The sequence below is a fragment of the Maribacter antarcticus DSM 21422 genome, assembly GCF_000621125.1.
Lineage (GTDB): Bacteria > Bacteroidota > Bacteroidia > Flavobacteriales > Flavobacteriaceae > Maribacter > Maribacter antarcticus.
The window spans coordinates 115,344-172,787 of sequence record NZ_JHZC01000009.1 but is presented as its reverse complement, the minus strand read 5'-3'; the positions used below and the strand labels follow the sequence as shown (position 1 = coordinate 172,787).

Here is a 57,444-nt window from a genome sequence, read left to right as displayed (position 1 = left end):
AACGTATTATACGAAATAGATGGTTTTCCCATCTTTCCTTTTTTAGTGGTAATGATGATTACACCATTTGCCGCTCTAGAACCATAAATAGATGCAGCTGATGCATCTTTTAGTACCTGTAAAGACTCAATGTCATTCGGGTTTATGTTTCCTGGATCTGTGGAAGGCACACCATCTATAATGTATAGAGGATCGTTATTACCTACAGAACCAAAACCACGAATACGCACGGTAGCTGAACCACCTGCACGTGAATCGTTGACAATATTTACACCGGCAGCCCTACCTTGTAATTGTTGGGCAAACGTTGTTGCTGGTACAGCAAGTAGTTGATCTACATCTACTACAGCAACTGCACCGGTCAAATCCTTTTTGGCCTGTGAACCGTAACCAGTAACAACAACTTCGTCTAGTTTGCTAGCATCCTCTTCAAGGGTAATATCAATATTAGTCTGTCCACTTACAGGAACTTGAGCGGTCTTGTAACCAATATAGCTAAAAACAAGAGTTGCCTCTGCATTGGCATCGATAGTGTAGTTACCATCAAAATCAGTTTGTGTTCCATTTGTTGTTCCTTTTACCAGCACGTTAGCTCCAGGCAATGGGCCTGTGGCGTCGGAGACGGTACCATTGATTGTTTGTGCCTGCAATAATCCAAAGCATAAAAATACCCCGACAAATGCCAGACTTTTTAATAGTGTAATCTTCATAAATAATTAATTTTTAAGTTGAGTTAATTAAATCAAAAAAGAAAAGTATGTAAATATTTTGTTAAATACGACAGAATGCTACAATTGAAAATAGCGAAACCGTTTTCGTGTTAATAACTTTTATATTTTGAGAGTTTACTAATTGAGTTATTATTGAATTATAGGATTCATAATTAATGCCTAAAAAAACTGTGATATTTGAATATATTATAAAGATAGCACTTTTTTATTTTCTTAATATTTTTAACATTTTATACTTTTTAAGGCTGTATTAATAAATACCGATTCAAATAGCGTACTTTGACTTCCAGTCATTAAATTGACTTTTTGGTTAATACTTAGTTTAATTTTTACCTTCGGTTTTGAAAAGAAAAATAACTTTAAAGCATATTGCTCGTGAATTAGAGGTTTCGATATCTACAGTATCCAAAGCGCTTAATAATAGTAGCGAAATAAGTAGGGATACTAAAGATAAGATACAGGCGTTTGCAAAACTCTATAATTATAAGCCTAACAATATTGCTGTTAGTCTAAAGAATAAGCGTACCAAAAATATTGGGGTGATTATTCCTGATATTGTCCATCATTTTTTTACTACGGTTTTTAGGGGTATTGAACAATACGCCAATCAACATGGATACAATGTAATTGTTTGCGTGTCTGACGAGTCCTTTGATCGTGAGGTCATTAATATGGAGATGCTTGCCAATGGGAGTATAGATGGGTTTATTATGGCCTTGGCGGGGGAGACTCAATTAAAGAAGGATTTTAACCATCTTAAGGAGGTTACAGAGCAAGGTATCCCATTAGTACTTTTTGACCGGGTAACTGATGAAATACGCTGTGATAAGGTAGTGTTGAACGATGCTGAGATTGCATATGAGGCTACTGATAGTTTAATTGCCGAAGGGAGAAAGCGCATTGCTTTACTTACCACGGATAATTTTTTTAGTGTAAGTAGTTCCAGAGAACTTGGTTATAGGAAAGCGTTAGAGGAACATCACATAAGCATTGATGAGCAGTTAATTTTAAGGCTGCCTTATAACGAGGATGTTAATGGGATAGAATCTTTTTTGGTCGCGAATAATATTGATGCTATTTTATCTGTAAACGAAATATTTGCAATACACTGTATGGGCTTGGTTCAAAAGATGGGCTTGAAGATACCTGAGGATATATCTGTTATAGGTTTTACAGATGGGATACTGTCTAAATATTCTGAGCCCAAATTAACTACCGTGGCACAACACGGCGATAAAATGGGAGAAGTTGCTGCAAAGTTGCTGATCGAAAAGATAGAAAATGATTTTGATGAAGAAGAGGAAGTTTTTTCCACAGAGGTCATATCTGCTACCATAATCAGAAGGGAATCAACAATCAATTAATTTTTTAGAATAGATGCGAAAGGTTGGATTTATTTTCGATTTGGACGGTGTTATTGTAGATACTGCCAAATACCATTACCTAGCTTGGAGAAAGTTAGCTAATGAATTGGGTTTTGACTTTACACATGACCAGAACGAGCTTTTTAAAGGCGTAAGTAGAAAACGGTGTTTGGAGATTTTGTTAAATATTGGAGATGTTACCGCGACCCATGAACAGTTTGATAGGTGGATGATAGATAAGAATGTAGATTATTTGGAGTACATAGAAAATATGGATGCCTCCGAAATTTTACCTGATGTTCCAAGGGTTCTTAAGTATTTGAAGGAAAGGGATATGCCTATCGCATTAGGCTCTGCTAGCAAGAACGCAAGGCCTATTTTGGAAAAGGTGGGACTTCTGCATTATTTTGATGCTATAGTGGATGGTAATAACGTAACAAAAGCGAAGCCGGACCCAGAGGTTTTTTTGATTGCCGCCAAAAATTTAGGGGTAAATCCTTTAGATGGTGTTGTTTTTGAGGATGCTGTTGCAGGAATACAAGCCGCTAATGCTGCGGGAATGATAAGTGTAGGTATAGGAGATAATCAAATTTTATTCGAAGCAGCGCATAATTTCAATGATTTCACAGAAATGGATTCAGGGTTTTTGGATGGGCTGAGAGCCCTAACCTAAATACCATGCTTTATATAACAAGGATTAAAAAGAAAGTAAAATAAAAAATTTCTCTCCCTTTGTGCTATCAGAAAGGTTTACTGAAATAAATGTAGTATGGTTGAGAAATTATAATAAAAGAGAAATTACATGAATCAAAATTATATAAAAGCAGACAATTGGTCTATTATAGAAGAGGGTTTTGAGAAGGGTCGCGTTAAATCTTCTGAGAGTCTTTTTAGTATCGGAAACGGCGCTATGGGACAACGGGCCAATTTCGAGGAAATGTATACTGGAGAAACGTTCCAAGGGAGTTATGTTGCAGGCGTGTACTATCCCGATAAAACTAGGGTAGGTTGGTGGAAGAATGGGTATCCGGAATATTTTGCCAAAGTCTTGAATGCACCTAATTGGATAGGAATAGGTGTTTCGGTAAACGGCGAGGTCCTAGATTTGAACAGATGTAAAAAGGTGTCTAATTTCCGTAGGGAATTGAATATGCAAGAAGGTTGGTATAAAAGAACCTTTACTGTAACCCTATTAAATGGGTTGGAAGTACAGGCGGAGATTCTGCGTTTTCTAAGTTTAGATTTGGATGAACTAGGTGCGATTTCCTATAATCTCAAGGTTTTAAATACAGACGCTGAGATTACTTTTGAACCTTATTTGGATAGCGGAATTACAAATGAGGACAGTAATTGGGACGATAAATTTTGGAATACGACTAACATAAGTTTTACTGATAATCGTGCATTTATTTCCGCACATACGATGAAGACTAATTTTGAAACCTGTACGTTTATGCAAGCGTATTTGGATTATCAGGGTGAGGCTGTTTCCGGGGGTGTAGGTGCAGAAACGGAAACCACTGTTTCCTTTACTTTTAAACAGAAAGTGAAAGCCGGCGAAACTATAACCTTAACAAAATTTGGCGGCTATACCGTTTCCCGTAACCATAAATCGGGTCATCTGGTGGACGCAGCAAATAGAGTTTTGGATAAAGCCAGTGCATTAGGTTTTGTTGAATTATTGGAAAAGCAGAAAAAAGCTTGGAACAACATCTGGCAAATGAGCGACATTACTATAGAAGGGGATGTAAAGGCGCAACAGGGAATACGTTTCAATATATTTCAACTAAATCAGACTTATTTGGGAACAGATTCCAGATTAAACATAGGCCCAAAAGGATTTACAGGAGAAAAATACGGTGGTAGCACCTATTGGGATACCGAAGCGTATTGTCTTCCGTTTTACATGACTACTAAGGATGACACCGTAGCGAGAAAGTTATTGAAATATCGCTATAATCACTTAGAAAAGGCAATAGAGAATGCTAAAAAATTAGGATTTTCGAACGGTGCTGCGCTATATCCCATGGTAACCATGAATGGTGAAGAGTGTCATAACGAGTGGGAAATCACCTTCGAGGAAATACATAGGAACGGTGCCATCGCTTTTGCCATCTATAATTATTACAGATATACGAGCGATTATAGTTACATACCCGAAATGGGATTAGAAGTGCTCATAGGTATTTCAAGGTTTTGGCACCAGCGGGTCAATTTTTCTAAAGAAAAAGGGAAGTATGTGATGTTAGGCGTAACAGGGCCTAATGAATATGAAAACAATGTAAACAATAACTGGTATACCAATTACTTGGCCAAGTGGTGCATCAATTACACCCTCGAGCAGCTAGGCAAGGTAAAAGATGGTTATTCGGAAGATTATAGTCGTATTATAGGAAAGACTAAGTTAACCGATTTCGAATGTGAGCATTGGAAAGAAGTAGCGGATAATCTGTACTTCCCGTTTTCAGAAAAGCAGCAGGTGTATTTGCAGCAAGATGGTTTTTTGGACAAGGAAATGATAAAGGTGGTAGATTTGCCAAAAACCGAACGTCCAATTAACCAAAAATGGAGTTGGGATAGGATTCTACGTTCTCCCTATATCAAACAAGCAGATGTATTACAAGGCTTTTACCTGTTTGAAGATCATTTTTCAAAGGAGGAATTGGAACGGCATTATGATTTCTACGAACCTTTTACGGTGCATGAATCTTCCTTATCACCTTGTGTTCATAGCATACAGGCTGCAAAGCTAGGCAGAATGCAACAGGCGTATAGATTTTATCTGCGCACCTCCAGATTAGATTTGGATGATTACAACAAAGAAGTGGAGGAAGGGCTACATATTACCTCTATGGCTGGCACATGGATGAGTATTGTAGAAGGTTTTGGAGGAATGAGAGTGTTAGAGGATAAACTATCTTTTACGCCTCAAATTCCCAGCCAGTGGGAGACCTATTCCTTTAAGGTTAATTTTAGAAACAGAATTATAAAGGTTGTTGTTACTCAGGACAAGACAAGTTTTGAACTTAGCGGTACAAATGAAATGTCTATAAGGGTAAATGAGGAACGCATTACACTCTTGCCAGGTAAGATAGTCATCGTTTAATAGTTAAAATAGGATGCCGCGAAAAGTATGTATGATATTTTGTGCTTTGTAGTATTGGCCAGCTTTTCATGTGAATAAAAGGCTAAAAAATCGGTTATTAATATCATGAGTAAAGATAGAAAAATTGTAGTTTATCAAGTGTTTACCCGTTTGTTTGGGAATACGAATACCACCAATAAACCTTGGGGTACTATAGACGAGAACGGTGTTGGCAAGTTCAATGATTTCACCAACGAGGCTTTAGAACAAATTAGGGATTTGGGCATTACCCATATCTGGTATACCGGAGTGCCGCATCATGCCGTAATTAATGACTATACTGAATATGGTATTTCAAACGATCACCCTGATGTCGTAAAAGGTAGGGCAGGTTCGCCCTATGCAGTAAAGGATTACTATAATGTAAACCCAGATCTTGCAGTAGACCCAAAAAATAGGCTGGAGGAGTTTAAGGCATTGATAAAAAGAACCCATGCAAATGGGATGAAGGTCATTATTGATATCGTTCCCAATCATGTGGCACGTGGTTATAAAGGATTGACTAATCCTGAAGGAGTTTCGGATTTTGGCGCAAATGATTATACAACCAGTGTATACCATAAGAATAATAATTTTTATTATATCCCAGGAAGTACTTTTAAGGTGCCTGAGTGGCGCAATGGATATGTGCCATTGGGAGGTGAACAAGATACCTTGGTCAATTCCAAGTTTATCGAAGTTCCTGCAAAATGGACGGGTAACGGGTCTAGACTGGTGCAGCCCGATTACAACGATTGGTATGAAACCGTTAAAATTAATTATGGAGTGAACCCAGACGGTACCGTAGACTTTGATATACTTCCTCAAGAGTTTTTAGAAAAAGATGTGGAGGCCCATTTTAAGTTTTGGAAGGACAAAGAGGTTCCTGATTCTTGGAACAAGTTTACCGATATTGCTTTGTATTGGATGGATTTGGGTGTAGATGGTTTTCGCTACGATATGGCTGAAATGGTACCGGTTGAGTTTTGGAGTTATATGAATTCCAGTATCAAAATAAAAAATCCTCACGCTTTTTTACTGGCTGAGGTATATAATCCAGATTTATACCGAGAATATATTCACAAGGGAAAAATGGACTACCTCTACGATAAAGTAGAGCTTTACGATAGTATAAAACACATCATGCAAGGCTACGGGTGGACAGATCATATTCCCGTAGTTCAAAACGGATTAAAGGACATAGAGCACAACATGCTTCATTTTCTAGAAAATCATGACGAACAGCGTATCGCTAGTCCAGAATTTGCAGGTAGTGCAGAACTTGCTATGCCTGCCATGGTGGTTTCAGCCACGCTGAGTACGTCACCTACGATGCTTTATTTTGGTCAAGAAGTCGGTGAAGCTGGAGCTGAAAAAGCTGGCTTTGGGAGTCCATCACGAACTTCTATTTTTGATTATATTGGTGTGCCTATTTTCCAACGATGGGTGAACGATAAAAAATTCGATGGCGGTCAATTAACTGAAGATGAAAGGGGACTGCGCGATTTTTATAGACGTTTGTTGAATTTTACTATTTCTAGCGAAGCTTTGATGGGCTACTATCAAGACATTCATTTTTACAATAGGGAGCATACGGAATGGTACAACTATTATGTACTTTCTTATGTGCGTTGGTCCGATACGCAGAAATTGATTGTGGTTTCTAATTTTCATGCGAACGATATCTTTGGCTTCGAGTTACAAGTTCCTGAAGAAATCATTCAAAAATGGGCCCTATCGGAAGGGAACTTCCCAATTACTGATATTCTTTACGGTAGCGAACACGTTTTAAAAGTAAAAAATGGAATAGGCAAATTTCGGGTAGATATAAATCCATTGGAATCCTTTATTTTTGAAGTGAATTAAATTTAGTTGAATGAAACGATGTAAGTGTTTATTTTGGGTTTTACCCTTGTTAATTTTAGCGGGTTGTATGGAAGAAAAAAAACCTTTAGTGATTGGTCATAGAGGTGCCATGGGCCACGAAACGGAAAACACCCTGGCATCTGTTCAAAAAGCACTTGATCTTGGTGTTGATATGATTGAAATCGATGTGTTTAAAATCAGTACTGGAGAGGTTGTAGTTTTTCATGATCAAACCGTAGATAGACTAACGAACGGTCCTGGGAACATAGAGGAATTTAATATTTCCGATTTAAGTCGATTAACATTGGATGGGGGTCATAAAATACCAATGCTTCAAGATGTTTTAAAATTAATCGATAATAAAGTAGTCTTGAATATTGAGCTCAAGGGTGCAAATACTGCGGACAAGGTAAACCAAGCAATTAAATTTTATACAGAAAAAAGGGGATGGTCTTCCGATAATTTTATCGTTTCCAGTTTTAATTGGGAAGAACTAAGAACATTGCGAAAATTAAACAATAGCGTGGCTATTGCCATTTTAATAGAAGATAATCCGTTGGACGCACTTGCAATTGGGACAGAATTGAATGCGGTTGCTATAAACCCAAATTTTAAAAATCTAGATACAGATGTAGTAGCGACAATAAAGCAGGCAGGTTTTAAGATTTACACATGGACGGTGAATGAACCAGGTGATATTACAGCTGTGAAAAATATGGGTGTAGACGGTATCATTACCAATTTTCCGGAACGCGTGTACTAATGCACGATATTATTATAATAGGAGGTGGTGCAGCAGGATTTTATTCGGCCATACATATAGCTGAGGGTTTACCAAACCTAAATATCGCTATTTTGGAGCGAGGCAAAGAAGTGCTTACCAAAGTAAAGGTTTCTGGCGGTGGTCGCTGCAATGTCACCCATGCGCAATTTGACCCTAAAGAACTTAGTACAAACTATCCCAGAGGTGAAAAAGAGCTCTTGGGTCCTTTTCACAGCTATGCAAGTGGCGACACCGTAGGTTTTTTCGAAGAACGTGGTATCGAACTAAAAATAGAGGATGATGGCAGAATGTTTCCGGTCAGTAATTCTTCCCAGACCATTATCGATTGCTTTACTTCAGAAGCGGATCGTTTAGGGATAACTCTTCATACCCGTTGTTCCGTTACTGGAATTAAACGGATAGATAACGGCACTGAATATTTTTGGGAGGTAGTGACTCATGAAAACACTTTTAAGACTCGTTATGTGGTCATGGCCACGGGTAGCAATCCCAAAATGTGGAATTTAATACATCAATTGGGGCATACGATTGTTCCACCTGCTCCATCCTTATTTACTTTTAATATTTCCGATGAACGTATTTCCGATATTCCTGGACTGAGTACAGTGGCCGAGGTGAGCGTTTTGGATAAAAAGGGAAAGCATCAGAAACTTAAGTCCAAAGATATAAAAGAAGGCGTTTTGTTCTCCGAAGGTCCCTTGTTGATTACCCATTGGGGCATGAGTGGACCTGCTATTTTGAAACTGTCAGCGTGGGGAGCCCGATTATTAAAGGAATATGATTATCGATTTAAAATTTCCGTGAACTGGGCACCTGAATACCATCAAAATGGATTGGTGGATTTGTTTATGGAGGTAAAACAGGTGGAACGCAAAACGGTGCTGCGAACCAAAGTATTGGAAATCCCCAAACGACTTTGGAAGAACTTGGTTGCCGCTGCGGGAATAAAAGACACGGAAACGTGGCCAGATGTATCCAAACAGCAATTACAGGAACTAGCGGAACAACTTACGCAGTGTGTTTTTCAAGTAAACGGAAAGAGTACCTTTAAGGAAGAATTCGTAACTGCAGGAGGTGTGGAGCTTAAGGAGGTCAATTTTAAAACCTACGAAAGCAAACTGTTACCACAACTTTATTTTGCGGGTGAAATCATTAATGTAGACGCCATAACCGGAGGCTTCAATTTTCAGAACGCTTGGACCGGAGGATATTTGGCAGCGCAAGGAATTATACACAACGAAACCCTAAATAAATAAGCGAGTATGCAAACGTACATTGCTTTTTTAAGGGGAATCAATGTAGGTGGAAGAAACAAGATGCCAATGTTAGCATTGCGTCAAGCTCTAGAAAGTTTTGGTTTTAAGAACGTTAGAACCTACATCCAAAGTGGTAATGTGGTATTTGAAGCTGGGTTGAGTTCTACCAATGTAATCATTACCTTAATCGAAAAAACGATTCAAGATACTTTTGGATGTAGCGTTCCAGTTCTGGTCATGACCGCAGCGAAATTGGAGTCTGTTTTATCCCAGAGTCCCTATAATCATGAAACGCAAATCAGTTCGAATAAAAGCTATTTTGTTTTGTTATTTGAAACACCGCGACAAGAATTACTAAAAATTTTTAAAGCACTGACCTATCCCAACGAACAGTTTCAAGTTTCTGATGCTTGTGTTTATCTCTTATGCCTAAACGGATATGGTAAAGCCAAACTCAATAATAATGTCATTGAAACCAAATTGAAAGTTGTTGCTACAGCTCGAAATTATAGGACGATGCAGAAAGTGCTGGCTTTGGTAGATTAGTTTGATGGCGGGATGCTTTTTTAATTTTGGTTTAACGTCAATTCAACTCCCAAATCTTATAATTCAAAGCCGTCGCAAAACACACCCAAAGTAAGTAGGGAACAAGGAGTAGGGCAGCTACTCTACTGACTACATAGAACCTTCTTATAGTTAAGAATAACATACACAAAAGTGCTAGGATGACCAGTAAGGCTAAAAAGGGATTTCTCAATCCAAAAAAGGCAATACTCCAGAATGCATTTAAAAGTAGTTGAAAACCAAAGTAGTATAAGCCTGTTTTAACCCACTTGTGATGAAAGCCCTTTGCCCAAACCCAACCTGCGGAAACTCCCATGAGAATGTATAGTACTGTCCATACTGGTGCGAAAAGCCAGCTTGGTGGATTGAAGTTTGGTTTATTTAGTGTTACAAACCATGTATTTACGGAACTCTGCGTTGCTGCGCTGGCAAGAAAACCAATAATAAGGCAGATAAAAACGCAAATAGCGATATAGGTAAGTTTTCTTTTCAAACTGTGGCGTATTTTCCCTAAAATAAGGATTTATTTTTATACAAGCTGGTAAAAACTATCTTTGCACAAAGTAGTGTATACATGACCGAAAAAGATTTTATTCCTTCCCCATATTCCCGTGTAAAATCAGAAGGTAAAGTGGGTTACAAATCTCCTAGTAATATTGCCTTGGTCAAGTATTGGGGAAAGAAAGAAAATCAGATTCCGGCGAATCCTTCTATCAGCTTTACTTTGGACGCTTGTGCCACCACTACCTACGTTTCGTTTGAGAAGTTATTAAAACCCGCTTCTAGCTTTTCTTTTGATTTGTTTTTTGAGGGCGAGGCCAAACCGGACTTCAGACCTAAGATTGAAACTTTTTTTAAACGGGTAGAACTGTACCTTCCTTTTCTAAGGAATTATCATTTTAAAATAGAAACATCCAACTCTTTTCCACATAGTAGTGGAATTGCGTCCTCGGCCAGTGGTATGTCTGCATTGGCTCTTTGTTTAATGGCGTTGGAAAGGGAATTGAGTCCTGGTATGAGTACTGAATTCTTTTCAAAAAAAGCTTCTTTTTTAGCTCGATTGGGTTCCGGGAGTGCCTGTAGAAGCCTAGAGGGAGATTTGGTGCAATGGGGAATTCATAAGGATAACTTGGAAAGCTCCAATCTGTATGGTGTGAAATATCCGCATGAAGTGCATTCGATTTTTAAAAAATTTCACGACACTATTTTGTTGGTTGATAAAGGGGAGAAACAAGTGAGCAGTACTGTGGGGCACGAATTAATGCACGGACATCCGTTCGCCGAGCAGCGTTTTAAGCAGGCACACGAGAATCTGTCCCGATTAAAATTAATTTTCAAGGAGGGTAATTTAGATAATTTCATTGAAATAGTGGAAAGCGAGGCTTTGACCTTACATGCGATGATGATGACTAGTCATCCTTATTTTATATTAATGAAGCCCAATACCTTAGAAATTATCAATCGGATATGGGCATTTAGAAAACGTTCAAAAACCCATGTTTGCTTTACCTTAGATGCAGGTGCTAATGTGCATGTGCTTTATCCAGAAAATGAGAAGGATGAAGTGTTTCAATTTATTACCGATGAGTTAATTGCTTTCTGTCAAAACCAGCAGTATCTTTGTGACAAAATTGGTTTTGGCGCAAGATTATTGATGAGTAATTAATAATTAAACCGTGAAACAAACGTTTTAATGCAACTGTAGAACTATATTATTTGTTGTTTTCGATTAAAAAGATAAAATTTACACAATAGATAAGTTATCTTTAATCAAAACATTTTACAGGATACAGTCACTTAAGTACCATGAAAGGACCCTTATTTTATTCTAAAATATTATTATTTGGAGAGTATGGAATCATTAAGGATTCCAAAGGACTTTCCATTCCTTATAACTTTTATAATGGTGCGTTAAAGTCAGACAACAATTTATCTGACATAGCCAAAAACTCAAATAGAAGTTTAGTTTCTTTTGCAACGTATTTGGAGCAATTATCAAAGGATGAACCTGATTTAGTCACTTTTGACCAAGAAAGACTCAAACAGGATGTGTCCAATGGAATGTATTTTGATAGTTCTATTCCTCAAGGCTATGGCGTTGGCAGTAGTGGCGCTTTGGTAGCTGCTATTTATGATAAGTATGCAGATGAGAAGATAACGGTACTTGAAAATCTGACTAGGGAAAAATTATTGACGCTTAAAGATATTTTTGGTAAAATGGAATCTTTCTTTCACGGAAAATCCTCGGGTCTAGATCCACTAAATAGTTACTTGAGTTTACCTATTTTGATTAATTCACAAGATAATATAGAGTCTGCAAATATTCCTTCACAGCATACCCAAGGTAGGGGTGCTGTTTTTTTGTTGGATAGCGGTACTACGGGAGAAACTGCTCCTATGGTGCAATTATTCATGGAGAAAATGAAAAATGAAGGTTTTAGGAATATGCTTAAGAATCAGTTCATAAAACATACAGATGCGTGTGTAGATGATTTTGTGAACGGAAACGTAACCTCACTCTTTGGAAATCTAAAGCAACTATCCAATGTAGTATTAGATAATTTTAAGCCTATGATTCCCGCTAAGTTTCACGCGCTTTGGAAACAAGGTATTGATACCAACGACTACTATCTGAAACTTTGTGGCTCTGGTGGAGGTGGTTATATTCTTGGTTTTACCGAGGATATAGACAAGGCTAAAACTGCACTTAAGGACTACCAATTAGAAGTGGTCTATAATTTCTAGCGATACCCAAACTACATGCTTAATAGAAAAAATAAACTCTTGCTGTTAAAAGTATTGAGTCTGTTTTCTGTGGTTCGCGGGTACAACATTCTAGTCATAGCACTCGCCCAATATTTGGCTGCTATTTATATTTTGGCACCTGACTTACCTGCACGTAGCGTAGCGCTTGATATTAACCTTTTTCTTTTGGTGTTTGTTTCTACGCTGGTAATCGCGAGCGGATACATCATTAATAACTTTTACGATGCCGAAAAAGACCTGATTAACAAACCTGCTAAGAGTATGTTGGATCGCTTGGTAAGTCAACGCTTTAAATTAAGTGCATATTTTATTCTCAACTTTATAGCGGTCTTCGCCGCGAGCTATGTTTCGTTTCGAGCAGTACTATTTTTCTCTGCCTATATCTTCGGTATATGGTTGTATTCTCACAAGTTAAAAAAGGTGCCTTTATTAGGAAATTTTGTTTCGGCTATTTTAGCCATTACCCCATTTTTTGTAGTTTTTGTATATTACAAAAATTTAGAAACTGTCATTTTTGTCCACGCTTTATTCCTCTTTCTGTTGATTTTGGCTCGGGAAATGATAAAGGATCTTGAAAATATTCCAGGGGATATGGCGCAAAATTATAAGACGATACCAATTATTTATGGACCAAAGGTTTCTAAAATAGCAATTGGCATCCTAGTACTTCTGACCCTGATACCGTCGCTTTTACTTATTTTTAAATTCGATATTGGATATATGGACTATTTCTTTATTAGTTGTGTAGCCTTACTTTTGCTCTTTTTGGTGCTATTACCTAGAGCTACTACTCGAAAACATTATATCTGGCTGCATAATATTTTGAAGTTTATTATTGTATCTGGTGTTTTTGGGATTCTTTTGATTGATGTAGATTTAGTCTTAAACCGTATTTTATGATGGATAATATTCTTAACGTAGCCTTGGCGCAGATAGCACCGGTTTGGTTAAATAAAGAGGCTACCTTGGCCAAAATCGAAAGGACCATTGTAGATGCAGCCAAGGAAAAAGCTGAATTACTAGTTTTTGGCGAGGCCCTTTTGCCAGGCTATCCTTTTTGGTTAGCGTTGACCGATGGCGCAAAATGGGATTTACAGGTGAATAAGGAACTCCATGGACATTATGTTAGAAATGCTGTTCAGCTTGAAGCTGGTGAATTGGACAATGTGTGTGCTTTGGCACGGCAACACAAAATGGCAATCTATTTGGGCCTAATGGAGCGAGCTAAAGACCGAGGAGGGCATAGTATTTATGCTTCGCTTGTTTATATTGACCAATGTGGTGAAATTAAATCCGTTCATCGAAAACTACAACCTACCCATGATGAACGTCTTACATGGTCACCAGGTGATGGTAACGGACTACGAGTACATGCTTTGAAACAATTTACAGTAGGTGGACTCAATTGTTGGGAGAATTGGATGCCATTACCTAGAGCCGCGCTTTATGGTCAGGGAGAAAACTTGCATGTAGCAGTATGGCCAGGAAGCGAACATAATACAAAAGATATTACACGATTTATCGCAAGGGAATCTCGGAGTTTTGTTATTTCTGTTTCCGCTTTAATGCGTAAAAATGATTTTCCAAAAGGAACACCACATTTGGAAAAACTTTTGGAAACTGCACCAGAAATATTGGCCAATGGAGGGTCCTGTATTGCAGGTCCGGATGGAGAGTGGATAGTACCTCCAGTCCTTAACAAAGAAGGCATCATATTCCAAGAATTAGATTTTAATCGCATTTATGAGGAACGACAGAATTTTGACCCTGTTGGACATTATTCGAGACCAGATGTTACGCAGCTTACCGTAAGTAGGGAACGCCAATCTACAGTGCGATTTACCGATGATTAATACGTGGTTATTTCCTTCCCTCCATAGGCATCAACTCATACCCTTGATTGATTCCTTTTTGAATGGGCGGAACTCCTTTTTCCATCCAAACGGGTTTTGCATCGTCCTTTAGATAATAATCAAAGAACTGCGCCATACGGATATTAAAATCCTTGCGATTCTGTATTTTCAGCGGCCAGTGCGGCTCGCCATTGTAGTTAAGGAACCAAGAAGGCTTGCCTAAACGGCGCAAGCTTACAAAGAATTCTATGCCTTGGTACCAAGGCACATGGCCATCTGCATCGTTATGCATGATTAACAATGGGGTGTTTATTTTGTCAATATTAAAAATGGGGGAGTTCTCTATATATCTGGCAGGATATTCCCATGGGGTACCACCAATTCTACTTTGGGTATGTTCGTATTGGAACTGTCGGCTCAGGCCTGTCCACCAACGAATACCACCATAAGCACTAATCATGTTGGGTACTGGCGCTCCGGACTCTGCTGCTTTGAAAATATCGGTCTTCGTAACCAGGTAGGCAATTTGATAACCGCCCCAGCTGTGTCCTTGTACACCAATATTATCCTTGTCCACGAACCCTTTTTCTACAAGCGAAGTGACACCGGGAATCACACAATTATAAGCACTCTCCCCAGGATAGCCTATGCGGTATTCTATATCTGGATTAAAGATGACATAACCTCTACTAGTATAAAAACTATAGTTGAGCGAGGAGCGTTCTGGTTTTGGTGCTCTATGCCTGTGGATACCATTCGAACTTTTTTCATAAAAGTTGACGAGCATTGGGTATTTTTTATTGGGGTCGAAATTTTCGGGCTTTACCAACATACCGGTAAGTTCTTTTCCATCCAAAGAAATCCAGTTCACCAATGCTATGCTTCCCCAGTTGTAATCTTCTTGTTGCGGGTTGGCATCGCTTAATTTTAAGCTCTTTTTAAAACCAAGATTAGAAACGCGCAGGTTTGGAAACTCAGCAAAGGATTCACGTGTGTAAATTAAGGCATCGTCCAATAAAGCCTTTTGTGGTGTAGAATAGCGATGCGGACTAGATAACAAGGTTTTTGTTTTTCTAGTTTTTGGATTGTACTGGGTATAACCAGCGTCTTTAGTGTCTTCGTTAAAAGTGGTCAACAACCAATTTTCATCCGAAGGAATGTAGCGTAGCTCATCATCTAGGGAAACATAGCGGTAGACCGTTTTGTTTTCTCTTCCGGAAGTCAGTTTAGTACCTGCTCCCGTATTGGGGTCAAATTGCCAAATATCGTAGCGGTCGTAAAGGATAAGATAGGCATCGTTTTTTGTCCATCCCGCAGCACCATAAGCTGAGGGAAAATTAGGGGAATCGTTCGTCTCGTTAAAAAACTGTTTTCCCTTGGTTAAGTCTTTTACGTTGCCATCAGGGAGCGTGTAACTCATCCAGGTACTATCGGTTCGACTGTACCCATAAGCAAACTGAGCCTTTGGACTCAGCTGCACTCTGGGCACTTTAGTCAAGGATAATAAGGTTTCTCCGGAGTTGGTGCTTATCAGTTTATAGTCATTGTCACGTCTACCGGTCCATTGACTTTCGAGTTCATAGGGAAGGGTGGTGTTAACCAAAGCATAGATAGCATTACCCTCATCACCCAATTCGGTATTGGGAAAATCACTTGTAGCCAAAGGCACTATTTTATTGCTTTTAAGATGTACTGCGGTGCGGTAGGAAGCAATGGAATCATTCTTTAATTGTAATTCCTGTACCGTATATAGTCTTTGTTCATCATAGGTCCACACCTCTACATTTACAATTTCGTCTTCTGTAAGGGTCGTGTCTTTTATAATTGGGGGAGTTGCCAGACCAAAGAATAGTTTGGATTCATCCTTTGAGAACTCGATACTGCCATAGGCAGAAACCAAATAGTCCTCTGGCGCAGTTGAAGGGTCTACTATTTTTTTGGCAATTTCGTTTCCTTTGTTCCATACATATAGTGCATTAGGTCTAATTTGAGTTTTGGTCGTGTCTGTATCTGTAACAAAACCTAAATGGTTTCCGGAATTGCTTAGGCTTAAATTAAAATATTTCGCTTTTTGGGCGCTATGTAATTTTATCCTAGTTTGGGTTTCTAAATCCATTATATAAACTGCGAAGTCATCCCCTTTAGCTTTTCCGGTGGTGGTATAGGCTATCGATTTCCCTTCTTTTGCAAAAGTGAAGTTGGTTATATAATGTAAGGTATCCTGTTTTCCAGTTTTCAAATTCCGTAGTACTAAATGGTATCCATTTTTTTTGTCTACTTTTTTTAATTTTTCCTTTTTATCTACTTTACCCTCAAGGGTGTCCTTTTCTTCATCTAGGTAATACGCCACATAGCCCGACCATTTTTCTGGAAGTTGAAAGGATTTTACGTGCGCTATTTTAGTAAGCTCATTTGTACTTAAATTCAAAATCCCTAAGGAATCTTTAGGCATGTCTTCCTTTTTGGTCTTTCTGCTTTTCATAGCTCGGACACTGTCTTTCCAAGCGGTAATGGCAAACAGCACAAACTCTGAATCGTAGGTAAAAGCTGCATTATCAGCTCTTTCATGTTCAAAAATCAGTTTTCCTTTGACATCCTTCACTCTCAACGTGGCATCTTTTTCCCCTTGCTCTACTTCATAAAGGACATAATTCCCGTTAGGAGAAATACAAGGGTTTTGAATGGTATTCCATAGTTCGTAGTCGGTATGGTCCAAGACTTTTTTTTGGGCAAAGACGGATGCGGATACGAGTACAATGAATAACAAAAGTGATTTTTTGATCATAATGGATTTTATATTTCCTTAAATATAGAAAATAATTGAAAAATGGAGGGTGATGGATATCGATTTAAAACCCACAATATTAATTTGATATGGAACGCTTTGCTACCTTTACACCAAATATGAGTACTATGAGCAGGGAAGATTCTAACAGAGGTAAAAAGGTATCGGGAAGACAAGGTGGTAATTTTAAGAAGAACAGTTATGCTAGAGGCAACGCTCCCATAAAAAAAAGCACCGCTCCTAAACAAGCCTCTGATCCTAATTCTATCCGTTTGAATAAATATGTGGCCAACTCTGGGGTTTGTTCTCGAAGAGATGCCGACATTTATATAGCTGCGGGTAATATTACGGTTAATGGTAAACCCATTACCGAAATGGGTTACAAAGTAAAGCTTATTGATGAGGTTAAATTTGACGGTCGCCTATTGAATCCGGTGAAGAAGGAATATGTGGTGTTGAACAAACCCAAGGATTTCAGTACTACCATTAGGGATGAAAAGGGTAAAAGACATGTTTCTGGTTTGATATCCAATGCCTCAAAATCGAAATTATTGCCTGTTGATAAGTTAGATAAGGAGGATACAGGATTACTCGTTTTTACAAATGATGGAGACCTTACCAAACGCTTAAAAAGTCCTATTAACGGTCTCCGAAAAATTTACCATTTGGTGCTGGATAGGGATTTGATTTCTGCCGATCTTCAGAAGATAAAAGAAGGTGTAACTGTAGATGAAAAGGTAGTGCGGGTGCAAGACATTAGTTATATTGATAATTCGCCAAAGCGCGAAGTAGGCGTAGAGATATTTAGTTCACGCGCCAAAATATTAGAACGTCTCTTTAAGCAATTGGATTATAAAATCATGAGGTTGGATCGCGTTGTGTATGGTGGATTGACTAAAAAGGATTTGCCTCGCGGACATTGGCGTTTCTTGACTGATCAAGAAATTATCAATTTTAATATGATAAAGTAGTATTTCCCCCAAAAATTTTAAACACTAACGCAGCAATTTCTAGTCATAGGCTTTTCTTGAAAAAAAGATAGTTTGACAATAGAATAGCTGTGTTATACAGTTTTAGGATGCCTTCTATTCCAATAGAAAAATACCTAACCAGTTATTTTTTTTGAAGTAAAATTTAATCTCTCGCATACCCATCACCAAATAAGTAGCTAACGATAATACCATGGGTATTGCCTAAGGGTGAATCGTTAAAATTTAGATTATAGCTATACATAGCCCTCATGTTCTTTAATAGATACACGCCTGCCAATAGGTTGATAGAAGAATTGGAACGATACCCTGTACCCAGCTCGAGCTTGTTTTTGTAGCTAAAGGATATGTTTGTATCTATCTGCAAGGGTGCTCCGTTTTCTCGCTTTAACAGTACACTGGGCTTAATCATGATATCCTCAAATTGGTTGGAAAAGAAACGGTATCCCAAGTACCCATAAAACGGATTCGATAGGTCTAAGTTTTCATCATTAGAGGCCAGAGTGTCCCCAAGTATATTCGGTGATGAAAGTCCCACATAAAAATTAGAGAGGTTCAATAGGATGCCTACGCCAACCGTAGGGATAGTAGCATCTATATTTGCTGCAAAATTAGGGTCGTTCATAATGCCGAGCTCCAGAAGGTTATCCTGATATTGTTGTACACCTGGAGATATGGAGAAGGACAGTGAATTTGGGGTGTATATTTGCCAATACGGTCTGTTATTTTTGGTATCGAAGAAAATTTTATAGGAATAGGTTACAAATGCGCTGGTAGACGTAGTTACTCCTATTTCGTCCCTAATGAAACCTGCACCGAGGCCTACTTTACCTCGATTGAACGGGCTATGGATACTTAATGCAAAACTTTTGGGACTGCCTTCTATATTGTTAAAAAAGCCTGAATTGTTCAAGGTGACCTCTGTGCTTGATGCTAGACCTGCATAGGCGGTATTGATTAAGTAGGGGTTATAGTTGTATTCCCCAAAGGTAGGCGTCTGCTGTGCATTTAGGTTTTGATGACCAAATTGCGTAAGTAAGTTTAGCGCTATAAAAGCGATATAAGTTGATATTTGCTTCATTATATTATCGCTTTATGACTAGGTACCCCTGTATTTTTTTGAGGTTATGTTCCCCTGACACCTGAATGTTAAAGAAATAGGTTCCGCTGGGAAGTTCGTTCGCACCCATATTCATTTTTTTATTGGCCATACCCCTGAATACATTAGAGGCATTGTCGTAGCCCTGCACTTGGAACACTATATCTCCCCATCTATTATATATCAAAACAGTATTTTCAGGACTATCTTCAATACCATCTATAACCCAATGGTCATTTAAACCATCACCGTTTGGTGAAAATCCGTATTGCGTGATGTCAGGTACAATGGCTGTAGTAAAGCGTTCTTCAGTACATCCAACTGCATTTCCATCTTCGTTATAAGGAATCACAGTTACAAAGATTTCTGTGTTTTCTGTAAAATCTTGAGTCGGTTGGTAATTTATTGAATCACCTACATCGCCAGAGAAGATTTCCGAACCGCCAGAACTTGTTCCTATAGTAATCGAATAACCAGTAGCATTAGTAATGTCGTTCCAAGATATTGTTGTAAAAAGCGGTGCACCGGATTCATTCGCTAATGGACTATTTAACATGGTACAATCTGGAACTTCAATGATTTCTTCGGTTATAAAACTTTCCTCTGTACAACCGGTAGCTTCTCCATCTTCACTATAAGGGATTACCGTAACAAAGAAAATAGTGTTTTCGTCCAATGCTGTCAAAGGAGTATAGTTTAATGTGTTGCCCATATCTCCTGCAAAGACTTCGGTGCCTCTGGAACTTGTTCCAATAGTAAGTCGATAACCTGTAGCTCTGTTTGCGGGGTTCCACGAAATAGTGGAGCCAATCAGCACATCCAACGTATCTGCCAGCGGACTGCTTAGGTTCGTGCAATTAGGAAGATTGATGATGTTTGCTGTAATAAAACTTTCTTCTGTGCACCCTGTTACATTCCCATCTGTATTATACGGTATTACCGTAACAAATATTTCTGAATTATCGATGAGGTCTGTTATTGGGTCATACGACAAGGTATTCCCCATGTCCCCCGTAAAGATATCCGATGCTCCTGAACTAGTTCCAATAGAAAGTGTATACCCTGTTGCATTGGCTATTGCATTCCATGAAATGTCAGAAGAAACGGAAACATTAGTTTCGGCGTTTAAAGGATTATTTAACATGGTACAGCTTATCAGGTCAACATCATTTTCTGTAGTAAAACTTTCCTCGGTACATCCAACGGCATCACCATCTGAATTATACGGGACTACAGTTACGAAAATTATAGTATTCCCTTCAAAGTCTGTTGTGGGATTATAACCTAACTCATTCCCTACATCACCTGTAAACAAATCTGTGCCAGCTGCTGTTGTACCAAGGGCCAACCTATACCCTGTTGCTCCCGTCGCAGCATTCCAGGTAATATTAGAACTTACAGAAACATTATTTTCGTTGTTTAGAGGGCTGCTTATGCTTGTACAAGTAGGTAGGTTCGTGTTATTTAGGGTAGTAAAACTTTCTTCGGAACATTCAACGGCATCACCGAACGTATTGTAAGGCGTTAGGATTACAAATATTTCTGTATTTTCAGGTAGGTCGTCGTTTAGGTTTAAGGTAGTTACATTACCTACATCGCCCATGTAGATGTCGCTTGTTCCAGAGCTAGTGCCTACAGAAATCCAATAACCGGTAGTATTGGCCGCAGCATTCCATGTTATATCTGTTGCCACAGGTACATCAGTAGTATTACCCAAAGGAGTACTCAACGTTGTGCATACAGGAGGGTCAGAAAGGGTTGAAGATTCCGTTCTAAAACTTTCTTCTGAACATCCCATAGCATCGCCTATATTGTTGTAAGGAATAATGGTAACGTAGTGGGTTCTATTTTGCTGAAGAAGGTCTGGAAAATTGAAGGTGTTGTTGTTTCCAACATCAATATTATTTGCCACTTCGATTCCGTCTTGTGTAGTACCAACCATGACCAAATAACCTGTTGCACCATCTACGGCGTTCCAACTAAGTTCACTATCAACAGGTACTCCTGTAGTGCCGTTACTTGGGCTTAACAGTTGAGTGCAAGCGGGAGAAACGGGAATTATTTCTGTTTTAAAACTTTCTTCTGTGCATGAGATAGCATTACCCACCTCGTTATATGGTATTATGCTAACGAAAATATCCGTATCCTCTGGTAGGTCGTCTGTTAGTTCAAATGTAGTAACATTATCAACATCCACACCATTCATAATGTCTGCAGCTCCCGTTGCTGTTCCTACGGTCAATCGATAACCATCCGCATTGGCAATAGGATTCCAACTGAGGTCCGTGTTTATAGCAACATTGGTGGTACTATTCAAGGGTTCGGTAAGACTCGTACAATTTGGGATAGTAGCAGTACTCCCTAATATATCAAAGTTCTCTTCTGCACATGGGCCTACTGCGTCTCCTGTATCATTAAAAGGAACCAAAGTTACATAGACGGAATCGCCGGTATTAAAATCTACGGAAAATTCATAAAAGGTGTTGTTGACGGTTTCGTTGTTGATAATATCATTTCCACCAGAACTAGTTCCAACTGTTAAGCGGTATCCCCTGGCAAAAAGTGTTGGTTCCCACGTTAAATTTGTGTTTAGGGGTACATCCATATCTCCGTTCAGTGGCGAGGTTAATTGTGTGCATTCCGGAACAGGACAGTCAAGTATATCATTGGTAATATTCCAACCATAAATATCAATCATAGATTGGCGTTCTTCTAAGGCATCACAAAATGGCAAGCCTTCTGCACCAAGCGTAAGACCACTTGTTAAAGTTTGTTCTGACCAAGCAATTAGCGTGTTGTCATAGTTTTCTCTTACTAATGCTGTGTTGTCCAGCATATCGCTCATATTGCTTACTTCACTAATATTCCAATCGCCCAAATATTGATTTAAAGCAGTAGCATTAAAAAAAGTGGAACGCATACTCACGGTTCCTAAGTTCCATTGATTCATAATTTGATTGTAAGCGGATGCGCCACTAAACATATAGTCCATATTACTTACACCTGACATACGCCAGTTGTTCAAACTTTGGTTGAACGTAGCAGCTCCACTAAACATTTCTTCCATAGTAATAACGCCTCTCACGTTCCAACTATTAATATCTTGGTTAAATACAGTTGCGCCTTTGAACATGTTTTCCATAGTAGTTACCGATGCTACGTTCCAGTTGTTGGTAGACTGGTTAAATAGTAATGCATTTTCAAACATGGATGCCATAGTGGTAACAAAAGAAGTATTCCAATTGTTTATATCCTGATTAAACGCTGATGCCCCGTTAAAGAGTTCTCGCATGTTTTGGACTTCGCCCGTATTCCAGTTGTTTATTGATTGTTCAAAGAGCCTTGCATCTTTGAACATAGCTTCCATAGTGGTTACCGATGCTACGTTCCAATTACCTATTTCACCATTAAACATGATAGCGTCTTCAAACATGGAGTTCATTAATGTAACGGAAGAAACATCCCAAGAGTTTAAAGGTTGGTTAAATACCGAGGCACTTTCAAACATAGAGGTCATGTTGGCTACTGCGCTAACCTCCCAAGAGTTTAAGGGTTGATTAAAAGCTTCTGCCCTTTGAAACATAAAGGACATATTTACGACAGAGTTAACATCCCAGTTTTCCATAGATTGACTATACATACTAGCATTCATAAACATACTTCGCATGTCTATAACATTGGTAACGTCCCAAGTATTTATATTTTGATTGAATTGGCTTGCACTATCGAACATGGAAGACATGTTTATTACCGAAGAAACATTCCAACTACTTAAAGTTTGATTAAATTCGGATGCGTCAGAAAACATGGAGGCCATGGTTGTCACCGAAGCAACGTTCCAAGAATTTAGGGGCTGATTGAATTCTTCTGCAGAGTTGAACATGCTTTGCATTGTAATAACATTACCCACATTCCAACTATTAATGTTTTGATTAAAAACAGGAGTGCCACTAAACATCTCTGCCATATCGGTAACATTGCTAACAATCCAACTATTTAAAGGTTGATTGAAAACTTCTGCTCTATTGAACATTTTATTCATGGTTGTTACCGAAGAAACGTCCCAGTTATTGATCGCTTGATTAAAAGCATCTGCATCTTCAAACATCCTCGCCATGTTTGTAACATTGTCTGTTTGCCAATTTGTTATGTCTTGATTAAAAACTGGTGTTCTAAAAAACATTAGCCCCATGTTCGTTACATTGCTTACATCCCAGTTGTTCAAAGGTTGATTAAAAATAGAAGTTACGCCGAACATGGCCGACATATTGGTAACATTACTAACGTTCCATGAATTAATATCACCATTAAAGTTCCGACATACAATAAACATAGACCTCATATTTTCAACAACAGAGAGGTCTGGTATATCTGTTGCGTTGTATTCCATATTTTCACAACCTGCAAACGCACTGTCCATACTTTGCCATGGTTGCGTACCCCACTGATCTATAGAAGTAAGCTTGAAAGAATCACTATCGGTATCTGCATGCCTTGGCGCGGGAAACGCCCCGATAATACTAATAGTATAGACTTCAGGAGCTAGATATGTGTGCGTAATATCTCCTGCTACGTTATTATCAAATTGTCCATCTCCCCAGTCAATGGAATAGTTATATGATAAGCCTGATCTTGTTTGGATTCTTAATTGGTTAATTGGGGTAGTTTGATTTACTTCTTGAAGCCTAGTGTCATAGGTCAGTTTAAACGCCTCTGGGCTATTTGCCCATGCTGGCACTACCCTGAAGCTTTCTTCGATACAACCTACTGCGGGGCCATCTGTATCGTTATATGGTACAATCGTTACAAATACTTCGTCACCTGATTCCAACAAGTCTTCACCAGCAGGCGTCTCAAGGTTAAGACCCACAATATTTCCGCCAACAATATTATAATTATCAAATGGTGTAGAGTCCACGCCATCTCGTGTAATTCTTACAGTAACTCTATAGCCTGTAGCGCCGGGTGTTTGTTCCCAAGTAAGGTCAGCACTCGCGGGAACATTTGTGTCCCCATTTAATGGTGAGACTAAACTGGTGCAAAGTACAAAAGAACAGTTTATTATATCACCAGTAATAGTCCAATTATGGTTGTCGATTAAATCTTGTCTTGCTATCCTACCGTCACAATAGTTGAGGTTTATTGCCCCTAGATTCACATTTGAGCTTACGGTCTGTGCCGCCCAACCAACCAAGGCATTATCATAGTTCTCTTGTGAAAGACCAGAATTTGAAAGCATATTTACCATAGTGGTTATGGCGCTAACACTCCAAGTCTCTAGATTTTGATCAAAGGCAGCTGCGTTTTGGAACATTCCGCTCATATTCGTTACTGCTGCAGTATTCCAATCAGTTAGTAATTGATCAAACACTGGGTTTTCTCCGAACATAGCATCCATCCTCGTAACGTTATCTACATCCCAATCATTCAAAGGTTGATTAAAAAGAGGAGCATCATAAAACATGTTTCTCATATCGGTAACATTACCTACCTCCCACGCCTCTAAAGGTTGATTGTAAACAGCAGCCTCCTGAAACATTGAGGCCATGTTTGTTACATTAGCTACCTCCCAACCATTAATATCTTGATTAAAACTATTGGTTTCACTAAACATACCTTGCATATTAGTAACTGCACTAACATCCCAAGCACTTATGTCTTGATTGAATTCTGAGTTCTCCCTGAACATATAGTTCATGTTGGTTACATTACTAACATCCCAAGTGTTTAGAGGTTGATTGTATATAGCGCCCCATGCCCAACCATCGAACATACTTGCCAAATTAGTTACATTACTTACATCCCAATTGTTTAGAGGGTGGTTAAAAGTTCTATGTCGGTGGAACATAAATGACATATCCATCACTTCGGATACATTCCAAATTTCTATAGAATGATTAAATAGAGACTCCCTAAACATGGCCGACATGTTGGTTACATTTCCAACTTCCCAATTGGCAATTGGTTGGTTGAATCCCGAACCTTGAAACATACCTGACATATCAGTTACCATAGTGACATCCCAATTATTCAAAGGTCTATCAAATCTGCTAGTGTAACTAAATGTCCCGGACATGTTAGTTACTTGGGTTACATCCCAGTTATTTATGTTCTGATTGAAACTACCTGCTTCAGAAAATGAGTATTCCAAGGTGTTCACCGATGCAGTGTTCCAGTTGTCCAATGGCTCATTGAATTGTCTTGCCCTATGAAATGTCCAGGACATATCGGTAACATTAATAGTATTCCAACCGTCGAGTGGTCTATTGAATATAAATGCTTCTGCGAAAAGTCCTGAAATATCTGTAATTGTACTTATATCCCAGTTATTAACAATACCATTAAAGGCAGTACATTCTCGGAACATATTTTTTAAACTTTTAACCTGTGATAGGTCAGGGGCATCTATGGCATCAAAATTTACGTTCTCACAACCATAAAAGGAATTTTCCATGCTTTGCCATTGGATATTCCCCCAACTTAAAATTTCAATAATTTTATTACGATCACCTGCTTCGTTAAAATAAATACTCGGAAAAATCCCTGTTATTTCTATAGTGTAGGTATCTGGTGCCGCATATACATGGGTTATATCTCCGGTTATGTTGGTGTCCGTATCACCATCGCCCCAATTTATTGTGTAATTATATGTGGTAAAGGCAGGATTGGTTGGAATCGTAACTTCATTATTAGCAGATGAACCTGAACTTGTATTTATTGTATTCCAAATAGATGTGAAGGATTGTGAATGAATAAATCCACTAAAAAGTATAAAAAATAGAATGAGAAGTCGCTTGGCCATAGTAAAAAGAATATTTGTCAACAACGAAATGTATTGAGGAATATTTCACTGTGTCCTCTTTATAGATACGTATTGTAAGATAAAGACGTCAAAATACTAAATATCATTGCATAATGTATTCCCCGTACTCAGTGAATATCTATTTACACAGCTGTAGTGGGTAGTTTTGTGTAGCGTGATTATTGGGTGAATTAGGTCTAATTGAATCGAACACGGGTTAGTTGTTTTAGTCGATGTTGACAGTGCTTAATTTTGTCTGAAGCCAGTTGGCCTAGTGCGATATTTTATTGTGTATCTTTTAAAATATATAACAGCAATATGTTCCAAATGAGTAAGTGGAAATATCTAAACGTACTTATTCATCTATTTTTTCAAAAGTGGTGTTTTCAAAATCCTGGTTTCCCATATAGTTATTTGTATTCCAGATTCCCGAAAAAACTTCATTGAAAGCTTTGTTTGAGGTGGTCAAGGGCCAGTGTATTCATTTTTCCTAACATATCCAGCTGAAATTTTGTAAGGTAGTGCAGCTTTTTGCCAAGGCGTTTTTGCATATATGAGGTAGTTCTCGTAATCGCTACTTTTGTAAGGTTTTATAGCATTCCAGTTGTATTCAAAATCAACTTCTTGTTGTATCTCCTCGATGTAAATTTCGCCAAAAACATACATGCTGGTCAAGCCGCTTGTCCAATTTGTAAACGCTTTTACAGCTCTAAAATTTAGCCTCGTACCAATCTGGATTTCATGGGCTTCACCTGCTTCCGAATCAAATTTATTTGTGAATTTTAGAAGGTAAGGATGCTCATGTACATGGTGTTCGTAATTCTTGGTGATATAGCAAACATTTTTTATGGCATATTCGGTGCCTATTAACTCTGCAAAAGGAAATTATGTAGCTAAGTCTTTCTTTTTGATTTTAAGGGTAAGATATAATCCAAGAATAAACAATAATAGAAAGGCGACGCCTATGAGTAGAATTTTATAAGGAAACTTTTACCTATCATATGAAGGGTTCAACAATTATACTATTACCGTTCTCTTCTAAGATTTTGTATTGCTTGTTATTTTCCATTGGTTTTTTCACGAATTTCATAATGGAACTAATAATCCTAATTGTCAATCTTGGTTTTTATGAAGATTTGAATTCCTTTCAACTTATATTCAAAGAGTATGGTAAGGGAGCAGTTAGAATTCATTTTATATTGATGTCTAACATGTTTTGCTTAAAGTTTCCGTGGTTCGATACCGTTAATTGCTGAATAACTATTCAAAAAATAAACAAACTCTTCATCTTTAAAAATCTTACTAATCTGAAAATTTCCTTTCTAAGAGATCTCTCTGTAAATTTAGATTTGGAAAAATCATCAACTGAAACCTCTAGAGTCAAATTAAGTTGTTATCTATTCTTTATTCGTTGCCAATCAATTTTATATTTCTGTTTGTAGCCAAAAAGTGCGAAGTGAGCACAAATTTTTATTTCATGTGCTTCCTCTATTGTCCCTGAAAGTATAGATGCTAAAGTTTAGCCATCTTCTCCTTAATCTCGTTCAAACATAAATTACCTAAACTACCCTCATGACTGTGTTTGATATCTCGTTTTGGTTTAAAGGTGCCCGCTTGAATTTCTTTTCCCATCTGCTTGTAGGCATCCCGGAAGGGCATTCCGTTTTGCACGAGTTCGTTTAGGGTGTCTACGCTAAAGAGATAATCGTATTTTGGGTCTTCCAAAATACTTTCGTTCACTTGTATTTCCCGTAAACTGAAACTCATGATTTCTAAACAAGCTTTCATATCCTGTATGGCAGGTACAATGATTTCTTTAACCAATTGCAAATCGCGATGGTAGCCGCTAGGAAGGTTATTAATGACCAAGGTGAGTTGATTAGGGATAGATTGAAGCTTGTTGCATTTACCTCGTACCAGTTCAAATACATCAGGATTTTTTTTATGCGGCATAATGCTGGAACCCGTGGTTAACTCATCTGGAAAAGAAATAAAATTGAAATTTTGGCTCATGTATAAACAGATATCCATCGCCATTTTTGAAAGGGTTGCAGCAATACTCGCCATACCAAAAGCTGTAGCTTTCTCCACTTTACCACGACCCATTTGTGCAGCCACTACATTATATTTCATGGTTTCAAAACCCATTTCTTTCGTTGTAAAGCTCCTATCGATAGGAAAGGAACTGCCATAACCGGCAGCGCTTCCTAAGGGGTTTTGGTCGGCAATTTTATATGCTGCATCAATAAAATAAAGGTCATCAATGAGGCTTTCGGCATAGGCAGAGAACCATAGTCCAAAAGAGGACGGCATGGCAATTTGCAGATGTGTATAACCAGGCAAGAGTACTCTCTTGTATTTGTCTGCCAAGTTTAACAGCAAATTAAAAAATATTTTAGTCATTGATTTGATTTCCGCAAGTTCATCTTTTAAATATAAATGCATGGCTACCAAAACTTGGTCGTTTCGAGATCGTGCGGTATGGATTTTCTTGCCTGTATCCCCTAAAGCCAAAGTCAGTTGGAATTCGATTTTGGAGTGCATGTCCTCAAAATTATTTTCAATAATAAAAGAACCATCTTCTATTTTTGCTGCTATGTTATCCAGTTCGGTAACCAGTTCCTTGGTCTCTTTTTCGGTCAGCAGACCAATTTCCCTCAGCATTTTAGCGTGCGCTTTTGAGGCAATGACATCGTATTTTGCCAAATGTAAATCAAGTTCGCGATCGTTGCCCACGGTAAAGTGGTCTATTTTTTTATCTGTACTAAAGCCTTTGTCCCAGAGTTTCATAGTGTTATATTCAAATTCAAATATCAGGTAGCAAACACAAGAATTTTGAGTTTGTATTTGATACTTATGTTTATGTTTTAAGGAATCCTTCTAATATTTTGATATATAAATCAATTCCCTCCTCAATTTCTTGTAGGTAAATATACTCATCTGCGGAATGGGACCGTGTGCTATCTCCTGGCCCTAATTTTAGAGATTGGCATGTCAATGCAGCTTGGTCGGATAGGGTAGGGGAACCATAGGTTTTTCTTCCTAATGCTATTCCTGATTTTACTAAGGGATGGGCTTTATTTATTTTGGAGGAGTTTAGTCTAAGACCGCGTTCTTTTATTTCACAAGGTGCTTCTGATTTGAGCAAATCAGCAATTTCTTTGTTGGAGTAGGAATCGTTTACTCGAACATCAATTACTAATGTCACCTGCGCGGGAACCACGTTATGCTGATTACCGGCATTGATTTGGGTAACCGTCATTTTTACATTGCCCAAAGCTTCAGAAGTTTTCTTGAATTTATAATTTTTAAACCATTCTAATACTTTAATGGAATTGTAAATGGAATTATTATCATTTGGGTGCGCGGCATGTGAGGGTGTGCCTTTCACTACCGCATCAAATACTACCAAACCTTTTTCGGCAATGGCCAAATCCATTAAGGTAGGTTCGCCTACAATGGCGACATCTATTTTTGGTAATTGTGGCAGTAATCCCCGTAAACTCTTCTGTCCGGCATTTTCTTCCTCCATTGAGGCCACCATAAGTATGTTGTGATTCAGGTTTTCTACTGCATAATAATGAGTGAAGGTAGCGATAAGCGAAACCAAACAACCGCCCGCATCATTACTACCTAATCCGTATAATTTACCATCTTCAACATGGGCATGAAAAGGGTCTTTGGTATATGCTTTGTTAGGTTTTACGGTGTCGTGGTGTGAGTTTAGGAGTAAAGTTGGTTTTCTATTGTCCCAGTTTTTACTTTTAGCAAAAACATTATTATTAACGCGCTCAAAGGGAATATCAAAATCCTTGAACCAATCTTCAATTGCGTCGGCGGTCTTATCTTCTTCACCAGAGAAGGATTGTATTGAAATTAGATTTTTTAATAAACCAATGGCCGTTTCAGTGAGTTGTTGCTGTGTCATTTTTATAGTGTAATCGTTGTGAAAAGTTCGTTTTCTAGGTGTAGCATAGAAGGATGTCCAATACATACTTTACCTACATTGTTATTTAAGGCATGAAAGCAGTTTTCCAATTTAGGGAGCATACCGTCGGTAATTATTCCATCTGATAATAATTGTTGATAGGTTTTGGAATCGATATGTTTCACAACGGAATCTTTATCAGTAATATTCCTTAAAACACCCTTTTTTTCAAAGCAATAGTAGAGTGTGGTCTCATATATGTCGCTCATACCAATGGCTAATTCAGAAGCAATGGTATCCGCATTGGTATTCAATAACTGCGCCTTTCCGTCATGGGTCATGGCACAGAAAACTGGTGTTAAACCCGCCTGTAGCAGTTTTGAAATTATTTTACTATTTACGTTATCAACGTCACCTGCAAAACCATAGTCGATGTCTTTAATGGGGCGTTTGTGTGCTTGGATGGCATTTCCGTCCGCACCACTTAAGCCGATTGCGTTACAATTATTCGCCTGCAATTGAGCCACGATAGTTTTATTTGTTAACCCGGCATAAACCATCGTAATCACATCTAAGGTTTCTGAGTCTGTGATTCTTCTGCCACCGACCATTTTTGATTTAATACCGAGTTTAGTGGCGATTTGTGTAGCTAATCTTCCGCCACCGTGAACAAGTATTTTGTAGCCACTAAGACTTGCGAAAAGCGTTAAGAACTGTAGGAGCTCCGTTTTGTTTTCAATGACGTCGCCACCGATTTTTATTATTGATAATTTCTGTTTCATTTTAAGCATTTAGTATTCCACCATCAATGGTCATTGAAGTGCCTGTAATCCAGGTAGAATCGTCAGAAACCAGGAACAGTGCTAATTTTGCAATATCCTCCGGTGTTCCTAAACGCTTCAGTAATGTTGCCTTTCCTGCATTAGCAACGGCTTCTTCCGGATTTTTAAAAGCGCTGGCTGAATCCCACAATAGGGGCGTATCAACAGGACCGGGGCTCATGGCATTCACCCTAATTTTAGGAGCGTACTCAACCGCCATTTGTTTCATTAAGGCTATAGAAGCTGCTTTAGTAGCACAATAGGCAGGATGATTCGGAAAGCTCTTGAATGCTGCAATGGAGGCATTTATTAGAATAGTGCCTTGCTGCTTTTGTAACTGTGGAATGGCATATTTTGAAATATAAAAAATAGCGCTAAGGTTTGTATTTAGTGTCGTATGCCAATCTTTGATAGCCAAGTCCACAACATTTCCAAGCCCTAAAATTCCTGCGTTTATAGACACAATATCTAGCTTTTTAAAGTTTTCAATAGTAGTTTTAACGAGGTGTTCATTATAGCTTGGGTCACTAACATCTCCTGCAATAAAAATAGAGCCCTTAAGTTCTTTTACAACCGAATTGCCTCGTTTTTTATTCCGCCCGGATAAAACTAATTTTGCACCTTGGGCATGAAATAATTTGGCAATGGCCCGACCCATACCACTAGTAGCGCCGGTTACAATACATACCTTATCTTTTAACTTTAAGTCCATCTTAGTTATCTTCTAATATTCTCTTTAAAACCACTTGAGCTGCGTAGGTTCTGTTATTCGCTTGTTCAATGACCAATGATTGTTCTCCATCTAAAACTGCGTCTTCGACCACAACATTTCTTCGGACCGGTAAACAATGCATGAATTTAGCATCTCCAAGTTTTTCTTGTGTCATCATCCAGTTGGAATCCTGACTCAAGACTTTTCCATATTCAGAATAACTACTCCAGTTTTTTACATAAATAAAATTAGCATTTTCGAAAGCCTTTTTCTGGTCGTACTCGATTTTCACGCCTTTGGTAACTTCCGGGTTCAGTTCATATTCTTTGGGATGGGTAATCACAAATTCCGCATCTTGCAATTGCATCATTTCTACAAAAGAATTAGCTACGGCATGCGGTAAAGCCTTTGGATGTGGCGCCCATGAAAGCACTACTTTTGGTCTTTTGATGGTCTTTTGTTCATCTAAAGTAATGGCATCGGCCAGCGCTTGCAACGGATGGCCAACGGAACTCTCCATATTCACAACAGGAATAGAAGCGTAATTTTTAAAACCATTTAAAACAATTTCTGTTTCGTCTTTTTCTTTATCGGTTAAGGAAGCAAAGGCACGAATAGCTACAATATCACAAAACTGTGAAACTACTTTAGCAGCCTCTTTAATATGCTCTGATTTCCCTTGGTCCATAACCCTCCCATCCTCAAATTCTAATTGCCAACCTTCGCTGCCGAAGTTCATTACCATCACTTCCAAACCTAAATTCATTGCAGCTTTTTGAGTGCTAAGACGGGTCCTTAGACTGTTGTTAAAGAACAGTAGGCAAATGGTTTTACCAGCTCCTAAGGCCTTATTAGCCCTTGGATTTTCTTTTAATTTACGAGCTTCTGAAACCCAATTGGGGAGAGCGTCGATATCTTTTATAGACAGGTAGTTCATTGTATGCTTATTTTGGTATAGTGGGAGATGCCACTGAGGGCGTCATTTATAAAGTTGTCTTTTAATCCATTTACAATCCATGTTTCTATGAATGCTTTTTGAGCAATAGTTGCCGCTTCAATTTTAGACTGCATGCCTCCCGTGCCATGAGATGATTTTTCCAGACTGATTTCTTGTACCAAATCATTAATATTAGAAACCGTTGTTATGGTTTTAGGTTTTCCTTTTGCTATAGATGCTTTTGTATAGATTCCATCGGTATTGGTTGCTATTATTAGCAGGTCTACTTGTAACAGAGCAGCGGTTAGTGCAGCCAATTTGTCATTATCCCCAAACTGAATTTCATCTGTTGAAACAGTATCATTTTCATTGATGATGGGAATAAAATTATTAGCAACTAAGACGTTAATCGTATTCTTAATATTTTCTTGTGATTCAGCTTTTTCAAAATCAGAATAAGATAATAAACACTGTGAAGTAAACAAACCAAGCTCCCTAAAATTCTCTTGAAAAATACGCATTAGATGGGGTTGGCCAATAGATGCTAGGGCCTGCTTTATGTTGATTTCCTCCCCGTTGTGCTCTAGTTTTACGAATTGTTTAGCTGCGGAAATCGCTCCTGAGCTGACAATGATGAATTCGTAATCATCTGTTAGTTTCGCTATCTGTCTACCGATATCTTCTATTTTTCCTCTGGAAATCTGATTGGTTTCCCTGGTCAAGGTATTGGAGCCAATTTTTAGTAATATTCTTTTCTTGGCCATAATTATCTGGTTTGTCCGTTGCCTTTTACATACCATTTATTTGTAACCAAGTGCTGTAAGCCGATAGGGCCTCTTTGGTGTAATTTATCTGTGCTGATAGCTAACTCACCGCCCAAGCCAAATTGACCTCCATCGGTGAAACGGGTTGACGCATTGTGATATACTGCAGCCGAATCTACGGATTCCATAAACTCGTTTGCTTTTTTAGTATTATCTGTTATTATCGCTGCAGAATGCCCACCACCGAAGGTATTTATTTTTAAAATGGCATCCTCCAAATTCATTGCTTGCCCAATGGCTATTTTATAATCTAAAAACTCTTCATGCCAAATATGTTCATCTTTAATAGGATTCGTTCCCTCTAGGCTGGAAAGCGCAGTATCAGCAAAAATCTCAACCTTACTTTTTTGTAATTCTAGAATTACATGTTGTAAAAACTGGTGTTTTCCAACCAAATCTGAAGCCACCAGGACTTTATCTAGAGCATTACATGCAGATATTTTCGTGGTCTTGCCATTGATGATGATATCCAAAGCCATTTGCAAATCAGCCTCTGAATCTACATAGACAAAATTGTTTCCACGCCCACTTACAATTACGGGACACCTGGCATGTTGTTTGACAAAAGCAATCAATCTTTCACCTCCCCTCGGAACAATTAAATCTAGCTTTTGAGATGGTTTTTCTAGAAAGGCTTGTGTTTCTGTTCGATCAAATTGTAAATAGGTGACCCAGGTTGTATCACAATTATTTTCTTTGAGTGCTTTATGCCATAATGCTACTAAAACCAGATTGCTATTCAAGGATTCTTTACCTCCTTTCAAAAGTATTTTATTCCCCGATTTGAACGCGATACCTGTGGCTTCAATTGTCACATCAGGTCTAGATTCATAGATAATGAGAATGGTACCGAACGGAGCGGTTTTATTACTGATATGCATTCCATTCTTATGAGTTGTTGCAAAGCGTTCAATACCTAATGGGTCGGGTTCAGCCGTTAACTGATTCAGAGATAAAATCATACCATCAATTTTACTTTGATTCACTTTTAGCCTGTCTCGCATAGAAATATCATCCCCTAAATACGTATCCAAATCAATTTGATTGGCAGTAAGAATGTAGGTTTGACTTTCTGCGATGCTTTTAGCCATTGAAGTTAATACGGCATTTCGTTTCTCGATAGTCAGTTGCTTGTTCATTATAGTACTTTTTTAAGGGCATTGAAGAATATATCGATGTGTTCTTTGGTAATATTTAAGGCTGGTAAGATGCGAAGTACATGCTTATCCTTAGCACCACCTGTAAATAGATACTGCTCATAAATTAATTTTTTACGTAATTCTGCGACTTCAAAATCAAATTCTAATCCAAGCATCAGCCCTCTGCCTTTTACTCTTTTCACCTGCGGGATTTCAGCGGCCTTTTTACTAAAATAAAGACCCAATTGGGTTGCATTTTCAAGTAAGTTTTCTTTTTCTAAAACTTCTAAAACAGCCATCGTCGCCACACAGGCTAAATGGTTACCGCCAAACGTAGTTCCTAAAAGTCCGTAGGATGCTTTAATGCTTTCATGTATCAAGATGCCACCAACCGGGAATCCATTCCCCATTCCTTTGGCAATGCTAATAATATCCGGTTCAATATTGTGATGTTGAAAACCAAAGAAGGCACCACTTCTACCAAAACCGGATTGTACTTCATCAGCAATTAAAACTGCATTATTTTGTTTTGATAACTGGGCAATTTTTTGATAGAATTGGGTAGATGGTTCGTCTAATCCCCCTACACCTTGTATGGCCTCGATAATTACTCCACATACATCTCCCTTTCCAATTTCGATTTTGAAAGATTTAATATCGTTCAAGGGTAGTATGGTGACTTTCTGCTGTTTGTTAAGGGGAGCGTTTATTTTTTCGTTGTCCGTTACCGCAACAGCGGCCGAGGTTCTTCCGTGGAAACCGTTTTTAAATGCAATAACACGAGATTTTCCGGTATGAAAGGAAGCCATTTTCAATGCGTTCTCGTTAGCTTCTGCGCCAGAATTACATAGAAAAAGATTGTAATCTTCACAGTGGGAAAGTTGTCCTAATTTTGTCGCCAACTCCACCTGTAATGGATTTTGAACGGCATTACTATAAAACCCGATTTTATCTAATTGGTCTTTTAACCGTTTCACATAATGCGGATGTGAATGCCCTATGGAAATGACAGCATGTCCTCCATAAAAATCGAGGTATTCTTGTCCTTTGTCATCGGTAACTACAATACCTCTTGCTGAGACAGGAGTTACGTTATATAATGGGTAAACGTCAAATAGGTTCATATTTTTAAAATTCAAATTCAATACGTTTGGAGAAAGCTTACCCTTTGTATTTGTGTTTATTTTTCTTTAAAGTTGTCTTTCCTTTATTCTACTTATTTTTTCAAAGGAAGCGACAATACCTTGAATGAGCGATGAGCTCAACCCTTGGTGTTCCATTTCGTTCAGGCCTTGAATGGTACAACCTTTAGGAGTGGTTACCTTGTCTATCTCTGCTTCTGGGTGACTACCTGATTGAATTAGGAGTCCAGCAGCTCCGTTTGCAGTATGCATCGCTAATTCTTGTGCCTCTTTAGCATCAAAACCAAGTTGAATTGCCCCTTGTGTGGTGGCGCGAATCAAACGCATCCAAAAGGCAATTCCGCTAGCACAAATAACAGTGGCCGCTTGCATTTGTTCCTCAGGTATTTCTAAAGTATGCCCCATTTTGTTAAAGATGGCTTTTGCTAAATTTATTCGTTTTTCTCCTGTTTCATTTGCACAAATACAAGTCATTGATTTACCAACTGAAATGGCAGTATTAGGCATACAAAGAATAACATGGTGCTTTGAGCCGATGATAGCCTCTATTTTCGCTATACTAAAACCAGTAATTGTAGAAATGATTACGTGTTTTTTGGTTAGCAAATCTTTTATATTTTCAAGAATTGCTTCTAATTGACTAGGTTGTACAGCAAATATCAAGATTTCTGACTTTTTTACAGCCTCTCTATTATCAGAGGTAATAATCACATTACCATACTTTTCGAAATTGTAAATCTCAGTTGTATTTCTTTTCGTAAGGTATAAGTGATTTGACCCCTTGGAATTTAAAATACCCGTTGCTATTGATAACCCTAAGTTGCCTGCTCCTATAATTGCTATTTTCATTATCAGTATTCTATCACGATTCTCTCGTATGCGGGAATCTGTTTTTCTTTTGATTACGCAAGATATCTCCCTTAATCCCTCCTTATTAGCAGGTAAACTATCTGTAATTCTAACGTTTAACGTCGTACTTCAAAACACTACAGCTTTTAAATTTAGTCCTAAATCTTCTTCCATTCCAAAAAGTAGATTCATATTCTGAACTGCTTGTCCGGAGGCACCTTTTAATAAGTTATCTATTACTGATGTTATCAGTAAGGTGTCTTCGTGTTTGTGTAAATGGATATGGCATTGGTTTGTATTTACTACCTGTTTTAAGTTAAGTGGGTCCTCTGAAACATGCGTAAATAATGCATTACTATAAAATGTTTTATACAGTAGTTGCGCATCTTCCAAACTTCCATCAAAATGGGTATACGCAGTAGCGAGAATTCCGCGAGTAAAATTTCCTCGGTTTGGTAAGAAGAATAATTCACTGGCATCTTTTTGTAAGGATGTTAGGCTCTCTTTAATTTCTCCTAAATGTTGATGGGTAAACGGTTTGTACCAGCTTACATTATTATTTCTCCAACTAAAATGCGAAGTTGAGGATGGACTAACGCCTGCACCTGTACTGCCGGTTACGGCGTTGATGTGTACGGCAGAACTTAGTTTTGTTGCTTTTGCTAAAGGAAGCAGTCCTAATTGAATTGCTGTAGCAAAACAACCTGGATTGGCTATATATTGAGCATTTTCTATCTGTGTTCTATTCAGTTCTGGTAGGCCATATATAAAATTATTCCCCTTAAAATTAGCATCTGCCTGTAATCTAAAATCATTGCTTAAATCAATGATTTTAGTGACACTCGAAAAGGAATGTTCCTTCAAAAATTGTGTAGAATTGCCATGTCCCAAACAAAGAAAGACAACATCCACATTGAAGTTTACGTCTCCTGTAAAAGTCATGTCGGTTTGCCCTATTAGGTCAGGATGTGCAGATGATAAGGGTTTCTCTGCCCTTGTGGTGCTATATACAAAATCGATTTCTGTTGCCGGATGTTGTAATAGGATTCGAATCAGTTCTCCACCTGTATACCCTGACCCTCCAATTATGCCTATTTTAATCATTTTTTACGTTTAACCACTAATTATTCACATGACTATAAATCTTCCCAGAATTCGATAATATTTTAATAAAGCCTTTCGCTTCAACCGCTGTCCAACCCTCATTCATTTCGCCATAGCTACCAAAGGAAGCGTTCATTAAATCATGCGGTGATGAGATGCCGTTTAACCGAAATTGGAAAGGATAGAGGCTTATGAACACGTCTCCCGAAACTGTTTTCTGGGTATCTGTCAAAAATGCTTCTATATTTCTCATTACCGCATCCAAATAATTTCCTTCGTGCAACAGCATTCCATAGAAATTACCTTGTTGCTCTTTTTGGAACTGCTGCCACTTGGTAAGGGTATGCTTTTCCAATAAGTGATGTGCCTTAATGATAATCAATGCAGCTGCAGCCTCAAAACCTACTCGGCCTTTTATGCCTATAATGGTATCGCCCACGTGGATGTCGCGGCCAATGGCATATTTGCTGGCCATAGCTTCCAGTTTTTCAATGTTGTTTACAGGAGTATCATTTTCCTCATTTATCGCTACCAATTCTCCTTTATTGAACGTGAGTTTTACATCGGACGGTTCTTTTTCCTCTAGCTGACTAGGGTAGGCACTATCTGGTAATGGTTTTTCTGAGGTTAATGTTTCTTCACCACCAACAGAGGTTCCCCAGAGCCCCTTATTGATGGAGTATTTAGCCTTTTCCCAAGGATAATCTACTCCGTTTTCTTTCAAATAGGTAATCTCTGTTTCACGAGATAGTTTGTTATCTCTAATGGGGGTGATAATTTCTATTTCTGGAGCGATAATTTGAAAAATCATATCAAAACGAACTTGGTCGTTTCCCGCACCCGTACTGCCGTGAGCAATGTATTTGGCGCCTACCTCCTTGGCATAGTTCACTATTTCAATAGCCTGTACGATACGTTCCGCACTTACTGATAAGGGATAGGTGTTGTTCTTTAGGACATTTCCAAAAATGAGATATTTCACCACCTTTTCATAAAAGGTCTGCACGGCATCTATGGAGGTATAGTATGTTGCTCCAAGTTCCAGTGCTTTTTGCTTAATATTTTTTATTTCTTCGGATGAAAACCCGCCTGTGTTTACGCTTACCGCATGTACCTCATATCCTTTCTCTTTACTCAAATATTTGGCGCAGTAGGAAGTGTCTAATCCGCCGCTATATGCTAAAACAAGCTTTTTCATGATATTACTATTTTTTAGTTTTCTTTAAAAATAAACTCTTTTATACTTCTTAACCGTTTAAACGCCTTCCTGTTTAGGGTTTCTTTCTTAGCTTCCGGTTTTGCCTTAGGGTCGTGCAACATCCCTGTACAAAGGCATAGCTTTCGTTCCGTACGGGTAAGGATATCAAAATTTTTGCAGGTTTGGCAGCCTTTCCAGAATTCCGGATCATCGGTTAGTTCGGAAAAGGTAACCGGTTTATAACCTAGCTCGTAGTTGATTTTCATTACTGCCAGTCCGGTAGTAATACCAAATATTTTAGCATCGGGAAACTTCTCTTTACTAAGTTTAAAAACCAGCTGTTTTATTTTTTTCGCTAACCCTTGTCCCCTAAAACTAGGATGTACGATTAGGCCAGAATTAGCAACATATTTTCCATGTCCCCAGACTTCAATATAACAGAAACCGGCGAAGATGTCGCCATCCAAGGCAATAACGGCATTACCATTATGTAGTTTTTTCTGTATATAATCTGGTGTACGCTTTGCGATTCCAGTACCTCTGACTTTTGCGGATTCCTCAATGGTATCGCAAATATCTTGGGCGTATTTAAAATGTGATTCGTTAGCAACAACAAGTTTCATTGCTATAGGGTTTTAGAAAGTAAAAAATAAATTGATTTTGTTTATGCGGAAATGGACTCACCTATTTCCATAAATAGTTTATACCCTTACGGGCGACGGCGGCGTACGCTAACAAAAGTGACAACCGGAATAGAAATCCAGGTAGAAGTATGTATATGTGCTTTTGTTGTCATTATAAAGTAAATGTACAATTATTATCGAATTATCCTAAAGGAGATGAGAAAAAATACAAATAGTTTAGGATTTGTTACGATGCATACCAATTTCATAGATTATCAACCCATATATTGTAATATATTCAATAGCAAGAAGGTATAAGCTTTCCTTGAAACCTAATTGTGAATAGGCGAAATAGCTCAATACCACAGCCGCCGACCATACTACGGCGTATCTATATGTTGTAAAAATAGAAAGCGTTACTAAGAAAATTAGATACCATGGATGCACGGTAGCCGATAGGAAGTAGTAAAGCGTAAGTACCCACATCATAGAGGACAATAATACCCGAAGGTCTTGGTTTTTTCTTAGGAAAGTAAACAGTAGGATAATGCCTATGGTAAGGACGGGTGTTATTTTGCCATATGTTTTTATGAGTTCCCATGGTTTGGCATCAAAATGAATCGCTATTTGCTTAACAGCGTTGTATAAACCTGCGTTAAATTCAAAGTTGGAAAACCAGAGTCCAATAGTTTTTGAATAATTATGAATGAATTCCGATGTGTAAAAAGGAGTAAACAGTACAACCAAAGTTAGGCCTACAAGGATATAAAAGAGGATGCTTCTTTTAAGACCGAAATGGGTTAGGAACAGCGGTAAAAATAATAAAGGCACCAATTTAACCGATATGGAACAGGCGAGAACCACAGCGGCCCATTGCCATTTATTTACGGATAGCAGATACATGGACCACACAAAAAAGAACAGCATAACGCCTTCAAAGTGAAGATTTCCTGTGAGTTCTATAACCACCAAAGGATTTAGGAAATACCAAAAAATTAGGTGTGGGGAACGGTTTAGTTTTTTCAGAAGTTTACGTCCAAAATAGAAAACGCCCACATCAGCTAGTATAATTATGCCTCGCAACGCTATAACAGAACCGAGGATACTTTTACCACCTAAAAATGTCGTTAGCGCAAATAAAAGCTGGTTTAAGGGTGGGTAGTTGCTAAAATGCTTGGCGCTTAAACTACCCATACCTTGATAGAGTTGCTCGGCATTTTGGATGATGAGGTTGGGTTTTGAAATAAGGCTATTGGGAACTTCTAAATAGGGGTTTATGAAATTTAGAACCAATTGTCCGTCCCATATAAACCGATAAAAATCCTGTGAGAGATTAGGTTCCGTAAGCAAAAACACAAGCCGTGATAGGATACCGACTGCCAAGAGCAATTTAAAATTCCATTTCTCGAATTGTATCAATTTATAACATAAAAAGAACAGTGCGGCAAAGAGACCTAGAAGTTTCGGGAAATCAGTTCGCTCCAAGTGGTAGGCAAAAGTGTAATAGAAAACAATGCTTAATAGGGCCAGTATGAGAGGTACCTTATGTAGTTTCAGGTATATGATGGTACTATTGGCCATTAAATTAGGTTGTTTATGTCGACGAATTTAATAGTTTTTACCTATTGGAAATTTACCTTTCTATCATTTTACCTAAAAGTTCCTTCATCATTTTTGCAGCGAGGTAAGCGGTCATATCCTGAATATCCCTATCCGGATTGTATTCTACAATATCGGCTCCAACAACTTCTGTATTTATGTTTTGTATCATATTTATGACCTGTCTCGAAGAGAGTCCACCTGGCTCGTTATGCGAAACGCCCGGTGCATAGGCTGGGTCAAATCCGTCCATATCTAAAGAAATATAAAGAGGGTTTTTGAATTCAGGAACGGACAAAGCATGTAAATGGCGCATTTCCTGAATGTCTACCTTGTATTTTTTTGCTTGCGCTGCTTGATGCGGATTTAAGGTTCGGATACCTACTTGTACTAAGCGTACGGCAAAACCATTTTCCATGATACGGGCAAAGGGGCATGCGTGTGAATACGGGTCGCCCTCAAATTCGTGGTAGAGGTCTGCATGGGCATCAATATGTAAAATATCTAGTTTCGGATAGTGGTCATAATAGGCCTTAATGACGGGAAAGGTAACCGAATGGTCTCCTCCTAAAGAAAGAATCTTATTGCCTGTTTTTAAGTGGTCACGGGTAATTTTTTCAATATCAAAATATTCCTTTATTTCAAAATCCCCTTTGTCCGTAATAACTTCGCTTTCTATAGAAATTCCATTTTCTGAAAATAGGTTCATGGAATCACTGTAGAGTGCTTTCCGTATTAAAGCCGGTGCTTTTGCCGGTCCGCGCTGAAAAGAAGATTTAGCATCCCACACTAGCCCTTGTATATTTATTTTAGTCATTGTTTTATTTTATTCTAAAAATGGAAGTTCGTATTTTTCGTATGCAGTTGTAAATATATAGGTTGTAATACTTAACCTAAGCTTTCTAAAATTATCGCTGTACCGATTTTAGCTCCCTCCACGTAACAAACCGAATGTCTTCTCTATCAAATAGCAATTTGTTCTTTGGGTCGGTAAAAAAGTCGGTATCTATTTGTCGCCATTCATTTCCAAAATTGGGGTGGCCTGTTGTTACACCTTTCATTTCCATATCATCATAAGCAGAGTGAAGTAGAAGCACATTGAGTCCGGGAACCAGGTTGTCAGACGCTTTTGCATAGTATTCGCTTAGGGTGCCAGCTACAAATAGGTCGTAGTTGCCAATGTGTATTTTCTCCGTAGTTAAATCTTCTGGTTTTATGATTTGCGTTGGATTCAACCCAACCATAGAAAGTAACTCTCCGCTTACCATAGTGGGAAGTTTATAAGTTTTACCTAAATTTCTATATGCTTCAAAAAAGTCGGCATGTGCTCCAACACTATACATGTGAACATCTAAATGTGTTGGTTTTAATCCGAATTTCAATGCTTTTTGTACTTGCGCATCCAACTCCTTGGCTACATGTTTTGGCTTAGCATTCTTTTTAAGTTCTTCACGGGTTTTGTAGAAATGTCCGTTTTCATCTACCAAACTGGGTACTTCAGATAGGGGTAAAACGGGTCCGAATTTATACTTTTTCCACTCGCAGGTTAAGGTTAGGTGTATGCCATAATCAAATTTCGGGTTGTTCTTTGCAAAAACAGCGATTTCATAATACCAGGGGCAGGGTACCATAATACTGTAAGAATTTACGATTCCTGTTTCAAGGCAACGGATAGTAGCCCTGTTTTGTGAGTGTGAAAGTCCGGCATCGTCTGCGTGGATAATTAATAGTTTGGTATTTTCAGAATATCCTAGTTGTTGTGCAGTGTTCATTTTATGTAGATAATGTCTAAGATAACAAAATAGTGACGGTTTTTATCGGTTGTAGTTTACATTATGTAATAAGCTATTAAGAGGCCTTTTCGATTACTAGATTAGGCGTATTATATGAGAGTATTAAAGAAACACTTTGGTTGAAAATTAGAGAAGATTCACTCGTTTTATACCAAAGCACTTTGTTAGATTTTCATGATTTTTTCAACAATTCTATTAGCTGAATACACCGCGCCGTCCATATATCCTGAAAATTCTGGAGCTGATTCGGAGCTAGAAATAAACAATGTATTATCTAAATACGACTTGCTGAAAATTGAATTTCCGTTATTTTGATGCGGATAAAGAAAAGTATCACAGGGTTCAAATGTGTTTTTTTCTTTGCTCCAAACGCATTCTTCATAACTTGTAAATGCTGTAGCCCTGACACCAAATACTTTTTTTAGCTGGGTGATTACATTTTCGCGCCGCTCTGTATAGGTAAGATTCTTTAAGGATGAAGCTATAAATCCACAAAGTGCATATTTGGATCCTTCGTGATTGCTATGATCATATAATTCAGTGATTGGCCCAGAATTGCTGAATAAAGTGCCCGGTAAATTTCCTTGTCCCCAGAACGGTTGGTCATAGGTCAGGGCAATCTTAATGGAGTCTTCCATCCAAGTTTGTGTTTGTATTGCGATACCCATTAAATCAGCTGGTAGAAAAGGGTCAAACACAATATTTTTAGCCCATAATTTAGGAGGTATTGCTAAAATAACTGCATTACTCTTGAAGGTCTTTCCTGCACGTACTTCAACAGTATTTTTATTGATTTTTATATGGTTTACTGATTGATTAAAGAGGACATCAGTTGCGTCTAACTTATGAAGCAATGCGTGTATTAGACTGGATGTGCCACCAGAGATTCTGAAACTAGGTGCTTGGCTAGGGGTTTGAACCAACTGAGCAGGTGAAACTGTGGAGGTCTCATAAAATACAGTGTTATCCATACGTTGTTCAAAGTACTCGATTTCCAATTCCTCTAAAAGGCCTATTAACTGTTTATGTTGTCTAGTAAACCATGTGGCTCCCATTTCGACCGGTGCTTTGTTTGTTGCATACACCGTATTAATTCTTCCGCCAACCCTATTTCTTGCTTCTAATATTTTAAATGGAATACCTTCTTTCTTTAAAAGATAGCCAGTTAAAAGACCTGATAAACCAGCTCCAATTATTGTTATTGACATTTTGTAAAAATTATATTGGGTTGGTTATGTAGGGAATTGCTTGTTACGCTTAGGCTGTAATATTCCTTTATTCTGCTTAACATTCAAATAAATTATAGCCACTGTTATGTCTTCTTGAATTGATTCATTGTTTTTTATTTCACCTTGTTTAAGGTTTGTAAAGAAATGAAATCATGCCTTATGGTGTCTGATGAAACTTGCCAAAGTCTAAACCCCAAAGGACGACTATCAAAATTTTTGCTAGTGGTTTCACCACTAACTAGTTGAATGTTTTCATAATTGTTTATGACCAACTTATGAGTATGACCAGATAAGTAAGCGACAACATTGTTTTTCTTAAATAATTCTAATAGACTTTTCCTTTTAACCACGGGTATATTAAAATAATGCTCTTCTTCTTCGGGGAATTCAACATATAAAGGATAATGTCCAATAACAAATATGGGATACTGTCGATCTTTTTGAACCTTAAGTGTCTTTCTAAACCAGTTGTCATGTTTTTCTGACGCATTCTCAACATTTATTTTCCATAATTGAGTATTTGTCATGACAAACGAATAATTTTTATGCTGGAATTCGTAATAATCTCTTCCGATAGTTTTTCGGTAATAATTAAGTGTTGTGTCATTTGGGGTATTACCTACATCATGGTTTCCTGAAGCAACGTAGCAAGGTATCTTCAATCCTTTCATAATGTTTTTGAAATCAGAATATGAACTTTCATCAGCTTCATCAACAAGGTCTCCACATATTACTACAAAATCAGTATCAAGTGCATTTATTTGTGCAACAGCCTGTTCGAATGTTTTTAAATCATGCTCGTAACCTCCCATCCCCAATTGAGTATCGCATAATTGAACAAAGGTGAAAGGCTGCTGCTCTTTTTTTGCACAAGAAATGATGGACACAAGTAATACAATTATCGATATATAAATCTTCGTCCGTAAAATCATAATAATTTTTAAAGCAGCACTATGTGTAGTCTCTTTTATTTCCATGAATTCTTGGTTCAGATTAAATTTAGCGACCAGAAATGTTGCCTTCATAGTGCGGTAAGGTCGCTTACCCTTGAGTTCGCTATAATCTGTTATCATGTAAATATGAGTACGCTATAGTTCTACACCCTAAAATACACTTTTTCCATTAGAGCTATCCAGCATATGGTCGAGGAAAGTTTCTAAAAGGTATCTCCTTTCTATTTTCAAAAAGTGATATACAAAATCACTACGCTATTTTCCTTAATCGCAAACTGAGTAAGGCTTCAAAATACAAAGGAAAACAAAAAAAGGATGGCCATGTAGCCATCCTTTTGAAAATAAAATTAATGCGTTTATCAAGCCCTTGCCGTCAACGATTTAAAGAACACAAACCCAAAACCTAGGAACAACATAAAGTGGAATGGGAACAATCCAAAATCGTTTAAGGGTATAGCGCTGTACATGCCAAATAGGAAATAGACCATAAGTGCAAATTCCAAGATCATGTTTGGAGAAAGCTTTTTTGTTAGGTATTTGTTGCCTTTCCAGCTCTCTGTAATATTGTTGATATTGAATTTTGGAGTGCGTACAAATTCGCTTCTTTTCCCCATATGTCCTTCTAAAACGGCAATGGAGTTATGTAAGGAAAAACCCAAGGCTACAGAGAAAAAGGTAAAGAATATTTTAATATAATCTACAAAGTTATTAAATCCACTGCCTTGGATACTTTTATAGGTAAACCAATAGCATACGAAAAGTATAATGGTACTTACGATAAAGAAACTGGTGGCCTCAAAGACCCACCCTAAATGTCCGTAGGCGTTTTTGATATAGAGCATTGGAATGCTCAAAAATGCTACGATGAAGACACAAAGAAACATAGAGCTGTTTAGTAAATGCATGACACCATGAAATTTTGTTTTAAATGGAATATTTTTAGCCGTAATTACGCTCAAAACTGTTTTTCTAAAGTTTTCCGCGCCACCTTTATTCCAACGAAACTGCTGCGAACGTGCAGCACTAATTACCACAGGAAGTTCTGCAGGAGTTTCCACGTCTTCCAAGTACTTAAATTTCCAGTTCTTTAATTGTGCGCGATAGCTTAGATCTAAATCTTCGGTTAAGGTGTCTCCTTCCCAGTTACCAGCATCTAGTATGCAATCTTTTCTCCAAATACCTGCAGTGCCGTTGAAATTGATAAAATGTCCTTTAGCGTTGCGCCCTACTTGTTCTAAGGTAAAATGAGCATCTAAAGCAAAGGCTTGTATTTTTGTCAACGTGGAGTAATCGCGGTTGATATGGCCCCAACGGGTTTGTACTACCCCTATTTCTTTATCTTTAAAGTAGATAACAGTTTTCTTTAACCAATCTGGTGCTGGTAAAAAATCTGCATCAAAAATGGCGATAAATTCGCCCTTTGCAATTTTAAGGCCTTCTTTTAAAGCCCCAGCTTTGAAACCGCTTCTATCTGCTCTTCTGATATGCTGTATGTCTAAACCAGCTGCTTGTAATTTGACGATACTTGCGGCAGTATTAATAACAGTATCATCAGTAGAATCATCTAATACCTGAATCTCTAATTTACTCTTGGGGTATTCTATTTTGGCGATATTCTCTAACAAACGTTCCATAACATATTCCTCGTTGTACACGGGAAGCTGAATCGTTACAAAGGGTATTTCTTTTGGATCCAGTAGATTGAATTTAGGTGTTGTTTGATTCTTCCTTTTTTGCCCTAAATAGTTCACCAACAAATTCAACTGGGCCAAGCTATAAAAGAAAATCAATAGCAGCGAAATACCGTAAATAGCAATAATGATGTAAGCAATTGTTAGTCCCATGTTATTTAATGCTGTATTTGAAAATCCAACCCAATATTTTTATGCCGGCAAATATACTCCCTTTTACGGTACCGGACACTTTTGAAACACCTATTCTTTTTTTGTAACGTACTGGTACTTCGGTATATGTCATTTTTTTCTTCAAAATTTTCAATTGCATTTCTACCGTCCATCCGTAGGTCTTGTCCTGCATTTCTAATTCTTTGAGCTTTTCGTATTTAATAGCTCTAAAAGGACCTAAATCCGTAAATTTTGCACCAAAAAACAAACGCATTAAAATAGTAGCCAACCAGTTGCCAAAAATCTGCTGGGGGGTCATGGACCCTTCTTCGCGCAAACTTTTTTTTCTTGCACCAACTACAAAATCAAGATTTCTTTCTAAAATGGGAGCTATTACTTTATCTAGTTCCTCCGGATAATCAGAATAGTCTCCATCGATAAATACGATAATATCGGGTGCTTTGGACTTTTTTGCTATATAATCTAGACCACAAAGGCAGGCATACCCATAGCCTTTACGTTTCTCGGTTAGCACGGTAGCACGAGCTCTTTCTGCGTTTGCTGCTGTATCGTCTGTAGAATTATTATTTACTACAATAATTTCAGAAACTGTTTTAGGAAGCTCTTTTATCACACGCCCTATGGAATCTGCTTCGTTAAATGCAGGAATAATTACGTTGATATTCATCATTATTTTAGGTCAGAAACTGAATTTTCCTTTTTAAAGTCGCCGAAACTACTCCATTCCTTAATTCTCTTTCCATTGCTATATTTTTCAGCAGAAGCTAATTCGTTATCAATGTACTTTAGGCAATAGCCATTTTTCACTCCTTTATCTAATTGACATTTGTGGTTTATTCGTCCCTGCTTATCATAAAAGAGCCACCAATTTACTTTTTTATTATTTATGAAATGTCCTTCTTGGGTACGTACTCTGTTGGTATCATAGAAATACCAATACTTTTCTTTTTTACCGTATTCATAATGTCCTTGGGATGCTACTCTACCCGTATCATGATAATATCTCCAGTACCCGATTTGAACGTTGTAGCGAACCCAACCTTCTGATTTAACCTTACCATTGTCATGGTAGGTTTTTTCGTAGTTACCGTCTTCTGTCGACAATCCTGATATAAAAATAAATGCGAAGAGAATAAAGGTTTTTTGTAACACGGTTTTTTTTTAATAGGTCGAAGTTATTTAAAATTACTAACATTTGTCTTAAATACACGTTACCAACAAGTTTTTGAAGATGATACACAAGGCTAAAACAGGGCGATGTTATCTGTAGATTAAGTTGATTTTCCTAAATATTAAAAATTAGGTACTTTCGTCTAGAGATTATCCTCTCTTACCTACTTCTCATTCATTAATTCCATTAAATCAACATCATTACCTAAAAGTACTTGGGTAGGATTAATACGGCCTTTTTCAGGACCGTTCTCTAGTGTTAAAACTCCTCTCGGGCACACTGCTGAACAAACACCACAACCAACACAGCTTGAACGCACTATGTTTTCTCCTTTTTGTGCATAAGCGCGTACGTCTATTCCCATTTCGCAATAGGTAGAGCAATTGCCACAAGATATGCATTGTCCTCCATTAGTTGTGATTCTAAAGCGCGATTTAAATCGTTGTACAAAGCCCAAATAAGCGGCCAAGGGACAGCCGAATCTGCACCAGACCCTATTGCCGAAAATAGGATAGAACCCAGTGCCAATGACCCCTGCAAATATGGCTCCAACCAAAAGGCTATAGGTGTTCTGTACACTTGCTGTTTTTAGGCCTAAAACCGTCCCGGTTTCGGCAAAGAAGCTATACAGTGTTAGCCCTGTCATTACAACTGCGAAAACCAATACACTGTGCACAAGCCAGCGTTCGACTTTCCAAGAAAATAGCGATTTGCTAGAGTGCTGCCTATACGGGTCGCCTAAGGTCTCGGCCAGGCCACCACAACCACAGACCCAAGAACAATACCAACGCTTTCCAAAGAAATAGACCATTACAGGCACAATAACTAAGGTGAGAAAAACACCCCAAAATAATATAAATACCCCAATACCACCGCTGTTCAAGAGGGATTTTAAGTTCCATTGGAAAAAAAAATCATAGTCTAAAGGGAAAGCGTTTTTGAAATCATAGTACGGCATTTGTAGACGCACCATTATTTCTGGAATAAGAAAGGCAAATACGATTTGAAAAAATAATACTGATGAGGTGCGTACAATTTGATAGATGTTATGACGGTATTTTATATACATTCGAACGGCCATAACAGACATTACAGTACAGTACATAAATCCGTAAACGAACCAGTGCCCGGCAGGATTGCCACTTAAACTTTCGCTAATTGGGTCTACCAAATAGGTCCAGTTGATTGCATATTCCGATCTGAAATACAGCACAAGATAAAAGCTAACCAAAAAGAGGAAGACCATCCACGCTATCCACCCTTGGTTAGTGCTGCTTTGGTGGTAAATACCATCGTTTTTAACACCTTTTTGTCCTAATAATATAACATTCGGTAAAATGAATAGCAATGCTCCAATGATTCCTAGACCAAAGGTTAAAAACCAGAGTAGCCCTTTATTTTGCACTATAAAGCCAGTGCCAGATGTTTTGCCTAGCTCGGCAGCCATATCATGTGGGCCAATGTAGATAATTTTTTTATACTCCTTATTTTTACGATGTGTGGTATTCACCAATTCCAAAGCCTCCGTTATTTTGGGTGAAAAAGCCATCATACCTACAACCGATTGCCCTACGACATTGGTCTCTATTTCTGAAATAAATAATTTGCTTTTGATACCTTTGTTAGCTACAAACTTCTGGAAGGAATCTGGCGTGAGTTCATAGGTGCCAATAACGGGCAACACGGTAAATACCCCTAGCCCTATTAAAAAAATGATAAGCCCTATGTTTTTTATTATTTTCATCAGTTCCGTTGATTTTTTTATATCCGTTCTAGTGCTGAATTTATTTCAATAGAGGTAGATATTTATTTACCCTTTATGTTTCCAACCCATTGTCTAGAGTCAGGTTAAATGATAATTATTTATGCTTTACTAAAAATACGTTTCCAGCTTTTTTTCTTGGTGCTAATGTTCGTGCCTTGTTCTAAATTGTATTTTGCAACCACTTCTTCTTCGTACTGCTTGTAAAATTCTGGATCAAAATTGGCGTCTTTTAGGTACTCCATTACATACTCTATTGTTCTTTTTTCTGTTAGCCAACGGTCAAAAATTTCATGTCGCATGCGTATACCAAAGGTGTTGATGCCTAAGAATAACTTCGATTTTTTATCATAAGCCATAGTAATACATATTTTTTCTTTGTGATGTCGCCAATGAAAATGCTGCTCGCAGTCTTTTTTAGTCCGTTCGCTAAACACCCATCCGTAGGTCTGGTATTCTACATCTAAGAATTTAGCCGAGTTGAACCAATGCCCAGGAGCATATTCCGTTGGGTTACCGCATAACGTTTGTGCCAAAGCTTCGCCCATCATTCGGCCTGTGTACCAAACAGCTTCTATTGGGCGTCGGTTGCCAATTGCCTCATGCTGTTCCGCACAGTCCCCTATAGCGTATACGTTCTTCGCGCTAGTTTCCAAATGTCGGTTTACTTTTACGCCTCTTCCTAGTAGTATTCCAGAAGTTTTTAGAAAATCGATATTTGGTGTAACTCCTGCGGTTAAACCTACCACAGTACATTCTATAGTATCGCCTTTATCCGTTACTACCGCGGTTGCATTTCCGTTTTTATCGGCTATGATTTCTACAAGGTTGGTATCTAAACGCAAGTCAATATGGTGTTCTAAGATATGCTCGTTAATCAAGGCTGATTCTCCAGCAGGTAAAACACCGTTCCAGAAACTCTTTTCCCGCACCAAAAAAGTGACCGGTATTTTTCGACTACGAAGCATTTCTGCCATTTCTATACCTATAAGGCCGCCGCCCACAATAACCGCCCTTTTACAGATTTCCTTATTCGGTGCAATTTTTTCCAAATTATCCAAGTCTTGTTTGGAGTATAATCCCTGTACACCTTCTAAATCTTGACCTGGCCAGCCAAATTTATTTGGTTTGGACCCCGTTGCTATAACTAAGGTATCGTATGGGATTTCCTCGCCATTCGCCAATTGCACTGTTTTTACTAAAGTATCAACTTTTTCAACATATCCTTTAACCAAATCGATGCGGTTCTTTTCCCAGAACCAGTTTTCATAGGGTTGTGTATGTTCAAACTTCATGTGCCCCATATATACATACATGAGTGCGGTACGGGAGAAGAAATAATCTGTTTCTGCTGATATGATGGTTACTTTGTTATCGGAAAGTTTTCGTACATGTCTCGCTAAAGTAACTCCGGAAACCCCGTTTCCAATAATAACAATATGTTGCATAAAATGGTTTTCTTGTTCGTTGTGTCGTGTTTAAAGGTAATAACTTAACAGGTATCCTTTAATTTAGAAAGAATATAAATGCGTTACTGCTTTGTGATACTTCGTTATGACTTTTGTTTTGTTTTAAGATTTGTCTGAAAGCTGTATGGGCATAAAAATTGAAGGAAATATCTTAAAATAAGCATAAATAAATGGATACCTGTGTAGGGTTGCTGAATGAACTACGACAGAGTGCGGTGTACGGAACATATTAAAAGTGAGCACTATGAAATTTAATACCTTAAACCTATTCCTGTTGCTTTTTGTTGTAACAAACACTTCGGCACAGGAACTTTCTGATTTTTTTTCTAAGACAGATGGTTTTTTTAAAGCTAACGTAGTAGACGGAAGGGTAAAATACACTGCCATAAAAGAAAATCCGGCAGACTTGAAATCAATCTTGGAATCTGTAAAGGATATTTTCATACCAAAGACCGATGCTGCAAAATACCAAGCCTTTTGGATTAATGCCTACAATCTGCTGGTTATTGATGGTGTTGTTAATAACTATCCGTTAAAATCACCTTTGGATGTAGTTGGTTTCTTTGATAAGGCTGAGTATAACATTGGAGGAGAGAACATCACTTTGAACGATATAGAGAATAAGCTACTACGGGGCAATTTTCCGACCGAGGCACGGTTTCATTTTGTACTGGTTTGTGCCGGATTGGGTTGTCCGCCCATTATCAATACTGCTTACAAGCCGTCCTCTTTAGATGCCCAATTGCAAGAACAGACTATTTTGGCCTTGAATAATCCAAATTTTATCCAATTCAATAAGAATAAGGTCAAAATCTCCCAACTATTTGAATGGTACAAAGGTGATTTTGAGCTAAATGGTGATGTGGTACATTATATTAATACGTATAGAACTGAAAAACTACCCGAAAAAGTAAAGGTCTCCTATTACCCTTACGATTGGACCTTGAACGAAGTTAAATAATTAATCCAAATACCTATAAATGAAATTTTTACAAAGAAATCTAATTTTTGCGGGAATACTTTTGGTCTTTTTTGGCGGTATTGCACAAGATAGTCTACCCCAAAAAAGCAATATTCAGCAGTATACGCCGTCTAAGTTAATAGGAAAAGGGCAGTATGATTTAAAGTGGTTCAACAACTTGTATACGGAGACCGAAAGCACTTTTGCTTCTGGAACCCAGCCTAGACAAACCTTCTTCACTTCAACTTTGGAAGCGTATACGGGGGTTGGAAATTCTAACAAATGGAATGTTGGTTTTATTGCCAGGTTACGTTCTAACGTTATTAACGATAGGAGTACGCTTGATGTGTTTAAATTTGACGGCGAAGCAGGAACCGCCCGGTCAGGGTTGACAGCATTTGCTCCATCCATCAAGTTTGTCCCATTCGCATCTCTAAGTAATTTCAGTATACAAAGTTCTTTCTTTATTCCATTGATTGATAATGAGTCCGAAGATGGACTAGTGGCTGCAGGCTCCAGCAGATCACCCGTATTTTTGGAGCAGAATGGTTTTGTTTGGCAAAACAGATTATTTTATGATTATACATTTCCTAGGGACAAATGGCAAATATTTTCTGAATTGACGACAGAACTTAATTTTGGGAAAGCTTCAGTTCAAGATTCAAACGGCAATACCATAGATGGTAGTTTCGCGAATAATAGCCTAAACCTTAATCCCGGTATATTCTTAAGTTATTTTCCATCTAGCAATTTTACCGTCTTGGTTTTGGCGCAACACTCGCAGCGTTTGGATTTAGGGAACGAGTTTACTCAAGATTTTACTGCTTTGGGAGGTGGAGCAAAATATCAACTGACCGATGCCTTGAATCTTGAAGCGCTATACACTAATTTTGTACGCGGAAACAACACAGGTCTGGGACAAACCTTTAACCTAGGGTTAAGAGGTATTTTTTAACTAGTGATTTTAATCAGTATATAAATACCTAATTTAGAATCCATAAGTAGTTTCTATGAAAAGATTAGGGCTTTTATTTTTTTGTTGTTTACAGTATTGCTGTTCCGGTGAGGCGCAGAAAAAAATAAACGGAGTAAGTTTTGTAGCCTCAAGGGTTGCCGTTACGCAATCGCATGTAGATAAAGTGCTTAAAGTGAACGCCAATAGTGCGGCCGTAATGCCCTTTGGTTTTATGCGCGACATAGCCAATCCAGATATTATTTTTGATACGGACAGACAATGGTTCGGCGAAACGAAAAAAGGGGCTAAGCAGTATATAGAGCTATTACAAAAAAATGGAATTTCGGTAATGCTCAAACCTCAAATTTGGGTATGGAAGGGTGAGTTTACTGGAACCATTATGATGAAGTCCGAAGTACAATGGCAACAATTGGAAAATTCCTATGACGATTTTATACTCAACTATGCCCAGCTTGCCCAAGAAACCCAAGTGCCTATTTTCTGTATAGGTACCGAACTAGAGAAATTTGTAGAAAATAGACCTGAATATTGGCAGCGACTTATTATAAAAATCAGAAAAGTGTATGATGGAAAGTTGACGTACGCCGCTAATTGGGACGAGTATAAACGTACGCCCTTCTGGGTAACATTGGATTATATAGGTATCGATGCCTATTTTCCGCTTTCCGAAACCAAGACGCCTTCCGTTGCCGAACTACAGGAAGGCTGGCAGCGTTGGAAAGTTACGATTGCAGCAGTGGCAGCGATGAACCAAAGACCTGTATTGTTTACCGAGTTTGGTTATCGGAGTATAGATTATACGGCCAAAAAACCGTGGTTGGTTGATCGCACGGAGAAAGGTATTAATTTACGAGCTCAGGTAAATGCCAAAACTGCCATTTTTAAAGAATTTTGGAATGAAGAGTGGTTCGCTGGTGGTTATGTTTGGAAGTGGTTTATTGAACATGAAGAATCTGGCGGAGAAAAAGACAATAGGTTTACGCCCCAAAATAAACCTGCAGAACACGTAATCCGAGAATATTTCAGTAGTTATTTAGAACGTTAATTTTTGCCGCAGTTTGGTTCATTTTTTAATATGTAAACTTATGGCGATTTGTAAGTTCTGCCCCAAGTAACCGAACAATACTCTAATGAATAAAAGAGTTTTTTTTCTATTTGCATTTTCGCTCTGTTGTTTTTTAGGAGAGGGTCAGCAGGCTATGGTAACCAAAATGGAGGTTAAAGGAGCTAAGCGAACCAAAGTACCCTTCGTGGAAAAGCTTGCAACAATGCAGGAGGGAATGCCATTGGATTCCCTTCAAATGGAACAGGATATAACGCGACTGAAAAGATTACCGTCTATTTCTCATGCCTATTATCAGGTTTTTCCCTTGGAAAAAGAAAAGTATGAGGTGCACTATACCATTGAAGAAAACTTCACTTTAATTCCCTTTGCTAATCTTTTCAGTTCGGCCAATGATGATTTTGCTTTTAGGCTAGGGCTTCAAGAGTTTAATTTTTTAGGAAGAAACATAACCTTGGGTGGTTTTTACCAATTGGATGTTTTTGATTCTTATGGATTTAGCATAAGAGCTCCGTATTTGTTTTCAGACAAACTAGGCTTGGCTTTCAACTATAATGATTTTAACACGCAAGAGCCCGTATTTTTTTCAGAGGATACGGCAGATTATAGGTATAGAAATTCAGGATTTGAACTACTAGGACTTTATGAAATTAATTTTAGAAACAGAATAGAGATTGGATTTAGTTTTTTCACGGAAGACTACAATTACCTTTCAGGAGCAACAAGACCAAATGTACCCTTAACGTTGAATGTAGATAAACACCTCCTAAAGCTTATCTATGCTTATGAGGACATAGCTTATTTTTATCACTATTTAGACGGATTTAGAAGTAATCTTAATTTTCAATATGTGGGTAGTTCGGATGCTGCCTTACCAGATTTTTTGATAGGTTTTAATGATTTTAGCTATTATAAAAGAATTGGGAATCGCGGGAATTGGGCCAACAGACTGCGCTTGGGACTGGCAAGTAATGTTAATAGTCCCTTCGCTCCTTTTACCGTAGACAATAACTTGAATATAAGAGGTGTCGGGAATACCATAGATCGAGGCACTGGAGCTATTGTATTTAATACGGAATATCGTCATACCCTAGTGGATAAAAAGTGGTTTGTACTGCAGAGTAATGTTTTTATAGATGGCGGTTCTTGGCGAAATCCCGGTGGTAATTTTAGTGATTTTTTAGACAATGAAAACCTTCGAATTTATCCAGGCGTTGGACTCAGATTTATGCACAAGCGTATTTTCAACGCTATATTTAGAATAGATTATGGGTACGGAATCACAAAAGATAGCGCAAACGGAATTGTCTTTGGAATTGGTCAATATTTTTAACGATCTTTGATTAACCATAACTCTGCGATTAGTATGAAGATTAAATACCTCTTTTTATTTATTATTTTAGGTAGCTGCACGGCCCTATTTAGTCAGGGAACGTTAGATACCATAGTCGCCCAAAAAGGGGATGGTATTTTTTCTATTCTCAGAAAATCAGGGATTCATCCCGTAAAATATTATGTAGATTTTTTGGATTTGAATAAAGATGCAATCAAAGGTGCGAGCGAACTGTTGGTAGGCAGGAAATACATACTGCCCTATGCCCCTGATTCTTTCAAAAATATGGGGACATATATACAAATAGACGATGCGGAAGAGGCACCCGTTTTTGATGTCGACTTGGTTAAAATGAAGCAAAGGGATTCTACTTTAAAAAACACGGTATATTATCTTATCCAAACCGATAACAAAGCGGAAGACAACCAAGTTCAAACTCTAAACGACTTTACGGCAAAACTATCCAAGGATTTAATGGAACGAGGGGCAAGAGTCTACGTTTTACAAAAAAGTATTACGACTTTAGATAACAATAATGAGGAGGGTGGTGCTGAAAACGCGATTGCGGACTTGGGGGAACTTACGAGCATTGTCAATAAGAAATACTTGAAGCACAACGGTAGTTATCAAAGACTCTTGATGATAAAGGATGTAAGAAAGGATAAAAAGGGGATTACAATAACGATGCACCATTACGACAAAAGTGCTGATGGTCTAAGATTGGCAGAAAGTTTTAGGGATATCTTTACAAAGAACGCTATTGGAAGAATTAAAATCGACCAGGGTATTTCTCCATTTACCGACGAACTTAGTGTCTATCTGGCAAAAAATTTATTACCATCAGTAACGATTATGGATATTAACGGGGAACAAGATGGGATTAGTGTTCGTTCTGAAAAATTCTCCCTATCAGAGCTCATAACCAAGGGTATTCTACAGGACCATGCCAATCTAAATTTTATTGATTGATTTTAAATGACCGTTCCATGTTTTGGCATGAATTTTGTTTTTTTATTACCATGTTAAAAGCTGTGTTTATCAATAGTTTATTGTTTTTAAATATTGGTTTCTCGGCTATGGCACAAGATTCCTTAAAAACCGTTATTGCAGAAAAAGGGGACGGTATTCTTTCGCTCTTGCGGAAAAACGATGTAAGCCCCTATGATTATTATGATGATTTTATTAAATTGAATATAATAAACCTTAGGGATAGCGTCCACCTTTATGAAGGTAGGGTCTACCAAATCCCCAAAGTTGTGGTAAATCGTATTCAGCTAGTAGATTCTATTCAGTCCCAATCCAAAAAAACAAAGGATATAAAGAGCGAAGCGTTTGCCATTTTTGGCAACAAACATAAGAACGTAGTAGAAAAAAGTAAACGTTTAAAGGGTAATATCTACTATTTGGTTTCTGGACATGGGGGTCCGGATCCAGGTGCCATGGCCGTTTATGCTAAAAAAGCTATAGCTGAGGATGAGTATGCCTATGATATTACCTTACGTTTGGCTAAGGAGCTATTGGGGCATGGAGCTACGGTGTATATTATTATTAGGGACGAAAACGACGGTATACGCGATGACCGAATTTTAGAAATAGATAGGGATGAGCTAGCCTACCCTAAGGAAACAATTCCCTTGAACCAATTGGCACGATTAAAGCAACGGGTAACTATTATAAACGATTTGTATAACACCCATAAGGGAGCCTACCAACGTTTAATCGTTACTCATGTGGATAGCCGTAGCAAAGGTCAAAATATTGATGTGTTCTTTTACCATCATGAAAAAAGTACAAACGGAAAGAAATTAGCGGAAAGTATTCACAATACATTTCAGAAAAAATATAAAAAATACCAGCCCAATAGGACCTATGCAGGCACCTTTGGCCACCGGACGGAACTTTATTTGGTGCGAAAAACCTATCCTGCTATGGCATATATAGAAATTGGGAATATTAAGAACAAGAAAGATCAACGCCGTATTTTGGACCCTGACAACAGACAAGCACTTG

Annotated in this window: 45 protein-coding genes (1 of these 45 cut by a window edge); 18 read left to right on the top strand and 27 right to left on the bottom strand. The window is 38.0% G+C overall.

Annotated features, from left to right (window positions below):
* A partial coding sequence (locus Q360_RS0110730; RefSeq protein WP_027077102.1) for a carboxypeptidase-like regulatory domain-containing protein occupies window positions 1-710 on the bottom strand: 710 nt, incomplete at its 3' end.
* A 362-nt stretch (window positions 711-1,072) separates the two neighbouring features.
* Here Q360_RS0110730 and Q360_RS0110725 point away from each other — a divergent pair.
* From Q360_RS0110725 to Q360_RS0110695, 7 genes are all read left to right on the top strand, one after another.
* Entirely contained in the window at window positions 1,073-2,095 is a 1,023-nt protein-coding gene (locus Q360_RS0110725; protein ID WP_027077101.1) for a LacI family DNA-binding transcriptional regulator, read from the top strand.
* A 13-nt stretch (window positions 2,096-2,108) separates the two neighbouring features.
* Window positions 2,109-2,768 (top strand): beta-phosphoglucomutase, encoded by a 660-nt coding sequence (pgmB, locus tag Q360_RS0110720; protein WP_027077100.1) that lies wholly within the window; start codon window positions 2,109-2,111, stop codon window positions 2,766-2,768.
* Between the two features lie 129 nt (window positions 2,769-2,897).
* Window positions 2,898-5,201 carry a glycoside hydrolase family 65 protein gene (locus Q360_RS0110715; RefSeq protein WP_027077099.1) on the top strand — a complete coding sequence of 768 codons (2,304 nt, stop codon included), beginning with the start codon at window positions 2,898-2,900 and terminating at the stop codon, window positions 5,199-5,201.
* 105 nt (window positions 5,202-5,306) lie between these two features.
* Window positions 5,307-7,085 (top strand): alpha-amylase family protein, encoded by a 1,779-nt coding sequence (locus Q360_RS22970; RefSeq protein ID WP_084273408.1) that lies wholly within the window; start codon window positions 5,307-5,309, stop codon window positions 7,083-7,085.
* Window positions 7,086-7,152: 67 nt separating this feature from the next.
* The gene (locus Q360_RS0110705; RefSeq protein WP_084273407.1) at window positions 7,153-7,848 is read left to right on the top strand and encodes a glycerophosphodiester phosphodiesterase; all 696 of its coding nucleotides are present in this window, start codon (window positions 7,153-7,155) and stop codon (window positions 7,846-7,848) included.
* Entirely contained in the window at window positions 7,848-9,125 is a 1,278-nt protein-coding gene (locus Q360_RS0110700; protein WP_027077097.1) for a BaiN/RdsA family NAD(P)/FAD-dependent oxidoreductase, read from the top strand. Before Q360_RS0110705 ends, Q360_RS0110700 begins: the two co-directional genes overlap by 1 nt.
* 6 nt (window positions 9,126-9,131) lie before the next feature.
* Complete coding sequence (locus tag Q360_RS0110695; RefSeq protein WP_027077096.1) at window positions 9,132-9,671, top strand: DUF1697 domain-containing protein; 540 nt, start codon at window positions 9,132-9,134, stop codon at window positions 9,669-9,671.
* Between the two features lie 37 nt (window positions 9,672-9,708).
* Here Q360_RS0110695 and Q360_RS0110690 read toward each other — a convergent pair whose 3' ends face one another.
* Complete coding sequence (locus Q360_RS0110690) at window positions 9,709-10,182, bottom strand: TspO/MBR family protein (protein ID WP_027077095.1); 474 nt, start codon at window positions 10,180-10,182, stop codon at window positions 9,709-9,711.
* A gap of 81 nt (window positions 10,183-10,263) precedes the next feature.
* Here Q360_RS0110690 and Q360_RS0110685 point away from each other — a divergent pair, with 81 nt between their 5' ends.
* The 4 genes from Q360_RS0110685 (at window position 10,264) to Q360_RS0110670 (ending at window position 14,308) form a co-directional block, all read left to right on the top strand.
* Complete coding sequence (locus Q360_RS0110685; RefSeq protein WP_027077094.1) at window positions 10,264-11,355, top strand: diphosphomevalonate/mevalonate 3,5-bisphosphate decarboxylase family protein; 1,092 nt, start codon at window positions 10,264-10,266, stop codon at window positions 11,353-11,355.
* Window positions 11,356-11,495: 140 nt separating this feature from the next.
* Window positions 11,496-12,434, top strand: coding sequence for a mevalonate kinase family protein (locus Q360_RS0110680; RefSeq protein ID WP_027077093.1), 939 nt, complete (start codon window positions 11,496-11,498; stop codon window positions 12,432-12,434).
* A 15-nt stretch (window positions 12,435-12,449) separates the two neighbouring features.
* The gene (locus Q360_RS0110675) at window positions 12,450-13,355 is read left to right on the top strand and encodes a geranylgeranylglycerol-phosphate geranylgeranyltransferase (protein WP_027077092.1); all 906 of its coding nucleotides are present in this window, start codon (window positions 12,450-12,452) and stop codon (window positions 13,353-13,355) included.
* On the top strand, window positions 13,355-14,308 hold the full coding sequence (locus Q360_RS0110670; protein ID WP_027077091.1) for a carbon-nitrogen hydrolase family protein: 954 nt from the start codon (window positions 13,355-13,357) through the stop codon (window positions 14,306-14,308). The genes Q360_RS0110675 and Q360_RS0110670 overlap by 1 nt, the downstream gene beginning before the upstream one ends.
* Before the next feature lie 7 nt (window positions 14,309-14,315).
* On the opposite strand, the gene Q360_RS0110665 is transcribed toward Q360_RS0110670, so the two are convergent.
* Window positions 14,316-17,093: an alpha/beta hydrolase family protein gene (locus tag Q360_RS0110665; RefSeq protein ID WP_027077090.1), complete on the bottom strand. Its 2,778-nt coding sequence runs from the start codon at window positions 17,091-17,093 to the stop codon at window positions 14,316-14,318.
* 128 nt (window positions 17,094-17,221) lie between these two features.
* On the opposite strand from Q360_RS0110665, the gene Q360_RS0110660 reads away from it, so the two are divergent.
* Window positions 17,222-18,064, top strand: a complete 843-nt coding sequence (locus Q360_RS0110660) for a pseudouridine synthase (protein ID WP_027077089.1) — start codon at window positions 17,222-17,224, stop codon at window positions 18,062-18,064.
* A 163-nt stretch (window positions 18,065-18,227) separates the two neighbouring features.
* Here the strand turns inward: Q360_RS0110660 and Q360_RS0110655 are convergent, their stop codons facing one another.
* From Q360_RS0110655 to Q360_RS0110525, 24 genes are all read right to left on the bottom strand, one after another.
* A complete protein-coding gene (locus tag Q360_RS0110655) occupies window positions 18,228-19,163 on the bottom strand; it encodes a PorP/SprF family type IX secretion system membrane protein (protein ID WP_027077088.1) in 936 nt (311 codons plus the stop codon).
* A 4-nt stretch (window positions 19,164-19,167) separates the two neighbouring features.
* The gene (locus Q360_RS24665; protein WP_051554662.1) at window positions 19,168-25,983 is read right to left on the bottom strand and encodes a BspA family leucine-rich repeat surface protein; all 6,816 of its coding nucleotides are present in this window, start codon (window positions 25,981-25,983) and stop codon (window positions 19,168-19,170) included.
* Window positions 25,984-27,495: 1,512 nt separating this feature from the next.
* On the bottom strand, window positions 27,496-28,773 hold the full coding sequence (gene argH, locus Q360_RS0110630; RefSeq protein WP_027077086.1) for an argininosuccinate lyase: 1,278 nt from the start codon (window positions 28,771-28,773) through the stop codon (window positions 27,496-27,498).
* A 70-nt stretch (window positions 28,774-28,843) separates the two neighbouring features.
* A complete protein-coding gene (locus tag Q360_RS0110625; RefSeq protein ID WP_036195655.1) occupies window positions 28,844-29,911 on the bottom strand; it encodes a M20 family metallo-hydrolase in 1,068 nt (355 codons plus the stop codon).
* 2 nt (window positions 29,912-29,913) lie between these two features.
* Window positions 29,914-30,693, bottom strand: coding sequence for an acetylglutamate kinase (argB, locus tag Q360_RS0110620; RefSeq protein WP_027077084.1), 780 nt, complete (start codon window positions 30,691-30,693; stop codon window positions 29,914-29,916).
* A gap of 1 nt (window position 30,694) precedes the next feature.
* The gene (locus Q360_RS0110615; protein ID WP_027077083.1) at window positions 30,695-31,444 is read right to left on the bottom strand and encodes an SDR family NAD(P)-dependent oxidoreductase; all 750 of its coding nucleotides are present in this window, start codon (window positions 31,442-31,444) and stop codon (window positions 30,695-30,697) included.
* 1 nt (window position 31,445) lies between these two features.
* The gene (locus Q360_RS0110610) at window positions 31,446-32,381 is read right to left on the bottom strand and encodes a Rossmann-fold NAD(P)-binding domain-containing protein (protein WP_027077082.1); all 936 of its coding nucleotides are present in this window, start codon (window positions 32,379-32,381) and stop codon (window positions 31,446-31,448) included.
* Window positions 32,378-33,145 carry a glutamate 5-kinase gene (gene proB / locus Q360_RS0110605; RefSeq protein WP_027077081.1) on the bottom strand — a complete coding sequence of 256 codons (768 nt, stop codon included), beginning with the start codon at window positions 33,143-33,145 and terminating at the stop codon, window positions 32,378-32,380. The genes Q360_RS0110610 and proB overlap by 4 nt, the downstream gene beginning before the upstream one ends.
* 2 nt (window positions 33,146-33,147) lie before the next feature.
* Window positions 33,148-34,344: a glutamate-5-semialdehyde dehydrogenase gene (locus Q360_RS0110600; protein ID WP_027077080.1), complete on the bottom strand. Its 1,197-nt coding sequence runs from the start codon at window positions 34,342-34,344 to the stop codon at window positions 33,148-33,150.
* Window positions 34,344-35,468 (bottom strand): aspartate aminotransferase family protein, encoded by a 1,125-nt coding sequence (locus tag Q360_RS0110595; protein WP_027077079.1) that lies wholly within the window; start codon window positions 35,466-35,468, stop codon window positions 34,344-34,346. Before Q360_RS0110595 ends, Q360_RS0110600 begins: the two co-directional genes overlap by 1 nt.
* A 66-nt stretch (window positions 35,469-35,534) precedes the next feature.
* Window positions 35,535-36,335, bottom strand: a complete 801-nt coding sequence (gene proC, locus Q360_RS0110590; RefSeq protein WP_027077078.1) for a pyrroline-5-carboxylate reductase — start codon at window positions 36,333-36,335, stop codon at window positions 35,535-35,537.
* A gap of 129 nt (window positions 36,336-36,464) precedes the next feature.
* On the bottom strand, window positions 36,465-37,439 hold the full coding sequence (gene argC / locus Q360_RS0110585) for an N-acetyl-gamma-glutamyl-phosphate reductase (protein ID WP_027077077.1): 975 nt from the start codon (window positions 37,437-37,439) through the stop codon (window positions 36,465-36,467).
* A 16-nt stretch (window positions 37,440-37,455) separates the two neighbouring features.
* A complete protein-coding gene (argG, locus tag Q360_RS0110580) occupies window positions 37,456-38,637 on the bottom strand; it encodes an argininosuccinate synthase (protein WP_027077076.1) in 1,182 nt (393 codons plus the stop codon).
* Between the two features lie 14 nt (window positions 38,638-38,651).
* Entirely contained in the window at window positions 38,652-39,260 is a 609-nt protein-coding gene (locus Q360_RS0110575) for a GNAT family N-acetyltransferase (protein ID WP_027077075.1), read from the bottom strand.
* Between the two features lie 237 nt (window positions 39,261-39,497).
* On the bottom strand, window positions 39,498-40,841 hold the full coding sequence (locus Q360_RS0110570) for a hypothetical protein (RefSeq protein WP_027077074.1): 1,344 nt from the start codon (window positions 40,839-40,841) through the stop codon (window positions 39,498-39,500).
* A 52-nt stretch (window positions 40,842-40,893) separates the two neighbouring features.
* Window positions 40,894-41,676, bottom strand: coding sequence for an agmatinase (speB, locus tag Q360_RS0110565; protein ID WP_027077073.1), 783 nt, complete (start codon window positions 41,674-41,676; stop codon window positions 40,894-40,896).
* Window positions 41,677-41,767: 91 nt separating this feature from the next.
* Complete coding sequence (locus Q360_RS0110560) at window positions 41,768-42,631, bottom strand: polysaccharide deacetylase family protein (protein WP_027077072.1); 864 nt, start codon at window positions 42,629-42,631, stop codon at window positions 41,768-41,770.
* 185 nt (window positions 42,632-42,816) lie between these two features.
* Entirely contained in the window at window positions 42,817-43,860 is a 1,044-nt protein-coding gene (locus Q360_RS0110555) for a flavin monoamine oxidase family protein (protein WP_027077071.1), read from the bottom strand.
* 134 nt (window positions 43,861-43,994) lie between these two features.
* A complete protein-coding gene (locus Q360_RS0110550) occupies window positions 43,995-44,858 on the bottom strand; it encodes a metallophosphoesterase (RefSeq protein ID WP_169734644.1) in 864 nt (287 codons plus the stop codon).
* 335 nt (window positions 44,859-45,193) lie between these two features.
* A complete protein-coding gene (locus tag Q360_RS0110545) occupies window positions 45,194-46,678 on the bottom strand; it encodes a cellulose synthase family protein (RefSeq protein ID WP_027077069.1) in 1,485 nt (494 codons plus the stop codon).
* A 1-nt stretch (window position 46,679) separates the two neighbouring features.
* Window positions 46,680-47,369: a glycosyltransferase family 2 protein gene (locus Q360_RS0110540; protein ID WP_027077068.1), complete on the bottom strand. Its 690-nt coding sequence runs from the start codon at window positions 47,367-47,369 to the stop codon at window positions 46,680-46,682.
* Window positions 47,369-47,851, bottom strand: coding sequence for a toxin-antitoxin system YwqK family antitoxin (locus Q360_RS0110535; protein ID WP_027077067.1), 483 nt, complete (start codon window positions 47,849-47,851; stop codon window positions 47,369-47,371). Before Q360_RS0110535 ends, Q360_RS0110540 begins: the two co-directional genes overlap by 1 nt.
* 182 nt (window positions 47,852-48,033) lie before the next feature.
* Window positions 48,034-49,614 (bottom strand): 4Fe-4S binding protein, encoded by a 1,581-nt coding sequence (locus Q360_RS0110530; RefSeq protein ID WP_027077066.1) that lies wholly within the window; start codon window positions 49,612-49,614, stop codon window positions 48,034-48,036.
* A gap of 119 nt (window positions 49,615-49,733) precedes the next feature.
* On the bottom strand, window positions 49,734-51,080 hold the full coding sequence (locus Q360_RS0110525; protein ID WP_027077065.1) for an NAD(P)/FAD-dependent oxidoreductase: 1,347 nt from the start codon (window positions 51,078-51,080) through the stop codon (window positions 49,734-49,736).
* 265 nt (window positions 51,081-51,345) lie between these two features.
* On the opposite strand from Q360_RS0110525, the gene Q360_RS0110520 reads away from it, so the two are divergent.
* From Q360_RS0110520 to Q360_RS0110495, 6 genes are all read left to right on the top strand, one after another.
* The gene (locus Q360_RS0110520; RefSeq protein ID WP_027077064.1) at window positions 51,346-52,062 is read left to right on the top strand and encodes a DUF547 domain-containing protein; all 717 of its coding nucleotides are present in this window, start codon (window positions 51,346-51,348) and stop codon (window positions 52,060-52,062) included.
* 19 nt (window positions 52,063-52,081) lie between these two features.
* Window positions 52,082-53,017 carry a hypothetical protein gene (locus tag Q360_RS0110515; RefSeq protein ID WP_027077063.1) on the top strand — a complete coding sequence of 312 codons (936 nt, stop codon included), beginning with the start codon at window positions 52,082-52,084 and terminating at the stop codon, window positions 53,015-53,017.
* A gap of 55 nt (window positions 53,018-53,072) precedes the next feature.
* Window positions 53,073-54,083, top strand: coding sequence for a glycoside hydrolase family 113 (locus Q360_RS0110510; RefSeq protein WP_027077062.1), 1,011 nt, complete (start codon window positions 53,073-53,075; stop codon window positions 54,081-54,083).
* Between the two features lie 85 nt (window positions 54,084-54,168).
* Window positions 54,169-55,434 carry a BamA/TamA family outer membrane protein gene (locus Q360_RS0110505; protein ID WP_027077061.1) on the top strand — a complete coding sequence of 422 codons (1,266 nt, stop codon included), beginning with the start codon at window positions 54,169-54,171 and terminating at the stop codon, window positions 55,432-55,434.
* Window positions 55,435-55,467: 33 nt separating this feature from the next.
* Window positions 55,468-56,403, top strand: coding sequence for a hypothetical protein (locus tag Q360_RS0110500; protein WP_027077060.1), 936 nt, complete (start codon window positions 55,468-55,470; stop codon window positions 56,401-56,403).
* Between the two features lie 50 nt (window positions 56,404-56,453).
* Window positions 56,454-57,444 carry the 5' portion of an N-acetylmuramoyl-L-alanine amidase family protein gene (locus Q360_RS0110495; protein WP_036195667.1) on the top strand. Its footprint extends 47 nt past the window's final position, so the window shows 991 of its 1,038 coding nt (coding positions 1-991); the start codon lies at window positions 56,454-56,456; its stop codon lies beyond the right edge, outside the window.

Excerpts from the sequence above, each read along its gene's own strand:
- pgmB (WP_027077100.1), top strand. The coding sequence starts at position 2,109 with ATGCGAAAGGTTGGATTTATTTTCGATTTGGACGGTGTTATTGTAGAT.
- Q360_RS0110715 (WP_027077099.1), top strand. The coding sequence starts at position 2,898 with ATGAATCAAAATTATATAAAAGCAGACAATTGGTCTATTATAGAAGAG.
- Q360_RS22970 (WP_084273408.1), top strand. The coding sequence starts at position 5,307 with ATGAGTAAAGATAGAAAAATTGTAGTTTATCAAGTGTTTACCCGTTTG.
- Q360_RS0110705 (WP_084273407.1), top strand. The coding sequence starts at position 7,153 with ATGGAAGAAAAAAAACCTTTAGTGATTGGTCATAGAGGTGCCATGGGC.
- Q360_RS0110700 (WP_027077097.1), top strand. The coding sequence starts at position 7,848 with ATGCACGATATTATTATAATAGGAGGTGGTGCAGCAGGATTTTATTCG.
- Q360_RS0110695 (WP_027077096.1), top strand. The coding sequence starts at position 9,132 with ATGCAAACGTACATTGCTTTTTTAAGGGGAATCAATGTAGGTGGAAGA.
- Q360_RS0110685 (WP_027077094.1), top strand. The coding sequence starts at position 10,264 with ATGACCGAAAAAGATTTTATTCCTTCCCCATATTCCCGTGTAAAATCA.
- Q360_RS0110680 (WP_027077093.1), top strand. The coding sequence starts at position 11,496 with ATGAAAGGACCCTTATTTTATTCTAAAATATTATTATTTGGAGAGTAT.
- Q360_RS0110675 (WP_027077092.1), top strand. The coding sequence starts at position 12,450 with ATGCTTAATAGAAAAAATAAACTCTTGCTGTTAAAAGTATTGAGTCTG.
- Q360_RS0110670 (WP_027077091.1), top strand. The coding sequence starts at position 13,355 with ATGGATAATATTCTTAACGTAGCCTTGGCGCAGATAGCACCGGTTTGG.
- Q360_RS0110665 (WP_027077090.1), bottom strand. The coding sequence starts at position 17,093 with ATGATCAAAAAATCACTTTTGTTATTCATTGTACTCGTATCCGCATCC.
- Q360_RS0110660 (WP_027077089.1), top strand. The coding sequence starts at position 17,222 with ATGAGCAGGGAAGATTCTAACAGAGGTAAAAAGGTATCGGGAAGACAA.
- Q360_RS0110655 (WP_027077088.1), bottom strand. The coding sequence starts at position 19,163 with ATGAAGCAAATATCAACTTATATCGCTTTTATAGCGCTAAACTTACTT.
- Q360_RS24665 (WP_051554662.1), bottom strand. The coding sequence starts at position 25,983 with ATGGCCAAGCGACTTCTCATTCTATTTTTTATACTTTTTAGTGGATTT.
- argH (WP_027077086.1), bottom strand. The coding sequence starts at position 28,773 with ATGAAACTCTGGGACAAAGGCTTTAGTACAGATAAAAAAATAGACCAC.
- Q360_RS0110625 (WP_036195655.1), bottom strand. The coding sequence starts at position 29,911 with ATGACACAGCAACAACTCACTGAAACGGCCATTGGTTTATTAAAAAAT.
- argB (WP_027077084.1), bottom strand. The coding sequence starts at position 30,693 with ATGAAACAGAAATTATCAATAATAAAAATCGGTGGCGACGTCATTGAA.
- Q360_RS0110615 (WP_027077083.1), bottom strand. The coding sequence starts at position 31,444 with ATGGACTTAAAGTTAAAAGATAAGGTATGTATTGTAACCGGCGCTACT.
- Q360_RS0110610 (WP_027077082.1), bottom strand. The coding sequence starts at position 32,381 with ATGAACTACCTGTCTATAAAAGATATCGACGCTCTCCCCAATTGGGTT.
- proB (WP_027077081.1), bottom strand. The coding sequence starts at position 33,145 with ATGGCCAAGAAAAGAATATTACTAAAAATTGGCTCCAATACCTTGACC.
- Q360_RS0110600 (WP_027077080.1), bottom strand. The coding sequence starts at position 34,344 with ATGAACAAGCAACTGACTATCGAGAAACGAAATGCCGTATTAACTTCA.
- Q360_RS0110595 (WP_027077079.1), bottom strand. The coding sequence starts at position 35,468 with ATGAACCTATTTGACGTTTACCCATTATATAACGTAACTCCTGTCTCA.
- proC (WP_027077078.1), bottom strand. The coding sequence starts at position 36,335 with ATGAAAATAGCAATTATAGGAGCAGGCAACTTAGGGTTATCAATAGCA.
- argC (WP_027077077.1), bottom strand. The coding sequence starts at position 37,439 with ATGATTAAAATAGGCATAATTGGAGGGTCAGGGTATACAGGTGGAGAA.
- argG (WP_027077076.1), bottom strand. The coding sequence starts at position 38,637 with ATGAAAAAGCTTGTTTTAGCATATAGCGGCGGATTAGACACTTCCTAC.
- Q360_RS0110575 (WP_027077075.1), bottom strand. The coding sequence starts at position 39,260 with ATGAAACTTGTTGTTGCTAACGAATCACATTTTAAATACGCCCAAGAT.
- Q360_RS0110570 (WP_027077074.1), bottom strand. The coding sequence starts at position 40,841 with ATGGCCAATAGTACCATCATATACCTGAAACTACATAAGGTACCTCTC.
- speB (WP_027077073.1), bottom strand. The coding sequence starts at position 41,676 with ATGACTAAAATAAATATACAAGGGCTAGTGTGGGATGCTAAATCTTCT.
- Q360_RS0110560 (WP_027077072.1), bottom strand. The coding sequence starts at position 42,631 with ATGAACACTGCACAACAACTAGGATATTCTGAAAATACCAAACTATTA.
- Q360_RS0110555 (WP_027077071.1), bottom strand. The coding sequence starts at position 43,860 with ATGTCAATAACAATAATTGGAGCTGGTTTATCAGGTCTTTTAACTGGC.
- Q360_RS0110550 (WP_169734644.1), bottom strand. The coding sequence starts at position 44,858 with ATGGAAATAAAAGAGACTACACATAGTGCTGCTTTAAAAATTATTATG.
- Q360_RS0110545 (WP_027077069.1), bottom strand. The coding sequence starts at position 46,678 with ATGGGACTAACAATTGCTTACATCATTATTGCTATTTACGGTATTTCG.
- Q360_RS0110540 (WP_027077068.1), bottom strand. The coding sequence starts at position 47,369 with ATGATGAATATCAACGTAATTATTCCTGCATTTAACGAAGCAGATTCC.
- Q360_RS0110530 (WP_027077066.1), bottom strand. The coding sequence starts at position 49,614 with ATGAAAATAATAAAAAACATAGGGCTTATCATTTTTTTAATAGGGCTA.
- Q360_RS0110525 (WP_027077065.1), bottom strand. The coding sequence starts at position 51,080 with ATGCAACATATTGTTATTATTGGAAACGGGGTTTCCGGAGTTACTTTA.
- Q360_RS0110520 (WP_027077064.1), top strand. The coding sequence starts at position 51,346 with ATGAAATTTAATACCTTAAACCTATTCCTGTTGCTTTTTGTTGTAACA.
- Q360_RS0110515 (WP_027077063.1), top strand. The coding sequence starts at position 52,082 with ATGAAATTTTTACAAAGAAATCTAATTTTTGCGGGAATACTTTTGGTC.
- Q360_RS0110510 (WP_027077062.1), top strand. The coding sequence starts at position 53,073 with ATGAAAAGATTAGGGCTTTTATTTTTTTGTTGTTTACAGTATTGCTGT.
- Q360_RS0110505 (WP_027077061.1), top strand. The coding sequence starts at position 54,169 with ATGAATAAAAGAGTTTTTTTTCTATTTGCATTTTCGCTCTGTTGTTTT.
- Q360_RS0110500 (WP_027077060.1), top strand. The coding sequence starts at position 55,468 with ATGAAGATTAAATACCTCTTTTTATTTATTATTTTAGGTAGCTGCACG.